At 63.2% G+C, this 56,624-nt stretch carries 55 protein-coding genes and 1 tRNA gene (2 of these 56 running past the window's edge); 30 read left to right on the top strand and 26 right to left on the bottom strand.

The window, feature by feature from the left end:
- The 8 genes in view from cpaB to HD842_RS11870 are tightly spaced (at most 38 nt apart) and all read left to right on the top strand, a layout consistent with a single transcriptional unit that may run on beyond the window.
- Positions 1-82, top strand: partial view of a Flp pilus assembly protein CpaB gene (gene cpaB, locus HD842_RS11905; RefSeq protein WP_183554651.1) — the 3' end only. 776 nt of this gene lie to the left of the window's left edge; the window shows 82 of its 858 coding nt (coding positions 777-858); the start codon falls outside the window, past its left edge; its stop codon occupies positions 80-82.
- Positions 83-102: 20 nt separating this feature from the next.
- Complete coding sequence (locus tag HD842_RS11900) at positions 103-1,653, top strand: type II and III secretion system protein family protein (RefSeq protein WP_183554649.1); 1,551 nt, start codon at positions 103-105, stop codon at positions 1,651-1,653.
- Between the two features lie 9 nt (positions 1,654-1,662).
- On the top strand, positions 1,663-1,935 hold the full coding sequence (locus HD842_RS11895; RefSeq protein ID WP_183554647.1) for a hypothetical protein: 273 nt from the start codon (positions 1,663-1,665) through the stop codon (positions 1,933-1,935).
- A 30-nt stretch (positions 1,936-1,965) separates the two neighbouring features.
- Positions 1,966-3,141, top strand: coding sequence for an AAA family ATPase (locus tag HD842_RS11890; protein WP_183554645.1), 1,176 nt, complete (start codon positions 1,966-1,968; stop codon positions 3,139-3,141).
- Between the two features lie 38 nt (positions 3,142-3,179).
- Positions 3,180-4,526 carry a CpaF family protein gene (locus HD842_RS11885; RefSeq protein WP_183554643.1) on the top strand — a complete coding sequence of 449 codons (1,347 nt, stop codon included), beginning with the start codon at positions 3,180-3,182 and terminating at the stop codon, positions 4,524-4,526.
- A gap of 10 nt (positions 4,527-4,536) precedes the next feature.
- Positions 4,537-5,517: a type II secretion system F family protein gene (locus HD842_RS11880; RefSeq protein ID WP_183554641.1), complete on the top strand. Its 981-nt coding sequence runs from the start codon at positions 4,537-4,539 to the stop codon at positions 5,515-5,517.
- A 7-nt stretch (positions 5,518-5,524) separates the two neighbouring features.
- Positions 5,525-6,469, top strand: coding sequence for a type II secretion system F family protein (locus HD842_RS11875; protein ID WP_183554639.1), 945 nt, complete (start codon positions 5,525-5,527; stop codon positions 6,467-6,469).
- Between the two features lie 15 nt (positions 6,470-6,484).
- Positions 6,485-7,372, top strand: a complete 888-nt coding sequence (locus HD842_RS11870; protein ID WP_183554637.1) for a LytR C-terminal domain-containing protein — start codon at positions 6,485-6,487, stop codon at positions 7,370-7,372.
- Positions 7,373-7,377: 5 nt separating this feature from the next.
- On the opposite strand, the gene HD842_RS24090 is transcribed toward HD842_RS11870, so the two are convergent.
- Positions 7,378-8,961, bottom strand: a complete 1,584-nt coding sequence (locus tag HD842_RS24090; RefSeq protein ID WP_229424728.1) for a family 16 glycosylhydrolase — start codon at positions 8,959-8,961, stop codon at positions 7,378-7,380.
- Between the two features lie 503 nt (positions 8,962-9,464).
- Between HD842_RS24090 and HD842_RS11855 the strand changes: the two genes are divergently transcribed.
- The 3 genes from HD842_RS11855 to HD842_RS11845 all read left to right on the top strand — a co-directional run bounded on the left by HD842_RS11855 (position 9,465) and on the right by HD842_RS11845 (position 14,345).
- On the top strand, positions 9,465-12,497 hold the full coding sequence (locus tag HD842_RS11855) for a TonB-dependent receptor (protein WP_221290473.1): 3,033 nt from the start codon (positions 9,465-9,467) through the stop codon (positions 12,495-12,497).
- 140 nt (positions 12,498-12,637) lie between these two features.
- Positions 12,638-13,348 (top strand): SapC family protein, encoded by a 711-nt coding sequence (locus HD842_RS11850; RefSeq protein WP_183554635.1) that lies wholly within the window; start codon positions 12,638-12,640, stop codon positions 13,346-13,348.
- Entirely contained in the window at positions 13,332-14,345 is a 1,014-nt protein-coding gene (locus tag HD842_RS11845; protein ID WP_183554633.1) for a cupin-like domain-containing protein, read from the top strand. The genes HD842_RS11850 and HD842_RS11845 overlap by 17 nt, the downstream gene beginning before the upstream one ends.
- A gap of 215 nt (positions 14,346-14,560) precedes the next feature.
- Here the strand turns inward: HD842_RS11845 and HD842_RS11840 are convergent, their stop codons facing one another.
- The 9 genes from HD842_RS11840 to HD842_RS11800 all read right to left on the bottom strand — a co-directional run bounded on the left by HD842_RS11840 (position 14,561) and on the right by HD842_RS11800 (position 26,094).
- The gene (locus HD842_RS11840) at positions 14,561-15,868 is read right to left on the bottom strand and encodes a sugar MFS transporter (RefSeq protein ID WP_183554631.1); all 1,308 of its coding nucleotides are present in this window, start codon (positions 15,866-15,868) and stop codon (positions 14,561-14,563) included.
- Between the two features lie 10 nt (positions 15,869-15,878).
- Positions 15,879-16,862, bottom strand: a complete 984-nt coding sequence (locus tag HD842_RS11835) for a glucokinase (protein WP_183554629.1) — start codon at positions 16,860-16,862, stop codon at positions 15,879-15,881.
- Positions 16,859-19,378, bottom strand: a complete 2,520-nt coding sequence (locus HD842_RS11830; protein WP_183554627.1) for a glycoside hydrolase family 3 protein — start codon at positions 19,376-19,378, stop codon at positions 16,859-16,861. The genes HD842_RS11835 and HD842_RS11830 overlap by 4 nt, the downstream gene beginning before the upstream one ends.
- Before the next feature lie 45 nt (positions 19,379-19,423).
- Positions 19,424-20,788, bottom strand: coding sequence for a GH1 family beta-glucosidase (locus tag HD842_RS11825; protein ID WP_183554625.1), 1,365 nt, complete (start codon positions 20,786-20,788; stop codon positions 19,424-19,426).
- 132 nt (positions 20,789-20,920) lie between these two features.
- Entirely contained in the window at positions 20,921-21,979 is a 1,059-nt protein-coding gene (locus HD842_RS11820) for a LacI family DNA-binding transcriptional regulator (RefSeq protein WP_183554623.1), read from the bottom strand.
- Positions 21,980-22,039: 60 nt separating this feature from the next.
- The gene (locus HD842_RS11815) at positions 22,040-23,101 is read right to left on the bottom strand and encodes an ABC transporter ATP-binding protein (RefSeq protein ID WP_183554621.1); all 1,062 of its coding nucleotides are present in this window, start codon (positions 23,099-23,101) and stop codon (positions 22,040-22,042) included.
- Between the two features lie 5 nt (positions 23,102-23,106).
- Positions 23,107-23,937: a carbohydrate ABC transporter permease gene (locus HD842_RS11810; RefSeq protein WP_183554619.1), complete on the bottom strand. Its 831-nt coding sequence runs from the start codon at positions 23,935-23,937 to the stop codon at positions 23,107-23,109.
- Complete coding sequence (locus HD842_RS11805; protein ID WP_183554617.1) at positions 23,934-24,827, bottom strand: carbohydrate ABC transporter permease; 894 nt, start codon at positions 24,825-24,827, stop codon at positions 23,934-23,936. Before HD842_RS11805 ends, HD842_RS11810 begins: the two co-directional genes overlap by 4 nt.
- Before the next feature lie 4 nt (positions 24,828-24,831).
- Positions 24,832-26,094, bottom strand: coding sequence for an ABC transporter substrate-binding protein (locus HD842_RS11800; protein WP_183554615.1), 1,263 nt, complete (start codon positions 26,092-26,094; stop codon positions 24,832-24,834).
- Between the two features lie 359 nt (positions 26,095-26,453).
- On the opposite strand from HD842_RS11800, the gene HD842_RS11795 reads away from it, so the two are divergent.
- The 5 genes from HD842_RS11795 to HD842_RS11775 all read left to right on the top strand — a co-directional run bounded on the left by HD842_RS11795 (position 26,454) and on the right by HD842_RS11775 (position 30,995).
- Complete coding sequence (locus HD842_RS11795) at positions 26,454-27,485, top strand: response regulator (protein WP_183554613.1); 1,032 nt, start codon at positions 26,454-26,456, stop codon at positions 27,483-27,485.
- Between the two features lie 445 nt (positions 27,486-27,930).
- Positions 27,931-29,592 (top strand): methyl-accepting chemotaxis protein, encoded by a 1,662-nt coding sequence (locus HD842_RS11790; protein ID WP_183554611.1) that lies wholly within the window; start codon positions 27,931-27,933, stop codon positions 29,590-29,592.
- Between the two features lie 17 nt (positions 29,593-29,609).
- Positions 29,610-29,816 carry a hypothetical protein gene (locus tag HD842_RS24475; RefSeq protein ID WP_183554609.1) on the top strand — a complete coding sequence of 69 codons (207 nt, stop codon included), beginning with the start codon at positions 29,610-29,612 and terminating at the stop codon, positions 29,814-29,816.
- Between the two features lie 86 nt (positions 29,817-29,902).
- Positions 29,903-30,112 carry a hypothetical protein gene (locus HD842_RS24470; RefSeq protein ID WP_183554607.1) on the top strand — a complete coding sequence of 70 codons (210 nt, stop codon included), beginning with the start codon at positions 29,903-29,905 and terminating at the stop codon, positions 30,110-30,112.
- Positions 30,113-30,539: 427 nt separating this feature from the next.
- A complete protein-coding gene (locus tag HD842_RS11775; RefSeq protein ID WP_183554605.1) occupies positions 30,540-30,995 on the top strand; it encodes a hypothetical protein in 456 nt (151 codons plus the stop codon).
- A gap of 231 nt (positions 30,996-31,226) precedes the next feature.
- On the opposite strand, the gene HD842_RS11770 is transcribed toward HD842_RS11775, so the two are convergent.
- From HD842_RS11770 to petA, 11 genes are all read right to left on the bottom strand, one after another.
- A complete protein-coding gene (locus tag HD842_RS11770) occupies positions 31,227-31,571 on the bottom strand; it encodes a PAAR domain-containing protein (protein WP_183554603.1) in 345 nt (114 codons plus the stop codon).
- Positions 31,531-32,382, bottom strand: a complete 852-nt coding sequence (locus HD842_RS11765) for an SEL1-like repeat protein (RefSeq protein ID WP_229424727.1) — start codon at positions 32,380-32,382, stop codon at positions 31,531-31,533. Before HD842_RS11765 ends, HD842_RS11770 begins: the two co-directional genes overlap by 41 nt.
- 221 nt (positions 32,383-32,603) lie before the next feature.
- A complete protein-coding gene (locus HD842_RS11760; protein ID WP_221290467.1) occupies positions 32,604-33,632 on the bottom strand; it encodes an SEL1-like repeat protein in 1,029 nt (342 codons plus the stop codon).
- Between the two features lies 1 nt (position 33,633).
- Positions 33,634-35,589: a phospholipase D-like domain-containing protein gene (locus HD842_RS11755; protein WP_183554601.1), complete on the bottom strand. Its 1,956-nt coding sequence runs from the start codon at positions 35,587-35,589 to the stop codon at positions 33,634-33,636.
- Between the two features lie 43 nt (positions 35,590-35,632).
- Entirely contained in the window at positions 35,633-38,425 is a 2,793-nt protein-coding gene (locus tag HD842_RS11750; protein WP_183554599.1) for a type VI secretion system Vgr family protein, read from the bottom strand.
- Positions 38,426-38,666: 241 nt separating this feature from the next.
- A tRNA-Thr gene (locus HD842_RS11745) sits at positions 38,667-38,742 on the bottom strand.
- A 26-nt stretch (positions 38,743-38,768) separates the two neighbouring features.
- A complete protein-coding gene (locus HD842_RS11740; RefSeq protein WP_183554597.1) occupies positions 38,769-39,275 on the bottom strand; it encodes a ClpXP protease specificity-enhancing factor in 507 nt (168 codons plus the stop codon).
- Between the two features lie 132 nt (positions 39,276-39,407).
- The gene (locus HD842_RS11735; RefSeq protein WP_183554595.1) at positions 39,408-40,019 is read right to left on the bottom strand and encodes a glutathione S-transferase N-terminal domain-containing protein; all 612 of its coding nucleotides are present in this window, start codon (positions 40,017-40,019) and stop codon (positions 39,408-39,410) included.
- Positions 40,020-40,117: 98 nt separating this feature from the next.
- Complete coding sequence (locus HD842_RS11730) at positions 40,118-40,882, bottom strand: cytochrome c1 (RefSeq protein WP_183554593.1); 765 nt, start codon at positions 40,880-40,882, stop codon at positions 40,118-40,120.
- A 30-nt stretch (positions 40,883-40,912) separates the two neighbouring features.
- A complete protein-coding gene (locus HD842_RS11725) occupies positions 40,913-42,325 on the bottom strand; it encodes a cytochrome b (protein ID WP_183554591.1) in 1,413 nt (470 codons plus the stop codon).
- A 2-nt stretch (positions 42,326-42,327) separates the two neighbouring features.
- Positions 42,328-42,942: a ubiquinol-cytochrome c reductase iron-sulfur subunit gene (gene petA, locus HD842_RS11720; RefSeq protein WP_183554589.1), complete on the bottom strand. Its 615-nt coding sequence runs from the start codon at positions 42,940-42,942 to the stop codon at positions 42,328-42,330.
- Positions 42,943-43,166: 224 nt separating this feature from the next.
- On the opposite strand from petA, the gene mscL reads away from it, so the two are divergent.
- From mscL to HD842_RS11700, 4 genes are read left to right on the top strand one after another with little or no spacing between them, the layout of a single operon-like run.
- Positions 43,167-43,580 carry a large conductance mechanosensitive channel protein MscL gene (gene mscL, locus HD842_RS11715; protein WP_183554587.1) on the top strand — a complete coding sequence of 138 codons (414 nt, stop codon included), beginning with the start codon at positions 43,167-43,169 and terminating at the stop codon, positions 43,578-43,580.
- Positions 43,581-43,618: 38 nt separating this feature from the next.
- Entirely contained in the window at positions 43,619-44,788 is a 1,170-nt protein-coding gene (locus HD842_RS11710; RefSeq protein ID WP_229424726.1) for a Do family serine endopeptidase, read from the top strand.
- A gap of 28 nt (positions 44,789-44,816) precedes the next feature.
- A complete protein-coding gene (locus tag HD842_RS11705; RefSeq protein ID WP_183554585.1) occupies positions 44,817-45,503 on the top strand; it encodes a DUF2461 domain-containing protein in 687 nt (228 codons plus the stop codon).
- A gap of 11 nt (positions 45,504-45,514) precedes the next feature.
- A complete protein-coding gene (locus HD842_RS11700) occupies positions 45,515-45,856 on the top strand; it encodes a cupin domain-containing protein (RefSeq protein WP_183554583.1) in 342 nt (113 codons plus the stop codon).
- A gap of 229 nt (positions 45,857-46,085) precedes the next feature.
- Here the strand turns inward: HD842_RS11700 and HD842_RS11695 are convergent, their stop codons facing one another.
- The 5 genes from HD842_RS11695 to HD842_RS11680 all read right to left on the bottom strand — a co-directional run bounded on the left by HD842_RS11695 (position 46,086) and on the right by HD842_RS11680 (position 48,684).
- Entirely contained in the window at positions 46,086-47,114 is a 1,029-nt protein-coding gene (locus tag HD842_RS11695) for an NAD(P)H-dependent glycerol-3-phosphate dehydrogenase (protein WP_183554581.1), read from the bottom strand.
- Positions 47,115-47,131: 17 nt separating this feature from the next.
- Positions 47,132-47,260: a hypothetical protein gene (locus tag HD842_RS24285; protein WP_267875173.1), complete on the bottom strand. Its 129-nt coding sequence runs from the start codon at positions 47,258-47,260 to the stop codon at positions 47,132-47,134.
- A gap of 88 nt (positions 47,261-47,348) precedes the next feature.
- A complete protein-coding gene (secB, locus tag HD842_RS11690; RefSeq protein WP_183554579.1) occupies positions 47,349-47,807 on the bottom strand; it encodes a protein-export chaperone SecB in 459 nt (152 codons plus the stop codon).
- A gap of 170 nt (positions 47,808-47,977) precedes the next feature.
- A complete protein-coding gene (gene grxC, locus HD842_RS11685) occupies positions 47,978-48,241 on the bottom strand; it encodes a glutaredoxin 3 (protein WP_183554577.1) in 264 nt (87 codons plus the stop codon).
- A gap of 41 nt (positions 48,242-48,282) precedes the next feature.
- Positions 48,283-48,684, bottom strand: a complete 402-nt coding sequence (locus tag HD842_RS11680) for a rhodanese-like domain-containing protein (RefSeq protein WP_183554575.1) — start codon at positions 48,682-48,684, stop codon at positions 48,283-48,285.
- Positions 48,685-48,773: 89 nt separating this feature from the next.
- On the opposite strand from HD842_RS11680, the gene gpmA reads away from it, so the two are divergent.
- From gpmA to gspL, 10 genes are all read left to right on the top strand, one after another.
- On the top strand, positions 48,774-49,520 hold the full coding sequence (gene gpmA, locus HD842_RS11675; RefSeq protein ID WP_183554573.1) for a 2,3-diphosphoglycerate-dependent phosphoglycerate mutase: 747 nt from the start codon (positions 48,774-48,776) through the stop codon (positions 49,518-49,520).
- Positions 49,521-49,539: 19 nt separating this feature from the next.
- Entirely contained in the window at positions 49,540-51,024 is a 1,485-nt protein-coding gene (locus HD842_RS11670; protein ID WP_183555290.1) for a murein hydrolase activator EnvC family protein, read from the top strand.
- A 17-nt stretch (positions 51,025-51,041) separates the two neighbouring features.
- Positions 51,042-52,520 (top strand): S41 family peptidase, encoded by a 1,479-nt coding sequence (locus tag HD842_RS11665; RefSeq protein WP_183554571.1) that lies wholly within the window; start codon positions 51,042-51,044, stop codon positions 52,518-52,520.
- Between the two features lie 120 nt (positions 52,521-52,640).
- Positions 52,641-53,417: a HesA/MoeB/ThiF family protein gene (locus tag HD842_RS11660; RefSeq protein ID WP_183554569.1), complete on the top strand. Its 777-nt coding sequence runs from the start codon at positions 52,641-52,643 to the stop codon at positions 53,415-53,417.
- A gap of 140 nt (positions 53,418-53,557) precedes the next feature.
- Positions 53,558-54,013 (top strand): type II secretion system major pseudopilin GspG, encoded by a 456-nt coding sequence (gene gspG / locus HD842_RS11655; protein WP_183554567.1) that lies wholly within the window; start codon positions 53,558-53,560, stop codon positions 54,011-54,013.
- Positions 54,014-54,022: 9 nt separating this feature from the next.
- Positions 54,023-54,499: a type II secretion system minor pseudopilin GspH gene (gspH, locus tag HD842_RS11650; RefSeq protein ID WP_370660827.1), complete on the top strand. Its 477-nt coding sequence runs from the start codon at positions 54,023-54,025 to the stop codon at positions 54,497-54,499.
- Between the two features lie 14 nt (positions 54,500-54,513).
- Entirely contained in the window at positions 54,514-54,900 is a 387-nt protein-coding gene (gspI, locus tag HD842_RS11645) for a type II secretion system minor pseudopilin GspI (RefSeq protein ID WP_183554564.1), read from the top strand.
- Positions 54,897-55,562, top strand: coding sequence for a PulJ/GspJ family protein (locus tag HD842_RS11640; RefSeq protein WP_183554562.1), 666 nt, complete (start codon positions 54,897-54,899; stop codon positions 55,560-55,562). Before gspI ends, HD842_RS11640 begins: the two co-directional genes overlap by 4 nt.
- Positions 55,562-56,533: a type II secretion system minor pseudopilin GspK gene (gspK, locus tag HD842_RS11635; RefSeq protein WP_183554559.1), complete on the top strand. Its 972-nt coding sequence runs from the start codon at positions 55,562-55,564 to the stop codon at positions 56,531-56,533. Before HD842_RS11640 ends, gspK begins: the two co-directional genes overlap by 1 nt.
- Before the next feature lie 17 nt (positions 56,534-56,550).
- Positions 56,551-56,624, top strand: partial view of a type II secretion system protein GspL gene (gene gspL, locus HD842_RS11630; protein WP_183554557.1) — the beginning only. 1,144 nt of this gene lie beyond the right edge of the window; the window shows 74 of its 1,218 coding nt (coding positions 1-74); the start codon lies at positions 56,551-56,553; its stop codon lies beyond the right edge, outside the window.

Raw genomic sequence — 56,624 nt, 5'->3', positions numbered from 1 at the left:
GGCGCCGGCACCAGCGCCGGCGCCGCACCGCGAATGCATCAGCGTCATCAACGGCCTGCACGCATCGCAGGAATGCTTCTGATGTCTTCGACTGGACCGATCATGCAACGACAACCCACGATCGCACTGCGCGCCTGCCTGGCGGCCATGTTGGCAGGCCTGAGTGCGCTGGCCCTGGCTGCCCCGGCAGGCAAAAAAATGGTACCGCCTGACGTGGCAGCGCAGCCCGCGCTGCGCCTGAACGGCGGCTGCCAGGGCGAGGCCGCGCGCCCGGCCACCATGGCGCTCCAGATGGGCAAGTCGACCATGCTGCGCCTGCCCGAAGCAGTCACCCGGCGCAGCGTCGGCAACCCGGCCGTCGTTCAGGCGATGCTGGTCGCGCCGGACACGCTGTATATCGCCGCCGTCGATGTCGGCACCACCAACATGATCGTGCAAGGTCGCAGCGGCGCGTGCAGCGTGATCGACATCACGGTCGCGATGGACCCGGCCAGCCTGCAAGCGATGCTGGTCCTCGCCATGCCGCACGAGAAGGACATCCGGGTAATGGCCGCGAATGACACGCTGGTGCTGACCGGCACCGTCAGCGACGCTGCCGCGGTCAACCGCGCCGTGGAACTGGCCGGCGCCTATGTGCGCCGCCCGCTGCGCCAGTTGCCGGCGGCCGACAAGGACAACGCGACCGACGGCGTGATCCAGATCGGCAATGGCAGCGGCGGCGGCGCGGCTGCCGGGGCAGGTGGCGCCAGCGCCCGCGTGATCAACCTGCTGGCAGTCAGCGCGCCCCAGCAGGTGCAGCTCGAGGTCAAGGTGGCCGAAGTCGCGCGCACGTTGCTCGAGCGGCTTGAAACCGGCGTGCGCCTGAGCTTCGGGTCCGGCAGTTGGACCACCACGCTGGCCACCGATTTTCTCAGCGGGCTGGCGCGCGGCGGCCTGGCTGGCCTGAAGACCAACGGCAACCGCTTCGGCATCGACACCGACAAGCTCGATGGCCTGGTGCGCATCCTGGCCGAGCCGAACGTGCTGGCCATCAGCGGCCAGGAAGGCGCGTTCCTCGCCGGCGGCAAGTTCTTTATCCCGGTGGCGCAAGACAATAACAAGGTGACGCTGGAAGAGAAGGAATTCGGCGTCGGCCTGCGCTTTACCCCAACCGTGCTGGGTGGAGGCCTCATCAACCTGAAGGTCGCGCCCGAAGTGTCGGAGCTGTCGCGCGAAGGGATCGGCATCAGCGCCGCCGGCATTGCGGGCACCGCGATCATGCCGCTGTTGACCACGCGTCGCGCCAGCACCACGGTGCAGCTGCACGACGGCCAGAGCTTCGCCATCGGTGGCCTGGTGCGCAACAACCTGGTCGCCAACCTGAAAGGCCTGCCGGGACTGAGCGACGTGCCGATACTGGGCGCGCTGTTTCGCAGCACCGACTTCCAGCAGGAGCGCACTGAACTGGTGTTCGTCATCACGGCGCGTCTGGTCAAGCCGCTGCTGGCCGGCAGTCTGAGCTTGCCGACCGACCGGTTCGATGCGCCGTCGCGCGCCGGCGTGCTGCTTGGCGGCCGCCTCGAAGGTCCGCCCGCCGTTAGCACGCCCGCCGTTGGCACGGCGCCTGTCCCACCCGCACCGGCGCCGGCCGCCGGCGGCCCCGAACCGGAATAGGAGAGCAGCATGGCATCCACATTCATACGCCGGGCGGCGCTGGTGCTGCTGGCCTGCGGCGCGCAGGGCTGCATCTCGAGCACGCCGCACTGGGACAGCCAGTTCGGCGCGGCGACTCGCGCCAACCTGGCCGTGCAGACGATCGACCCGGCTGCGGGCGCCAGCCGCAACCCCGCCGCAGGGCTCGATGGCCGCGCCGCGCGCGCGGCCATCGACAACTACGAGCGCTCGTTCGCCCAACCGGACACCGGCCAGCCGGCGCCCATGATCCGTGCGCAGTAAGCGCGCGGCACTACCTTTATCGAGGACTTCATGAGAGCGCTCCTGATCAGCCGGGACAGCCACCTGTACGCGGAACTGGCCGCCCAGGGCGCCGCGCGGGTGCCGCCCCTGCACCTGGGCGCGACCCGCGCCGGCCTGCGCGAGGCGCTCGACCGGCCCGATCCCGACGCGCCGCAACTCGTGATCGTCGATGCCAGCAACCTCGAACCGTCCGAAGCCAATCTGCTCGAGCGCCTGGGCCGGCAGTATCCGACAGCGCAACTGATGCTGCTGACCACCCAGCACCAGCCCGACCTGTTGATTACCGCGATGCGCGCCGGCGTGCGCGAGCTGCTGCAACTGCCGCTGGTGCACCGCGCCTTTCATGAGGCGATGGACCGCATCGCGAGCGCCACCGGCATCTCGACCATGCGCGACGGGAAGGTACTGGCCTTCATCGCGTGCAAGGGCGGCAGCGGCGCCACCTTCATTTCGACCAATTTCGGCTACGCGCTTGCCTCGCTGGCCGGCAAGAAGGTGCTGCTGATCGACCTGCATGGCCAGTTCGGCGACGCCGCCCTGTACGTGTCGGACCAGAAGCCGGCCATGACGATGTCGGACGTGTGCGCCCAGATCGCCCGCATCGACGGGCCGTTTCTCGAATCGTGCCTGGTGCACGTGACGCCGGGCTTCGGCGTGCTGGCGGCGGCCGACGATCCGTCCCACGAGCGGCAGGCCAAGCCCGAACACATCGACACCATCCTGCGCGTCGCGCGTCAGCATTATGACTACGTGCTGCTCGACGTCGGGCGCCAGATCGATGCGGTGTCGCTGCGCGCGCTGGACGTGACCGACACGATTTACCCGTTGCTGCAACTGGCGCTGCCCGATATCCGCGATGCGCGCCGCCTGCTCGACATCTTCCGCTCGCTCGGCTATGTGCTCGACAACATCCGCCTGATCGTCAACCGCTACGAAAAGGGCGGCAAGCTGCGCCTGCAGGACCTGCATGCGGCGCTGGGCTGCGAAGTGGTGCACACCTTCCCCAACGACTACATCGCGGTCACCGATTCGGTGAACCAGGGCGTGCCGGTGCTGCAGTTGTCGCGCTCGAGCGCCGCCGCGCGCAGCCTGGCCGATCTGGTCGAACTGGTGACCGCGCAGCGGGTCCACGAAAGCCGCGGCCTGCTGGGGCGCCTGTTCGGGCGCCAGGATCACGTCGACTGACTCGTTCCCCACGTTTGAACCACGCACCGGAGACATCGATGTCCCTTCGCGAACGCCTTGCGCTGCCCGACCCCGAGCGTCCGACCGGCGCCGAATCGCACGACGCCCCCAACCAGGCCTATCAGGAGCTCAAGAAGCTGATGCACCAGATGATCCTCGACCGGATCGATCTGGAGCGCCTGAAGCGCCTGACCGCCGAACAGTTCAAGCATGAGCTGGCGCTGCTGGTCCAGCGCATCATCGAAGACGAGCGCATCGTGCTGAACCAGCACGAGCGCCACCACCTGGTGCTCGACATCCAGCACGAGATGCTGGGCTTCGGCCCGCTCGAGCCGCTGCTGGCCGATCCGACGATTTCAGACATCCTGGTCAATACCGCCAGCAAGGTCTGGGTCGAGCGCCACGGCAAGCTCGAACTGACCGACGTCACCTTCCACGACAACGCCCACCTGATGAAGATCATCGAAAAGATCGTCTCGCGCGTGGGGCGCCGGGTCGATGAATCGAGCCCGATGGTCGATGCGCGCCTGCCGGACGGCTCGCGCGTGAACGCCATCATCCCGCCGCTGGCCGTCGACGGGCCAATCCTGTCGATCCGCCGCTTCGGCGGCAGCCCGCTGACGGTGCATAACCTGCTCGAGTACAAAAGCATGGCGCCGCCGATGATCCGGGTGATCGAAAGCCTGGGCACGGCCAAGGTCAACATCCTGATCTCGGGCGGGACCGGCAGCGGCAAGACCACCTTGCTCAACCTGATCTCGGGGTTCATCCCGGCCAGCGAACGGATCGTGACGATCGAGGATGCGGCCGAGCTGCAACTGCGCCAGCCGCACGTCGTGCGCCTGGAAACGCGCCCGCCGAATATCGAGGACAAGGGCGAAGTCACGCAGCGCGCGCTGGTGCGCAACGCGCTGCGCATGCGGCCCGACCGCATCATCCTGGGCGAGGTGCGCGGCGCCGAGGCGCTCGACATGCTGCAGGCGATGAACACGGGCCACGAAGGCTCGCTCGCCACGATCCACTCGAACACGCCGCGCGACGCGCTCTCGCGCCTGGAAAACATGGTCAGCATGGCCGCCGTGAACCTGACGCCGCGCGCGATCCGCCAGCAGATCGTCTCGGCGGTGACGGTGGTGCTGCAGGTCTCGCGCCTGACCGACGGCACGCGCAAACTGGTGAGCATGCAGGAGATCACCGGAATGGAAGGCGAGGTCATTTCGATGCAGGAAATCTTCCTGTTCGAACAGCGCGGCGTCGACCCGCAGGGCAGGGTGCTTGGCCACTTCAGTGCCACCGGTGTGCGGCCGCGTTTTGCCGACCGCCTCAAGCTGTTCGGGGTCCCGGTGCCGGACGACACGTTCGACCCCGACCGCGTGTTTGATTGAAGGAGCGGTCATGGACATCCTGTTCTACGGTTTCGTCGTGGTGCTGTTCGCCGCCGTCATCCTGGCGGTCGAAGGCTTCTACCTGTGGTGGATGAGTACCCGCGGCGCCGCGGCGCGCCGCATTGCACGCCGCCTGCAGGTCATGTCCGGCGGCGCGCAGACGCGCTCGGGCGAACGCATCTCGATCCTCAAGCAGCGCCCCTTCAGCCGCCGGCCTGCACTCGACCGGCTGCTGCACCGGGCAGCCCTGGCCCAGCGCATCGATGCGCTGCTGGTGCAGGCTGGCGCGCCCTGGACCGTCAGCCACTTCATTGGCGCCACCTTCGGCTGCGTGATCATGGTCCTGGTGGCGGGCAGCGTCTGGACGTTGCCGCTGCAGGCGCGCCTGCTGCTGTGCGTGGCCAGTCCTGGCCTGCCCTGGTGCCTGCTGCAGCGGATGCGCCGGCGGCGCCTGATCCGCATCGAGCACCAGCTGCCAGAGGCAGCGGACTTCATCGCACGCGCGCTGCGCGCCGGGCACTCGTTCATCAACGTGCTGCAGATCGTCGGCAATGAAATGCCCGAGCCGCTGGCAGGTGAATTTCGCATTGCGCGCGAAGAGATCAATTACGGCGTACCGATGAACGAAGCGCTGCACGGGCTGGCCGCGCGCATTCCGCTGACCGACCTGCGCTACCTGATGATCGCGGTGCTGATCCAGCGCGATTCGGGCGGCAACCTGGCCGAAATCCTCGGCAATATCAGCGGCATCATCCGCGCCCGCCTGAAACTCGTGGCGCAGGTGCGGGTGCTGTCGGCCGAAGGCCGCATGTCGGCCTGGATTCTGGGCTTGCTGCCATTTGGCGTGATGGGCGTGATGACGGTCAGCAGCCCGCATTACGTCAGTATGCTGTGGACCGACCCGAGCGGCCAGCGGCTGCTGTGGTACGGGCTGGGCATGATCATCTTTGGCGTGCTGTGGCTGCGCCGGACCATCCGCATCCGCATATGAGGCCGCGATGAATACCATGCAACTGTGGTTCTTGCTGATTGTCTTCATGGTCGTGTGCGCGCTGTGCTGGGTCGCGCTGGCCCTGTTCGCGCCGGTCGCGCTGCGCGAGCGCCTGCGCCGTCTTCTTGGCCAGCGCGCAGTGGCGGGCATGGGTGACGCGCCGCGCCTGCGCTGGATCGAGCGAGTCGCCAGCGTGGCCCGGCCGCTCACCCGGCTGTCGATCCCCGAAGAGGGCTGGGAAAAATCGACGCTGCGCACCCGCTTCATGAACGCCGGCTGGCGCAACCAGGCAGCGCCGACGCTGTACTTCGCGGCCAAGACCGCGCTGGCGCTGCTGGCGCCCGCCGTACTGGCGCCCGTGATGCTGTTGCGCGGCGATGTGTCGGGCCGCATGGTGCTGATGATCCTGCTGTGCGGCGCGGCGCTCGGCTACTACCTGCCCAACGCCGTGCTGGCGCGCCGCGTTAAACGGCGCCGGCGCGAGATCTTCGAGACCATTCCCGATGCCCTCGACCTGCTGACGGTGTGCGTCGAAGCGGGCCTGAGCCTGGAGCGCGCCCTGGTCAAGGTGGCCGCCGAAATCCATATCAAAAGCGTGGTGCTGGCGCAGGAGATGCAGATCGTGCTGATGGAAATGCGCGCCGGCTTCAGCAAGGAAAAGGCGCTGCGCAATTTCGCGCTGCGCTCTGGCGTCGAGGATGTCGATACCCTGGTGGCCATGCTGATCCAGTCCGAACGCTTCGGCACCAGCGTGGGCGACGCCCTGCGCGTGTATGCCGACAACCTGCGCCACAAGCGGCGCATGATCGCCGAAGAAACGGCTGCGCGCATTGGCCTGAAGCTGCTGTTCCCGCTGATCTTCTGTATTTTCCCGACGCTGATGATGGTCCTTCTGGGACCGGCGGCGATCCAGATTTCCCGTGCCATGAGCGCGCTGGCCAGCGCGCGCTGAACCCAAGGAGCCGCCATGCGCCCGACCATTCACCGTAGCGCCCGATTCACGCGGCTGGCATTGCTGTGCGCCGGCCTTGCGGCGTGCGCACCGCTGCAGACGCCAGGATCGCACGCTACCTCACACGACCTGAACGCAGCGCTACAAGCGGACGCCGGACCCGACGCCGCCCAGCGGTTCGTCACTCTGGGGAGCGCGTCTCTGCGCAGTGGCGATTACGACGCTGCCCGCGTGGCGCTGGAACGAGCCTGCCTGCTCGACCCGCTGGTCGCGCACTCGTGGGAGTTGCTTGGGGAAGCGCTGGCCGCGCTGGGACAGGAGGCCCGCGCGCGGCAGATGCTGCGCCAGGCGGCGTCGCTGCGCCAGTACGACTTGCGCGCTGACTTCGCTGCGACCGGTGGCCAGACGGGCGTCGCCGCGCTCGGCCAGGCCATGGCGGCATTGCAGCCCACCCCACAGCCCGGTTGGGCGCAGGCGCAGATCCACGTCGGCGCGGACGGCATGATGGAACTGCGCCGCATACCGGCCAGCGCGCCTGTCCTGCAGTCTGCCGTGCAGCCGCTTCCACTGCCACCGGCCGTGGCGCGTCTCGAGATCAGCAATGGCAATGGCGTGACCGGGATGGCGCGCGCACTGGCACGCCAGATCGACGCACCGAGCCTGCGCGTCACGCGCCTGTCGAACCAGCCCGGCTTTGCGGTGCGCCACACGCGCATCGAATACGATGCAGCGCACGTCGATGCGGCCCGGCGCCTGGCGCAGCGCGTGGGCAGCGTGCACCTGCAGGAAGTCGACCACCGCGCACCCGCCAACCTGCGCCTGGTGCTGGGCCGCGACCTGGCGCCGCGCGGCGCCATGCTGCGCCTGGATGCGAAGAAGGCAGAGTCACTGGCGCTGCGCTGAACCGGTCACGGCGCCGGTGCTGCATCCTTGCGATACACGCGCACATAATCGACCAGCATCCGGCGCGGGAACGCAGTCGTGCTGTCCGGGTAACCGGGCCAGTAACCGCCGACAGCGAGGTTCAGCAGCACGAAGAACGGGTGCTCGAATACCCAGTCGCCCTTTACGAGCGCCGGCGTGGCGGTGTGGTAGTGCACGCCGTCGCGGTACCAGCGGATGGCCTGCGGTTCCCACTCGACGGCAAACACGTGGAAGTCGTCGCCGTAGTCGGCGCCGTCCAGCGCGATCGGTTTGCTGAACGCGTGCTCGCCCGAATAGCCCGGCCCGTGCAGCGTGCCATAGACATTGCGCGGCTCCTTGCCGATGATTTCCATGATGTCGATCTCGCCGCTGCGCGGCCAGCCCACCTTGCCGATATCGGCGCCCAGCATCCAGAATGCCGGCCAGATGCCCTGGCCCTTCGGCACCTTGATGCGCGCCTCGAAGCGCCCGTACTGCGTCTCTTTCAGACCAGCTGTCTTGAGCCGCGCCGACGTGTAATCCTTGCCTTCGTAGCGCTCCTTGCGCGCCTCGATGATCAAGTGGCCGTCCTCCACGCGCACGTTTTCTGGGCGCGCCGTGTAGAACTGCATCTCGTTGTTGCCCCAGCCATGGCCGCCCGTCTCCAGCGTCCAGATCGTGCGATCGAGCGCTGCGCCGCTGAATTCATCGCTCCAGGCCAGCGTCCAGCCGGGCAGGCGCGCCTGCGCTTGTGTAACTTGCTGCCTGACATGCTGCATGATGTTGATAAACGTGTCGGTCCAGACCACGTCACGGTGCGCCGCAAGGTAGCGCACCAGTTCTTCATGCGCCTGCGACGACACGCTCAGATGGTCGCCCCCGATGCCGTGGAAGGTGAAGGCAACCATGGTGCCGCGTGCGACGGCTTGCTCCACCAGCGCGATCAGTTCCGCGCCGCTGGCACCCACCGGGCCGACCGAGGCAACCTGATACGGATCGACCGCCGCCATCGATGCCGGCACGCCTGGGCCATTGCCCGCCTTGATCGCAACGAATGCCGGGCGCAGTGCGGGCAGGTAGTCGCCGTCCAGCGCCTGCACGTCGCCGCAGGGCGCCGTGTAGGTGCGTTCGCGCCGGCCATCGATCGCTTCGAGCATCGTGTTGGCCAGCAGGACCTGGTCGACCATCTGCGCGCGGCTGGTTGTTGCGAGGTCGCGGTGCGCAGCGACCCAGCCGCGGTCCGGGCCCTTGCCCGAACACTGGTGGAACAGGCTGTGGTTGCCCAGTTCATGACCGCGGGCAGCGGCGGCGCGCCACGCCGGCAGGCGCGCCGCCACCGGCGGGCTCGATAGCTGTAGATAGAAGGTGCCCTTGATGCCGTAGCGGTCCAGCGCCGGCAGCGCGTTGTCGAGTTGCGAGTCGAGCGCATCGTCGTAGGCGAGGCTGACCGCAGTACGCGCACCGCCGGGCCAGGCGAATGCCGGCGCCGGCGCAGCAGCATGCACGGCGCCGCTGAGAGCGACACAGACAGCGGCGAGGAGGGTGCTGCGGGGGATGCTGCGCGTGAGGCGGGCCAGAAAATGGTGCATGCATGCTCCAGTTTGGAAACGTTACCAAAACGTCAAGCCGACTATAGCGTGCCAAGAAGATCCCGTCAATGCGGGCGGCGCGTCCACCAACCACCCCTGCTGAAGACAGGCGGCAGTGCTGCGCGCACCAAAGTGTTGCAAAACTACGTCACACCGGTTGACGAGGTAACGGAATATTCCGTTGACAATTTATTTTCATAACTCTAAGATTCAGATCACTGCATGGAAACGTTTCCATGTGACGGACAAATTCCCTTCGATGCCCGATTGGCGCAACCCGCCAAGGAGCCGAGGACACATGACACAGTGCAGCGCGCACCCGGCGATTCACGTAGCGAGGCCATCGGCACCAGCCGATCGGTCTCGCTGCACCACATGGTGGCGCGCCGCCGGGCAAGGAGGCGCCCGGGTTTGAAAGGCAGTACCCGGGGCAGCGGCGACGCATCCGGATGGCGGAGACACCGTGTCTGAGCACGGTCATATTTATAAAAACAGGAGAAGACATGTACTACCCAAAGGCTAAACAGACCTTGATCAGTCTGGCAGTTGCCAGCGCATGCGCGGCGTTCATGCCGGCGTTTGCCCAGGAAGCGGCCAGCATGCCGCCAGCCGAAACCGCGACCAGCGCCCCTGACCAGGCGGTCGACGCGGCCAGCAATCCCACCGCATCGATCACCGGCCCCGCGCAAAACGGCACGCAGACCGTCGTCGTGACCGGCCTGCGCGCCAGTCTCGAATCGTCGATGAACCTCAAGCGCAATGCGCAGGGCTTCGTGGACGGCATCGTCGCTGAAGACATCGGCAAATTCCCCGACACGAACCTGGCCGAATCGCTGCAGCGCATCTCGGGCGTGTCGATCGACCGCGAAATCGGCGAAGGCTCGAAGATCACCGTGCGTGGCGTCGGCCCCGACTTCAACCTGGTGCTGCTCAATGGCCGCCAGATGCCGGTATCGAACCTGGGCGACCGCAATGGCCGCGCCTTCGACTTCGCCAACATCGCTTCCGAAGCGATTTCGCAGCTGCAGGTCTACAAATCGAGCCGCGCCGAGACCCCGACCGGCGGCGTCGGCGCGACCATCAACGTGATCACCGCGCGCCCGCTGTCGCGCCCCGGCATGCAGGCCAGCATCGGCATCAAGGGCGTGCACGACACGTCGGCCACCAACCTGCCGGACGGTCTCCAGCACGGCAACAAGGTCACGCCGGAAGTCTCGGGCATCTACTCGAACACCTCGGCCGACGGCCGCTTCGGCATCGGCCTGTCGGCCAGCTACCAGGAACGTAACCTGGGCTACAACCGCGCGTCGGTGGCCAATGGCTGGAAGGGCCCGTTCCGCGGCGACCAGGCAACCTATGGCGCGATCCCGCTGCCAGGCCAGCCAGGCTCGGAGCTGATCACCAACCGCCCAGGTCCGACCGATCTGTACCAGACCCCGCAGAACCTGAACTACAACCTGAGCGGCGTGCAGCGCGAGCGCACCAACGGCCAGGTGGTGTTCCAGTTCGCACCGAACAAGTCGATCACCAGCACCCTCGACTACACCTATTCGGAAAACAAGATTCACACCCGCCGCAACGACATGTCGGCGTGGTTCAACTTTGGCCCGTCGTCGAGCAGCTGGACCGACGGCCCGATCGCCGGCCCACTGACCTACACCGAATTCATCCCGGCCGGTAACAGCGATATCGCGATGGGCGTGTCGGACTTTGCGACCCGCAGCGAAAACAAATCGCTGGGCTTCAACACCGTCTGGCGCGTCACGCCCGAGCTGCGCTTCGAGCTCGATGCCCACAGCTCGTCGGCCGAGTCGACCCCGGACAGCCCATGGGGTTCGAGCAACGTGATCGGCACCGCGAGCTTCAGCCGCGGCAACACCACCGCCGACTTCTCGCAGGACTTCCCGGTGCTGAGCATCCAGGGCGCCGACTACGCGCGCGCCCCGCAGCAGGTGACCGGCTCGGTGTTCGAGAACGGCTACATGAAGACCGAAGTCGACCAGATCCAGACGCACGGCAGCTGGAAAGTGCTGGAAGCATCCGAGGTCAAGTTCGGCCTGGGCGCGACCAAGGTCGATTACCGCTCGGCGTTCTCGGTGCAGCAGCGCGACACCTGGGGCGGCGCCACGCAGGCATCCGACTACCCGGCCAGCCTGTTCACGGTCGACAGCCTGGGCAAGTACTTCGACCAGGTCAACGGCAGCAACAATCCGGCCCTGTTCGACCGCTTCCACACCTTCAACTTCAGCCAGATCCGCGACATCGTGGCGCAGGCATCCGGCCTGCCGCAGCTGTACGTGCCGAAGACCACCTACGATACCGACCGCCGCACCGAAGAAAAATCGAAGAGCCTGTACCTGCAGTTCAACACCGAGTGGAACACGCGCTACCCGATCAACACCTCGCTCGGCGTGCGTTACGAGAAAACGGACGTCAGCTCCACCGCGCTGGTGCCGACCCCGATCGCAATCAGCTGGGTCTCGCAGAACGAGCTGCCAGTAGTGTTCGGCCAGTCCGGCTTCACGACGCTGAAAGGCGACTACAGCCACGTGCTGCCAAGCTTTGACGCCGACATCGCGCTGCGCGACGACATCAAGGGCCGCTTCAGCTATGGTCACACCATCGGCCGGCCACGCTACGACCAGATCGCCGGCGGCCAGGTGCTCGACACGCTGGCGCGCGTCGAAGGCGGCACCGGTTCGCAGGGCAATCCGGCGCTGGAGCCGGTCAAGTCGAAGAACTTCGACCTGGCGCTCGAGTGGTACTACGGCCGTCAGAGCTTCATCTCGGTCAACCACTTCCGCAAGCAGCTCGAGAACTACGCCGGCCAGTCGCAGATCATCGCCCAGCCGTTCGGCGTGCGCACGCCAGTGGGGGGCGCCTACTGGAATGCGGCGCTGGGCAGCTGCACGACGGCAGACACCACCTGCATCCGCAACTACATCTTCCGTAACTTCAACGGCCAGCCGGGTGTGGTCGCGGGGCCGAACAACGCGTCGGGCGATGCCACCGGCACCATCACGGCCATCGGCACCGATCCGGTCGCGAACTTCCGCATCACGTCGTACTCGAACCAGAAGAAGGCGAACATCCGCGGCCTGGAATTCAACCTCCAGCACATGTTCGGCAACAGCGGCTTCGGCGTGCAGGCTAACTACACCTACGTCAATTCGGGCCTGAAGTACGACAACGGCAGCGTGGGCGAGCAGTTCGCACTGGTCGGCCTGGGCGACTCGGCCAACCTGGTGGGTATCTTCGAGAACGACAAGTGGAACGTGCGCGCGGCCTACAACTGGCGCGACGAGTTCCTGTCGTCGACGTTCGACGGCTCGGGCCCGAACCCGAACTACGTCGAAGCATACGGCCAGCTCGATCTGAGTGTGGGCTACAACGTCAACAAGAACCTGTCAGTCTCGTTCGAGGGCATCAACCTGACCGACGAGATCCAGCGCACGCACGGCCGCACCAAGCAGCAGGTGCTGTTCGTGACGCAATCGGGTCCGCGTTACATGCTCGCAGCGCGCTACAAATTCTGATCGCGCAGCATCTGGCCGGCGCCGGTATTCGGGAGTAGACTTCCCGCACACCGGCCCTGCAACCGCAGCGGCGGGTCGGCATCAGCCGGCCCGCCGTTGTCGTTTCATCGCGTGATTCCCATAACGTCAACGAGACATCCATGCCCAATATCGCCCTGCTGAACAATATCGAACACAAGGACCTGCGCATCATCGCCGGCCACCGCCCTGGCCTGGGCAGCGAAGTCGCGTGGGTGCCGACCTTCGCCGACGAATTCCGCTCGCTGCAGGGGATCTACCCGATCATCTTCCGCCAGCTCGAAGACGGCGCGAACTTCGAAGCGATCGCGCTGCTGGGCTTTACCGAAGACGAAAACCTGTTCCTGCAAGACGGCCGCTGGGATGCGCCGCTCGTGCCGTGGATGCACGAGCGCCAGCCGTTCTACATCGGCCGCAATGGCGACGAGCTGATGATCCAGGTCGACCTCGACCACCCGCGCGTGAGCACGACCGACGGCGAGCCGGTGTTCAAGCCGCATGGCGGCAACACCGAATACCTGGAAAAGGTCAGCACCATGCTGTCGAACATCCACAACGGCGTACAGGCCAATATCGGTTTTCTCGAAGCGCTCAAGCGCCATGATCTGCTCGATGCGTTCGTGCTCGACATGGAATTCGACAACGGCGCGCAGAACCGCCTGGGGGGCTTTTTCACGATCCACGAAGAACGCCTGGGCGCGCTCGAGGCAAGCGCCATCGCCGAACTGCACGCGGCCGGCTACCTAGCACCGATCTACTTCGCACTGGCCTCGCTGTCGAACTTCCGCAATCTGATCGACCGCAAGAATCACCGCGATGCCGCCGGCCGCTAACGCCATCCGCGAGATCGCCGGTGTGACGCCGGCCGATCTCGATGCAACGATCCTGGCCTCGACCGAGCCGCTGCTGCTGCGCGGCCTGGTGGCCCACTGGCCGGTGGTCGCCGCAGGGCGCCAGTCGCCGCAGGCAGCGCTCGATTACCTGCGCCGCTGGTGCGGCGACGCCACCGTCAATGCGATGCTCGGCCCGCCCGACATCAAGGGCCGCTTCTTCTACAACGCCGCGCTTGACGGCTTCAATTTCCAGTCGCTGCGCGTGCGGCTCGATGCCGTGCTCGATGAACTGGCAAAACACCTGGCCACGCCGGCGCCGCCTGCGATCTACGTCGGCTCGACCACGATCGACGGCGCGCTGCCGGGCTTCAGGCACGAGAACGATGTCGACCTCGGTCCGCGCGACCCGCTGGCGTCGATCTGGATCGGCAACCGCACCCGCATCGCTGCCCACTACGACGTGCCGGACAACCTGGCCTGTATCGCGGCCGGGCGGCGCCGCTTCACGCTGTTCCCGCCGGGGCAGCAGCACAATCTGTACATCGGCCCGATCGACCTGACGCCCGCCGGCCAGCCCATCAGCCTGGTCGATTTCGCACAGCCCGATCTCGCACGTTTTCCCCGCTTTGCCGACGCACTCGCGCAGGCGCAGAGCGCCGAACTGGGGCCGGGCGACGCGCTGTTCATCCCCAGCATGTGGTGGCACCACGTCGAGGCGCTGGACGATGTCAATGTGCTGGTCAATTACTGGTGGCGCCAGTCGCCAGACTGGATGGACACGCCCAACAACGCGCTGATGCACGCCCTGATGACAGTGCGCGACCTGCCACCGGCGCAGCGCGCGGCCTGGGCCGAACTCTTCCGGCACTACGTGTTCGAGGCCAATGGCGAGACGGCGGCGCATATCCCGCCAGGCGCGCGCGGCCTGCTCGCCCCGATGAACGACAACGTCTCGCGCATGGTGCGCGCACAACTGCTCAAGCGCTTGAACCGGTAACGTCCAACGCATGCAAAAGATGTCCGCTTCATCAACGTCATCCTCGTAGGGTGGACGGGTGTCCCGTCCACGCGTCCAGCGAACCTCGACGTAACGTGAAACGAGTGTGCATCTGAACGCGTGGACGGCGTAGCCGTCCACCCTACGGTAGGGTTCACCGCACCCAAAAAAATGCCCGCATCATGTGCGGGCATTTTCGTTGATGACGGCGACGTTTATTCCGTCACCACCTTCTGCTTGTGCAGATCGGCGTACTTGACGCCGTAGTACAGGATGAACAGGTAGCAGGCTGCCGGCACCAGGAACGAGATCTGCAGGCCGATGCTGTCGGCCAGGATGCCCTGGATGAACGGGACGATCGCGCCACCGACGATGGCCATGCACAGGATGCCCGAACCCTGGCCCGTGAACTTGCCCAGGCCGTGCAGCGCCATGCTGAAGATGGTCGGGAACATGATCGAGTTGCACAGGCCTACGGCGATGATCGCCCACATCGCCAGGCTGCCATCGGTGAAGATCGCGGTGAGCACCAGCGCCATCGAACCGAGTGCGGTCACGGCCAGCGACTTGCCCGGGCTGACGTAGCGCATCACCGCAAAGCCGATAAAGCGGCCCACCAGCGCGCCGCCCCAGTACAGGCTGACGTAGCGGGCCGCGTCGGCATGCGACAGCCCGGCAATGTGCGGCTCGCCGATGAAGTTGATCAGGAAGCTGCCGATACTGACTTCAGCGCCCACATACAGGAAGATGCCCAGCGCGCCGAGCACCAGGTGGCGGTAGGCCATCGCGCCACCCTTGCCGTCGACGGCGGCGGTGGTGGTGTCCTGGAATTCGATCTTCGGCAGGCGCGCCAGTGCGAACAGCACGGCCAGCAGCGCGAGCGCCGCGGCCAGGCCCAGGTACGGGCCCTGCACGGCAGCCGCTTCGGCCGCGCGGTGCGCGATCCGATCGGCTTCCGGCAGCAGCGCCAGCTGGTCGGCCGACAGCGCCACCGTCGACAGGATCAACAAGCCTCCCAGCGTTGGCGCCACCGTGGTGCCGAGCGAATTGAAGGCTTGCGTGAGCGTCAGGCGGCTGGCGGCGGTGCGCGCAGGGCCAAGGACGGTGACGTACGGGTTGGCCGCGACCTGCAGGATCGTGATCCCGCTGGCCAGCACGAACAGCGCGAACAGGAACAGGCCGTAGCCGCCGTTCGACGCCGGATAGAACAGTGCGCAGCCGGTGGCCGCGACCAGCAGGCCGGCGACGGCGCCGTTCTGGTAACCGAGGCGGCGAATCAGCGCGCCGGCCGGCAGCGAGACGACGACGTAGGCACCGAAGAAGCACAGCTGCACCAGCATCGCCTGCATATAGGTGAGGGTGTAGATCGATTTCAGGTGCGGGATCAGGACGTCGTTGAGTGACGTGATCAGGCCCCACATGAAGAACAGGATGGTGACGATGAACAGCGCCCCGGTATGCGTATTGCGTTCGCCGTCCGTCGCTGCACTGGCCACGGTTGGGGTCTGGATGGGATTCTGCATGGTCTCTCCGTTATTGGTGCAGACAAAAAATTTGATCCGACAGCATAGCCGAAACGCCGCGCAAGGCGGGATATTGTTCAGTAATCAAGTAGGTCGGGATGCGCGCGAGATAATCGCCCAGGCGGCCCTTGTCTTCGAAGCGCGCGCGAAACGCCGATTGCTCGAACAGCACGCCCAGGCGCGGCACGATGCCGCCGCCGATATACATGCCGCCGGTCGCCCCGAGCGTGAGCGCGACATTGCCAGCCACGCTGCCAAGGATCGCGCAGAACACCCGCACCGAGCCCTGGCACTCAAGGCACGAACCATCGAGGGCCGCCGTGGTGATGTCGGCCGCCTTCAGGCGCCGGCTGGTGCGCGCCCAGTGGATCAGCTCCAGTCCCATGCCGGACAGCAGGCGCTCGGCCGAGACGTGGCCATACTCGCTCCACAGGGCTTCGAGGATCGCCACCTCGTCCCGGTTGACCGGGGCGAAGCTCACGTGGCCCCCTTCGCCCGACAGCGCAATCCAGCGCCCGCCGGCTGGCACCACGCCCGAAACACCCAGGCCCGTGCCCGGGCCGATCAGACCGATCGTCCGGTTGGGCAGCTCGATGCCGCCGCCGATGCGCTGGCGTCCGGATGGCGGCAGGTGCGGCAGAGCCATCGCCAGCGCCGCGAAGTCGTTGACCATCAACAGCGTGGTCAAGCCCAGTTCCTGCCGCAGCGCCTCGATCGAAAAGGCCCAGTGGTGATTGGTCATCCGGATCTCGTCGCCCTCGACCGGATTGGCAATCGCCAGCGCCGCATGGCGCACGCTGTCGACTGCCATCCCGCGCGCGCGGGCGCCGTCGAGGTAGGCGCGGATCGCGTCGCCCAGCGTCAGGTAACTGGCGCCGGTCAGCACTTCGACATCATCGAAGCCGCCAGCCGGATCGGACTGCAGCGCGAAGCGCGCATTGGTGCCGCCGATGTCGGCCAGCAGGCGCAGGCCGTGCGTCACCTCTAACGTCATTTCAGGTCCTCGCAGCGTACGGCATCGGCCTCTTTCGCAGCGCCACCGGCGATCTCAATGTTCGCGAAGGCCGCGGTGAACGGGCCGTCGCTGGTCACGCTGAACGGCGTATCGACCTTGGTCAGGTCCAGCCCCTTGGCCTGGAAGCAGGCGAGTGGGATCGAGACCGTGTGCTTGCCGCCGTCGGCCAGGCGCTTGAACAGGCTCGTGGCATCGAGCGCCGTGTCGTTCGCGCCCTGGCGCATCGCGAGCATCACCTTGCCGGTGGGCGCCTTGGCGACCATGGTGTCAAAGCGCAGCGCGCCATCCTTCGCCGCCGCTGCCGGCACGACCATGGCGCGCGCACCGCGTGCTTCCAGCATGGCTGGCCCGGTCCAGGCGCCCATCTTGGCATCCTGCTGGGTGTTGACCTGCGCGGTCGTCACGACAATGCCCGGCAGCGTGAAGCTCGCATTCAGGTCGGCGCCCAGCACCGTGGTTTGCCCGCCGCTGCGGATCGCCAGCGGGAAGCTGGTGCGGTCGGCCTGGCTGAACACAGGGAAGGTATTGCCAGCGCTGCAGCCGCCTTGCGGAATCGTTTCATCGAGCTTGCCGAGCTTGGAGCGCGTGCCTGCCTTCAGGCCGTAGCCGTAGGCGAACAGCGGTGCGTACTCCTTGTCGCCGACGTTGAGCTTGACCTGGCAGGCCGAATTCGGCCACGAGAATGGCAGCGTGCCGCGGAAGTCGTAGCGCTTGCCGCCTGCGATCAACAGGTCCGACACGCCCTTGCCCTCGGAACCCGGCAGCCAGGCCGAGATGAAGGTGTCCGACAGATTCAGCAGGTCGTTGCCGTACACCGGCCGGCCCGTGACCATCACGGTAATCACGGGTTTGCCCTTGCCGGCCACCGCCTGCAGCACGGCCAGGTCTTCCGGATAGCGGCTGCTGTGGCGCAGCGTGCCGGATGGGTGGATGTCGCCATCGCCTTCCGCATACGGGCGCTCGCCGATCACGGCAATGACGGCATCAAATTGCGTCACATCGACGTCTTTCGCATCGATGCTGAAGCGGACATTGTCGCTGCCGGCCGCATCGCGAATACCGGTCAGGATCGTGTCGGCGTTCTTGAAATCGGCATTCGTGGTGGCGGTGCCCTGCCACGTGATCGACCAGCCGCCGCTCTGGTTCGACAGCTCGTCGGCGCTCTTGCCCACGACGAGGATTTTCTGGCCACGCTTTAAGGGCAGGGCCGGGCCTTCGTTCTTGAGCAGCACGAGCGACTCGCGCACGGCCTGGCGCGCCAGCGCGCGTGCCTGCATCGCATCGTCCTTGCCGGCATACGCATTCTGGGCCGGGCTCTTGTCGAACAGGCCGGCGCGCAGCTTGACGCGGATGATGCGGGTCACGGCGTCGTCGATGCGCGCCATCGGGATCTCGCCCGACTCGACCTGTTTGATCGTGTTGGCGATGAAGGCCTTCCAGTCGTCCGGCACCATGAACATGTCATTGCCGGCGTTGACCGCCTGGGCGCAGCTGTCGTTGCGGCAGCCTTTCACTTCGCCGATCCCGTTCCAGTCGGTGACGACAAAGCCATCGAAGCCCATCTTGTTCTTGAGGATGTCGGTGAGCGCCACTTTGCTGCCATGCAGCTTGCCATGCTCGACGCCGGCCGCCGTATCGGTCCAGCTGTTAAACGACGACATCACGGTCTGCGCGCCCGCGGTCAGTGCCGGGACGTAGCCGGCGCCATGGATGTTGATCAGGTCAACGGCGCTGGCCTCGGTCACGCCGCGGTCCTTGCCGTTCTTCGTGCCACCGTCGCCGATGAAGTGCTTGGCCGTCGCAATGGTGTTGGCATCATCCTTGAACGCGCCCTGCATGCCTTTGACGTATTCGCCCGCGTAGCTGCGCACGACTTCCGGATGCTCGGCGTAGCTTTCATAGGTGCGGCCCCAGCGATCGTCGCGCACGACGGCCAGCGTCGGGCCGAACACCCAGGCAATGCCGGTCGCGCGCACGGCCTTCGCGGTGGCCGCGCCAATCTCGCGCATCAGCTTTGGGTTACGCGCCGCGCCCAGCCCGATATTGTGCGGGAACAGCGTGGCCCCCGGCACGTTGTTGTGGCCATGGACCGCGTCGGTGCCCCACACGACCGGCACCTTGATCGCCATGTCGGTCTTCATCGATGCGTCGTGGTACGCCTGCGCCAGTGCCAGCCATTCCTTCGCGCTCGCTGCCTTGTTCCCGTTCGGCCAGCTGCCGCCGCCATTGAGCACCGAGCCAAGGTAGTACTTGGTCACGTCCGCCGGCGTGGCCGTCTTGATCTCGGGCTGCGTCATCTGGCCGATCTTCTGGGCCAGCGTCATCTTGCTGACGATCTCCTGGACGCGCTTCTCGAGCGCGGCGTCCTTCTTGATCGCGCTGGTCACGCGCGGCCAGTCGGCCAGATTGGTGTCGACCGGGGCGGCATGCGCGAAGGCAGGCAAGGCAAGGGCGATCGCAAGGGCGAGCAGGGAAGGGCGAAGCGTGGCTGTCATGGTTTGTCTCGTTCGTTGTCGTTATAGGGATTCATGCATTGGAATTCATGCCTGACGCAGGAACGCGCCGTACCATTTGCCGCTGCTCTTGAGGCGGCGTTGCTGCGTAGCGTAATCGATGTGCACGAGGCCGAAGCGCTTCAGATAACCTTCGGCCCACTCGAAGTTGTCGAGCAGGCTCCAGGCGAAGTAGCCTTTCACCGGCGCGCCGCCGTCGATCGCGGCCTTGAGCGAGGCCAGGTGGCGCATCAGGTAATGGCGGCGCTGCTCATCGTCGATCTCGCCGTCGGCGCCCACCACGTCGTCAAAGGCCGAACCGTTTTCGGTCACGTACATCGGGCCCGGGTGATAGTCGTTCTCGATGCGCAGCAGGAGTTCGGCCAGGCCTTCGGGCACCACGGGCCAGCCCATCGCGGTGATCTCGCCTTCGGTGGGCGGCAGCACCTTGGTCTCCAGCGGCGCGTGGCCGGCGGCATGCGCGACGGTTTCGGGGAAGTAGTAATTCACGCCCATGAAATCGGTCTTGACCGCGATGGCGTCCATGTCGCCCGGCGCGACGTCGGGCGCGGCAGCGCCGACCTGCGCGAGCGTGGCTTCAGGATAGCCACGGCCGAACAGCGGGTCGAGGAACCAGCGGTAGCGCAGGCCGTCGTGGCGCTCTTTGGCCGCAATGTCCTCGGCGCTGTCGCTCGCCGCGCGCAGTGGGTGCAGGCTGACGGCCATGCCGACCTGCGCATCCGGCACATTCGCGCGGATCAGCGGTACTGCCTTGCCGTGCGAGACGAGCACATTGTGCGCGACCTGCAGCGCGGCCTTCAGGTCGGTTTTTCCGGGCGCATGCCAGCCTTCGAAGTTGCCGATGATCGCCGTGCACCATGGCTCGTTGTGCGTGATCCAGTGCTTGACGCGGTCGCCCAGCGTGCGCGTCATGGCGTCGGTGTAGGCAAGGAAAGCATCGATCGTCGCCCGGTCTTCCCAGCCGCCCGCATCCTGCAGTGTTTGCGGCAAGTCCCAGTGGTACAGCGTGGCCCATGGCTGCAGGCCCCGTTCGAGCATGCCGTCGACCAGGCGCGAATAGAAATCCAGGCCCTTCTGGTTCGGTGCGCCCCCGCCTTCGCTAAAGATGCGCGGCCAGGCGATCGAGAAGCGGTAGGCGTTCAGGCCCATGCCGCGCGCGATGTCGAAGTCTTCCGGCCAGCGGTGGTAATGGTCGCACGCGACCAGGCCGTTGGAGCCGTCGCGGATGGTGCCGGGCGTGGCGGCGAAGCGGTCCCAGATCGATTCCACGCGGCCGTCGTCGCGGCCGGCGCCTTCGATCTGGTAGGACGATGTGGCGCAGCCCCACAAAAAATCGCGGGCAAAATCGCTGCGCTGCGGCGCTTGTGGCTCGGGGCGGTTGGCAGTGGTCATGGGTTTCGCTCTATCTGGTCAATAAGGTCTGAATGAAAATTTTCGGGAAAACATCCAAGTCATTTGGAAAGCTTTCCAGTTCGTGTCCAAAAAAATGGCCGCGCGCGGCCGGTGCTGGCTGGGCCAGCGATATCATGTTTTCTTGCCCTCGTGTTTGGCCTTGGCTTTGGGTTTGGCCTTGCTGCCTGCGGCCCTGGCCAGCGATGCGCGCATCGTCACGCTGACGGGGAACGTACGCGCCACCGGGCGGCCCAGGTCATAGCAGCGATTGAGCAGGGCGTTGATGCCGGCCAGCGTCATCTCGCGCCATGGCATGTGCACCGACGTCAGGCGCGGCGCCGCGAATTCGGCGCTGGGCGTGTCGTCGTAGCCGATCACCGACAGGTCGCGCGGCACGCTGATGCCGGCTTCCTGGAAGTACGACAGCGCGCCCACCGCCATCTCGTCGTTGGCGCAGAACAGCGCCGTGCACGGCGTCTTCGATTCGACCAGCGCCTTGGCTGCCAGCCAGCCGCCCTGCGGCGAAAAATCACTTTCGGCGATCCAGACCTTGTCGGTATCGAGGCCTTCGGCCAGCAGTTCGTGCATGAAGCCATCGACACGCGCCACGTTGTCGACCAGTGCATTCGGGCCGGCGATGACGGCGATGTCGCGGTGGCCATGGTCGAGCAGCGCGCGCGCCGCGAGGCGGCCGCCCAGCGCATGGTCGACCGTGAAGCACTGGCCGGGCAGGTCGGCGAAATCGTGGTTGAGCGAGACGATCGTGCGGCGCTTGGCGCCCAGCGCGGCGATGTCGTCATCGGTCAGCGCGCTGGTCATCATGATCAGGCCATCGCAGCCGCGCTCGATCAAGAATTCGATGCCTTCGATGGCCTGGTTGCGCGCGTCGCCCAGGCCCACGCCGAAGGCCACCACCATGTGCAGGCCGGCGGCGCGCAGTTCGGTATCGATGATCTGCAGGATCGGCGTGTAGAAGGTGCCTGACAATACCGGGATATAGACGCCGACCATCCGGCTGGTGCCGGACAGCAGGGCGCGCGCCGCGTGCGACGGGCGAAAACCCAGTTCGTCGATCGCCTTGCGCACGCGCTCGAGCGTGGCGGGCGAGACCGAGCCTTTGCCGCTGACCACGCGCGAGGCGGTGCCGAGACCGACGCCGGCCAGCCGCGCTACGTCCTTGATTGTCGCCACGTGCGATTCCTGTTCGATGAGTGGATCAAAATAACCGCCAAGCATACTGTATTCATCTGACTATGGCATCCCTGATTGCAGGCGATTGCCGCTGGACTGCTCGAACAATGACACCCTGTCCGCATCGATCGCGAAACGCACCGACTGGCCGGCTGCCAGCGGCCGCGCATCGTGCACGATGGCGGACAATGCCTGGCCGGCGCAGTCGAGCCACACCACCTGGTGATTGCCCATCGGCTCGACCAGCGTGACGCTGGCCTGCAGGGGGCTATGCTCGTCGATCCGGAGATGTTCTGGACGCGCGGCCAGCGTCACGGCGCCCGCCGCGACGGGGCGCGCCAGCTGCAGCGTGACCGCGCCGGCGCTGAAGCGCCCGGCCGCATCGATGCTGCCGTCAATAAAATTCATCGACGGCGAACCGAGAAAGCCCGCCACGAAGCGGTTTGCCGGCGTCTCGTACACCTCCGCCGGGGTACCGATCTGCTGTATGCGACCACCCTGCATCACGACGATGCGCGTGGCCAGCGTCATTGCCTCGGCCTGGTCGTGCGTCACGTAGATCATCGTCGAACCCAGGCGCTGGTGCAGCAGCTTGAGTTCGCGCCGCAGTTCGGCGCGCAGCTTGGCGTCCAGGTTCGACAGCGGCTCGTCGAACAGGTAAACGCCCGCTTCGCGCACCAGCGCGCGCCCGATCGCGACGCGCTGGCGCTGGCCACCGGAGAGCTGCGCCGGCTTGCGATCGAGCAGGGCGCCCAGCTGCAGCATCTCGGCCGTGTGGCGCACGCGGCGCGTCACTTCGGCCTTAGGCGTGCCGGCGATGCGCAGGCCGAACGACATGTTCTTCTCGACCGTCATCGTCGGATACAGCGCGTACGACTGGAACACCATGCCGATCCCGCGCTCGCTTGGATCGGCGTGGCTCATGTCGCGCCCGCCGATTTCGATGGCGCCGCCCGAGACATCGATCAGGCCCGCAATGCTGTGCAGGAGCGTGGACTTGCCGCAGCCCGATGGGCCGAGCAGCACGAGAAATTCACCCGGCGCGATCTCCAGATCGAGGTCGCGGATGATCTCGTTGTTGCCGCGGGTGATGCACAGTTTGCGCAGATGGACATTCGACATGAGGGTCAGCCTTTCACGGCGCCGGCGGCGATACCGCGCACGAACCAGCGTCCGGAGATGAAGTAGATCACCAGCGGCACGGCGGCCGTCAGGATGGTGGCGGCCATGTTCACGTTGTACATGCGGGTGCCGGTGGTGGTGTTGATCACGTTATTGAGCTGCACCGTCATCGGCAGGTTCTCGCGGCCAGCGAACACCAGGCCCAGGATGTAATCGTTCCAGACACCCGTGACCTGCATGATCGCAGCGACCACGATGATCGGCAACGACATCGGCAGCATCACCTGCAAGAAGATGCGCCAGAAACCGCCGCCATCGATGCGCGCGGCCTGGAACAACTCGTGCGGCACCGACGCATAGTAATTGCGGAACAGCAGTGTCATGAGCGGCATGCCGAAGATGACGTGCACGACGACGATTGCCGGCAGCGAGCCGAAGACGCCGGCATGCGCCATCATCCACACCAGCGGATAAATCATGACCTGCACCGGAATGAAGGCGCCGGCCAGCAGCACGCCAAACAGCAGGTTCGCGCCACGCGGGCGCCAGAACGACAGCGCATAACCGTTGATCGCGCCCAGCAGGATCGGGATCACGGTGCTGGGTACGGCGATCGCCACCGAATTCCAGAAGCCCTGGCTGACCGCGCCCCAGGCTGCACGCCACGGGTCCAGCGTGGCTACGCCGGGCAGGGCGAATACATTGCCCATCCTGATCTCGGCCATCGGCTTGAACGACGTGATGACCATGACGTACAGCGGCAGCAAAAAGAACAGCGCGGCGCTCAGCAAAAAAGCGTAGATGCCGATGCGGGCCGGCGAGAGGCGCGCTGTCATGCGTGCCCGCCGTTCAAGCGCGCGCGTCGGCTGCGCGCATACGCATACGGTGCGAGCAGGGCCAGCACCGGCACCAGCAGCGTCACGGCGCCGGCCGATGCCAGGCCGATGTTCGAGCGCAGGAACAAGTGGTCCATGATGAACTTGGCCGGCACTTCGCTGGCGATGCCGGGCCCGCCCTGCGTCATTGCGACCACGGCGTCGAACAGCTTGACGACGGCGGTCGAGAGCAGCAGGAATACGGTCGCCACGGTGGGGCCGAGCATCGGCAGCACGATCTGCAGGTACACGCGCCAGGCCGGAATGCCATCCAGGCGCGCAGCCTTGTAAATCTCGGGATCGATACCGCGCAGGCCGGCCAGCATCAGCGCCATGACCAGCCCCGAAGCCTGCCATACGGTGGCGATGACGACGGTGTAGATCACCAGGTCCTGGTGCACGATCCAGTCGAACGAAAAACCGGGAAAGCCCAGCTGGCGCACGGCGCCTTCGATGCCGCTGCCGGGCGCCAGCAGCCATTGCCACACGAGGCCTGTGGCGATGAACGACATCGCATACGGATACAGGAACACCGTGCGCAGCAGGCCTTCACCCTTGACGTTCTGGTCGATGAACACGGCCAGCAAAAAACCGATGACCATGCAGGCGACGATGAATACCGCGCCGTAGATGGCCAGGTTATGGAGCGACAGCAGCCAGCGCTCGTTGTCGAACAGGCGCACGTACTGCGCCACGCCGATGAATTTATCGGACGGGAAGGTGCGCGACGCGGTGAACGACGTACGCAGGGTCCAAAGCGCGCCGCCGACGTAAGCCAGCAGCACCGTCAGCGCCATTGGCAGCAGGGCGATATGGGGACTGAGGTGCCGGGAGAGTCGGGATGCGTGCATGGCGTCAGTACTTCAAGGCGCGGGCAATGCTGCGCTGGACCTTCTCGACGCGCGTGTCCATATTCCAGTACGCGGTCAGGATGTCCTGCATCGCGCCGTTCTGGTCGGGCGTCAGATAGACCTCGGTCACGCCGACCTGGCGCGTGCGGTCCTTGATGATGGCAACGCCCTTTTGCGCGCACAGGTCGAGCTCATTGGACTGGGCATCCAGGCGCACGGGGATCGAGCCTTTCAGCTTGCTGAAGGCGATCTGCAATGCGGGCTGCGAGACGACTTGTGCCAGCAGTTGCTGGGCCTTGATGGCGTCCGGCTTGTCGGTGCGCGGGAAAACGAAGACGTCGCCCTGCATCAGGTAGGGCGTGTCGGGCTTGAGGCCGGCGATGCAGCCATAGTGCTTGCCGGGCAGCTGGCCGGCGTTGGTGAATTCGCCCTTGGCCCAGTCGCCCATCACCTGGAAGCCTGCACGGCCACTGATGACCAGCGCGGTGGCGTCATTCCAGTTGCGGCCCGGCGCGCCGGGATCGACGTACGATTTCATGCGCTTGAAGGCCAGCAGCACGTCGCGAAAGGCGGGCGAGAGGATCGTGGCCTGGTCGCGGTCGCGAATCACTTTCAGGTACAGATCGCGCCCGCCGATATTGGCGAGTAAAGCCGAGAACAGCACGGTCTCCTGCCACGACTGGCCGCCGTGGGCCAGCGGGATCAGACCCGCGGCCTTGAGTTTGTCGAGCGCGGCGAAGAGTTCCGGCATGCTCGCCGGTTCACGCGTGATGCCGGCCTTCTTGAAGGCGGCTTTCGAGTACCAGATCCACGTCTGCATGTGGATATTGAGTGGCACCGCGTAGTAGTGGCCATCGTGCTTGATGACGTCGATCAGCGGCTCGGGCAGGATGCGGTCCCAGTCCTGAGCCTTGGCGACAGCGTCGACGTTGTTGAGCATATTCTGCTCGATGACATCGGTGAACTGCCTGGAGGTGTTGAACTGCGCAGCGGTCGGCGGATTGCCGCCGATGATGCGGTTGATGGTGACGGCGCGCGACTGGTCGCCGCCCGCGATGGCGCTGTCGACCCACACGCCGCCGGCATTGCGAAACGCCTGGGCGACCTGCTTGACGGCGTTCGATTCGCCGCCGGAGGTCCACCAGTGGATGACTTCTGCTTTCGGTGCGGCCGCACTGGCTGGCGCGCTACCGAGCACGATACTCAGCGCACCTGCAGCGGCGCACAACCATGCGCAGGCTGCTGCCAGGTTGCGGGATTTGACCATCTTGTCTCCGTTCAGTGCCATGTTTTTTTGGCACGTTGGAAACGTTACCATTGGCTTTGCCCGACTATAGCATCGGGTCAATTGACGGTCAAACTAAACTTGCGGATTGGGGCAGCGATCGAATCGGAAAAAACGCACATGGTTTTCTTCCTCGTGTAGAGTAATAGTTAATATTTCAAGCGGCGGAAAAGGTGGTTGCCGCACCTGGCAGTTGCACGACGCTTCGGAGGCATGTTGAGAAATTCAAGAATATTTCCACGTGAACGACACCCCGGCACCCACGTTGATCGAGCAGGTCTGTTGGTTCGACTCGCCGGCGCAATATCGACTGCGCTGGCCTTTGCGCATGGCAGTAACCCATGAGTCGCCCGACCATTTTACTTGTCGACGATGAGCCCGCCAACCTGGCCATGATGCGCAAGGTGCTCAGCGATGACTACACCTTGGTGTTTGCCCGCAACGGCGCCGAAACAATGGCGGCGCTGCACAAGCATCGGCCAGCCATGGTGTTGCTGGACATCGGCCTGCCAGATATCAACGGCTACGACCTCTGCCTGAAAATCAAGCAGAGCGATACGACCGGGACTATCCAGGTCATTTTCGTGACGTCCTACGCCGACCCCGTGAATGAAGCCGCCGGGTTCTTTGCGGGCGGGGTCGACTACATTACGAAACCCGTGTCGCCGCCGATCGTGCGCGCGCGGGTCGCCAGCCATCTGTCCCAGGTGCGGGCGGAATTGCTGGCCAGGAGTTACCGCGAGGCCATCTCGATGCTGGGTCAGGCAGGGCATTTCAACGATACCGATACCGGTGCGCATATCTGGCGCATGGCCGCCTATGCAAAGGCGCTTGCCAAAGGAGCAGGGTGGAGCGCCGAAGACAGCGAGCAGCTCGAACTGGCCGCGCCGATGCATGACACCGGCAAAATAGGGATTCCCCAGTCGATTCTGCGCAAACCCGGTCCATTGGACGAGGCCGAGTGGGCCATCATGAAAACCCATCCACAGATCGGCTACGACATCCTGAGCAAAAGCGCCGCGCAGGTGTTCCAGCTCGCCGCCGAAGTGGCGTTGTACCACCACGAGAAGTGGGATGGCAGCGGCTATCCGGCCGGCCTGACTGGCGAGGCCATCCCCCAATCGGCGCGCCTGGTGGCGCTCGCCGACGTGTTCGATGCCCTGAGCATGCAGCGCCCGTACAAGGAAGCGTGGCCTGTCGACAAAATCGTGGCCTATGTGGATGGCCGATCAGGGACGGATTTCGATCCGGCGCTGGTGGCAGTGTTTCACAGGACGCTGCCGGAGTTGCTCGACATACAGCAGACGTGGGATGCGCGGGATGGTGAACTGGATGGTGCGTCGCGGCTGATCCAGAAAAAAAGCACATGTTGAAGACGGGCTTTTTGAACATGGTGACGAAACACATGGCGTGGTCGCCACTGAGAGCCACTGAGGATAACGTCCAACACTGAACCGCATTTGTCTGGCTTTTGCTACAGCGCGCCAAGCTAATGATGTTCCGGTGAAACTTTCCCGTGAGAAATTGAGATAAGCTTGGGACATCGTCATCGCTGACATTCACGCGCTGGGACATTGATGCCACGAGTGCTTTTTCGTATCTGCTGCAATCGCAGCGTCTATCCAAATCTGCGCCCTGTTGGAAATTCATTGGGAACGCCGAGCGTTTGTTTCATGCCGGCTTTCTAATGTTTCTTCTAATTTGACAAGTTCCTAAAACGCTCTGGTTTCACGAACATAAAATCGGCCTGTCGATCGATGTCATTCCTGTAGGGGAATAAACACCCGACAGCGTGGTACTTTTTAATTCGGGGTCATCATGTACTTTTTTAATCAACGTCTTAGTCGACAACTGACCATCGCTTTTGCGACGCTCGTCTCAATTATTGTGGCCATATCTGCGCTCGCAGTATTCAGCTTGAGTGAAGCCCAATCCAACTTTGACGGGTTTGTTGGTGATGAGTTCAATCGCGGCAGCGTTGCACGTGATGTCAGGTCGGCAGTGAGCGCAAGGGCAATCGCAGCGCGCAACCTTATTTTATTGAATGCGCCTGCCGACATCGCTGCAGAAAAGGCGGCAGTGATGGCCGCCCATGAGCGCGTCAAAGACCGTATGGCGCTGCTCAAAAAATTGCTTGATCTGGATAACAAGGCAACGCCAAGAGAGCATCAACTCTACGAAGAATTGGTCAGTATCGAGCAGCGTTATGGCCCGATCGCGCTGTCGATCGTCGAGATGGCACTAAACGGAAAGAAATCTGAAGCGACTGAAAAAATGAATGCCGAGTGTCAGCCGTTGTTGAAACAGCTGATTGCCACGGTGGGCGAATATGCAAAATTGATCGCCAGCTCCGCAGAAGGTGAAATCCAGAAATCAGCTGAGAAATTCCGCGCCAAGCGTTTGTTGTTGATCTGCGTGTCGCTGGTTGCCGTTGTCACGGCGATTGCCCTTTCACGTTTGATAAAGCGCAGCTTGCATCGCTCTTTGGGCGCCGATCCGCACGACTTGAGAAAAGCCGCGAATCAGGTCCGGTCCGGCGACCTGGGTACGTTACCGGAAGCCGCGACCGCGCCGGCAAACAGCGTCATGGCGTCACTTGGGGAGATGCAGCAATCATTGGCAACGATCGTACATAGTGTGCGTCGTTCCTCCGATACGATCGAGTGTGGTTCAACGGAGATCGCTGATCGAAATAAAGATTTATCGGCGCGGACTCTGGAGCAGGCAAAGCAGTTGCAGGAAAGCGCAAACGCGATGGAGAAAATCACCGGGACCATCCGGGTCAATGCCGACACGGCAGCCCGTGCCAGTGATCTGGCCTTGAGTGCGCGCGCCGCTGCTGAAAACGGCGGCACTATGGTCGATGAGGTCGTCATCACCATGCAAAAAATCACGGCAAGCTCCAAGAAGATCGAAGACATCATTTCGGTGATTGACGGAATCGCCTTCCAGACCAACATCCTTGCGTTGAACGCAGCAGTCGAGGCGGCCCGTGCGGGTGAGCAGGGCAGGGGTTTTGCGGTTGTGGCGAGTGAGGTTCGCGCATTGGCGCAACGCAGCGCACAAGCGGCCAAAGAAATCAAAGTACTGATTGTTGACAGCGTCGGCATGATCGGCTCGGGCGCGGGCATGGTGTCAAACGCGGGTGAGGCAATGACCGCGATTGTCAGCGAAGTCAAGAGTGTTGCCGAGCTGATCAGCGAAATCAGCACGGCTACCCGTGAGCAGACCACGAGCATCAGCAGCGTTGGCGATACAGTCATGGCGCTGGATCGCGGCACCCAGCAAAACGCTTCATTGGTCGAACAGATGGCCGATGCGGCAGATGCGCTGAACCAGCAGGCACATAGTCTGGTGTCGGCGGTGTCAGTATTTAAAGTTGCAGGGGGCAGCGATATGACCGGTGGAGCAGGCAAGCGGAGTTCTAATGGTCATCCCCCCACAAAAAGAGCGCGATTAGAAGTAGAGTTTTCTTCTTGAGATACAGAACGCTGTACATGAATACATCCTGCTTTACCGACAGCCAGATTACCGCCATCCTCTGGCAGGCCAACGCCGGCAACCCAATGCCGGCGCTCTGCCACGAAAGCGGCACCAGCAACGCCACGTTCTACAAGGAGTGTTTCAAGCTTGGCGGTATGGATGCCTCGCTGATGGCCCGTAGAAGGAGCTGGAAGAGAGAAGCCGGCGCCTTACGAAGATGACGTCGAGGAGCGCCTGAAGGCCGAAATCGGTGATGAGGAGCTCACAAAAAAAAGGTAGCTCCATCTCAACGGCGGGAGATGGCACAATGGCCGTGACGGAACGGTCAGCCGTGGTCAAGCTGGCGTGCCAGGCATTTGGCATTAGCCAGACCTGCTGCCGATACGAAGCGAAACTGGATGCGGAATACAACGTCATTGCCGATTGGCTGCCGCGGCTCATGAACAACCAGCGCGCCGGGATTTGGTTTGTGCTTCCTGTACCTGCGCAACGTGAACCGCTTCCAATGGAATCATAAGCGCGGCTACAGAATTTGCCACGAACCTGAGCTGTACCTGCGGATCAAACCGCGTCATCTCCTGTACGTGAGAAACCGCTGCCGCTGGCAGTACCGACTGCGATCAGCCAAGTGGTTGTGGACCTGAATCACGACCAACCCAACATGTCATCCCGCGGCATTCCACCAAAACAGCAACTTTTCCTTGCCGCTTAATCTCTACTTTTAGCTCGCTTGAAAAAAGGGGGATTGCCGGGCGACCTTCTCCTTCTTCATTGACGTTTCGGCAGCTTTCGGGTTGACCACGACCTCCACTTCGGTCAGGGGAATCGCGATGAGTTGCACAGACGCAAATTGCACCCTGAACGATGCTTCGATAATGCGATATTGACGTCGACGTTACTGCTGTTCCAAGCTCGCGCCCAGGCGCCAACCTCAGCAAACAAATATGGGCATCACCATGGCGATGGTATTTTCCAGTCAGCTGGTCGTTCCTGCATCCATCGTGGCGCTACTGAGCGCCGTCTATCTGGTTCGCCACACGGAGCGCATGCTCCGCGCCCGCTATCAGGCGACGCTTGGATCAACTGCCTTCGGCATGGTGGCGACTGCATGCCTGATTCTGCCAACGCTCTGGTATGCAATGTTCTACGAACGCTGCAACGGGCCAGGACGCGAAGTGATCCATATGCTTTGTGGGGGAGGTCTCAGCGTTTCAGCGGTCATTTTTGCACTCGTCAACTTTTCAACAATGCGCCGTACCGACGCTGTTCTTTGCACAGTTGCACAGGTGCTTCTGGCTGTGGCCGTTCTTGGGGTGGGATCGGTACCGCCTTTACTGTGGGATGTGTACCAGGACGCTCGCCACTGGCGGTGGGATCCTTGTCCTTCAAGACGTCCATGACGTGCGCGCCATTCACCGGATTGTCCGTAAGAATAAAGCCGTCTGCGGAAGGGGGCGCGCCGCAAGGCGTATGTGAGCAGAACTACCTCCGTCCACCGCTTGTTTGCTGCGAGTCTGGCGTATGAAGGTCGAGGCGTGGGTACTCGAACAAGCTGGAATCGTCGTAGCACCGGAATTGGCAGCATTGCTTGTCGTCGCTTCCTAAGAGAGCTGAATGCATAAGCTGGAGAGCTAGCCAACGGTTGCCGGCAGACTGCCGATCAGCTTGCATCCACATTCGGTCGTACACCCCTCTACGGCGACCGGGACCCCGCTAACGGTGAACGACTTGTCGGCGGTAGTAATTTTGTTTACCCCGTGCGGTTTTCCTCCAGGGTAGAACAGCGGGCAATTAACCTGATCCCCGAGCCGGGCAATCGCACGCCCATGGATGTCATGATCTGGCGATCCGCTGATGACGGTGCCGCCATGATCGGTTTTGTCGCCAACCGTGATTATTTTTAGCGGCGTTTTTTCTTTCCGAGAGCTGGTTAGGTTAGTAGCTCGGTGGGCCTTCTGGATCCGGCTCGATTGCATCCTGAATACCCTTCCATGTAGGTAGTTCCGCAGGAGGCAGTGGAAGCACTTGGTTAAGGCGAGTTAGCTTAAGGTCGGGGTTAACATCCAGCGCCTGAAAGATCTGGTGATACCGACGTTCGCGCTCAGGATCGGGAAGGATATTGAGTTCTTTGAGCTCAGTCTGCTCCTGTTTGTCGCGCGAATTCCATTCTTCGGGGTCAAAGATAAACATCAATGCTGCTGCTGAGCGCTTATCCCCAAACTTTGTCCCCGCCTGCTGATACTCCAGCACCGCCGCGAAATTCTTGCGAAGGTCAGCATTTATTCCAAGATCGTAGGCCGCAGGGCCATGGCCTTGTTTATAGGCACACATTACCATCGCTTCCTCGGCGTCCCACCGTTTGTTCTTTACATAATCACTAGCCAAGGCCATCTGCGCTTCCGGACTGCCGAGCTGCGCCGCCTTGAGGTAATAGGCCCATGCGATCTGTTCATCCTGAGCAGCGCCGCCGTATCCGTGCTCGTGGGCGACACCGAGGTCGTAGTAGCCCCAGGCTTGGCCGACCGCGACGGCCATGCGGACGATCTCAACCGATTTGTCCTCGTCAGGATCAAGCACGTGGTTGGTATCGAGCGGGCCAAGGCCTGACCGGTAGAAGTAGGCCATCAATGCCTGCGCTCCCCAATCACCCTGATTCGCCGCGGCCTGCACGTCGTGCAGGATGCCGAGCGCCTCCTGGCGCGTTAGTTGCCACTCGATCTTGCTGCGCCACACCCTGCGTGCTTCGATGTACAGGCGGTAGGCAGCTGGATCGCGGGTTTTCGGCATCGTGTCCTTCCACCGGCCACAGGTCGGAATGGGCCCGTTTACATCGAACGCCTGCAAGCCAGCGGGGATTGTGTGCATTTTCACGTACTCGACGTGCTGGGCATACGCGTAGATCCCAACCACAGCGGCGAGCGATGTGCCAACAAGAGTGAACCAGTGGCGAAGAGAGAGCATAGCTGGATAGGCATTCGGAACGTGGTGAACGTGCGGCAGCGATGGCGTCAGTAACTCGGCGGGCCGTCCGGCTCGGGCTCGATTGCATCCTGGATGCCATTCCACGCAGGTAGTTCCGCAGGAGGCAGTGGAAGCACTTGGTTAAGGCGAGTTAGCTTAAGGTCGGGGTTAACATCCAACGCCTGAAAGATCTGGTGATATCGACGTTCGCGCTCAGGATCGGGAAGGATCCCCAATTCTTTCAGTGCAATCTGGTCTTTTTTGTCTCGCGAACTCCATTTTTCGATGTCAAAAAATTGTCGCAGTACTACTGCAGAGTCCTTGCTGCCGAACCTCGTCCCAGCTTGGTAATACTCCAGCGCCGCAGCAAAATTCTTGAATAGTTTGGCCGTCATTCCAAGATCGTAGGCTGCAGGACCATGGCCCTGTTTATAGGCACACATCACCATTGCCTCCTCGGCGTCGCGGCGTTCTACCTTAAGATAGGCGCTCGCCAGTGTCATCTGCGCTTCCGGGCTGCCGAGCTCCGCCGCCTTCAGGTAATAAGCCCACGCGATCTGTTCATCCTGAACAGCGCCGCCGTATCCATGCTCGTGAGCGACACCGAGATCGTAGTATCCCCAGGCTTGGCCAGCCGCGACGGCCATGCGGACAATCTCAACTGATTTGTCGGCGTCCGGATCAAGTACGTGATTGGTGTCGAGTGGGCCGAGGCCTGATCGATGGAAGTAGGCCATTAATGCACGCGCGCCCCAGTCGCCCTGGGCCGCAGCGGCCTGCACGTCGAGCAGGATGCTGAGCGCTTCCTGGCGCGTCAGCTGCCACTCAATCTTGCTGCGCCATAGCTTCCGGGCTTCGATGTAGAGCCGGTAGGCGGCTGGATTGCGGGTTTTCGGCATTGTTTCCTTCCACATCCCGCAGGTCGGTATTGGACCGTTCACATCGAATGCCTGCAAGCCGGTGGGAATCGTGTGCATCTTCACGTACTCCAAATGTTGTTGTAAAAAATAGGCACCAATCGCAACGACAACCGAGGCACCAGCTATTAAGATCCAGCGGGGAAGCGAGCGTCGCATGTCAGATCACCGGCGAACCAGGTTGTCTGTCGACGTGGAAGCTGGCGATCTGGCCTATCAGCGGCTGACGATTCGCCATCGCTTTCTTATTGTCTTTCATCAGCGTCAGCCAGTCTTCGAATGTTTTTTCCATATCGCCAAACTGCGCCGGTCCCACGTTATTAGTACACTGATCGAACAGCCTCTTGCGCAAGTCAAACGCAACATCCTTGGCCTCGCTGAGCAGATTCAGCTCGCTGTCCAAAGCCATGCTGCGTACGTTCAGATTGGCCGATCCCACCGTGAAGGCCGCGTCGTCAACGATCGCCACCTTGGCGTGGATGTAGGTCTCTTCGTAATCCTTGGTCGATTTCGGGTGCTTGGCGCCGCTCCACATCGATGCCATGAGCGCCTTGATTCCGCATTGTTCTAGCGTCGCAGGCGTGATTGGCATTCTGGTTCTGCTGCGCTTTGCCTTCGCCACTCTTTCCTCGTGCTCCACCTTCATGGTCTCGCTCTGCCCGAATCGCTCGGCAACGTCATAGGTCGCCAGGTCCATGCCATCAGTCTCCGGGGTTGAAGTCAGGATGAACACGTAGATGAGTTTGGTGTAACCGGCTCTGCGCAGCTTAAAAACACACGTCATCATGTAGTTCGCCCATTCCTCGTACTGGGCATACTGGTTCTGGATGAAAATGTAATGATGGGTCAGCCGGGTCAGGTTGGCGTAGCATTCCTTGATTGATTTCTCCTGCTTTGCCGGGTACGTTCGCAACAGCTGCGCGCTGTGATGGCAGTTCTTCAGGGCAAAGTCGGGGGCCTTCAGGTGCGACCTGCTCTGCACGAACGGATGGATTGTCTTTGACGGTTTTGCTACTGCATTGGCTGCGGCAAGTGCCGCCTTTACCACCAGGCCCGGCGACGTCATCCAGATCGCATTCATCAGGGTCGATGTGGCTTCTTCGGATTCGGCCCAGCCAGTGCAGAAATTGTGGTTCATGTCGTACAGGATCGGTCCGCGCACGCGCAGCGAAACGTCCTGATACGGCTTGGCAGCCATTGCATATTTTTTGAAAAATTCGCCGAGGCGCTCCGCCTTTCGCGTTAACGGTTGTTCAGTCTGGCCAGACATCATTTGCATTTGTCGGTCGTACCGGTCCCATGCTTCATCGATTACAGCCGACAGCTTGGTGTCCCGACCGGCCGGATTCTTGCTGTACAGTGTTTCACGGCGTATATCCTGAAAGCGATGATCGACCGTGTCCCAGAAGTCAGTCGTCGAGTTATGCCCCATCACGTAGCCGATGGCGCGCGCCGGCGTCTCGTAGTCGATCAGAATCATCTTTTGATGATGGGTGGGGTAGATGGATCCTGCTGTGCCATCAAGGAGGCTGATCTTGTACTTCTCGCCAGCAAGCGAGGGGTCCCGAAACTTGAGCGCGACTTCACGGGTCTGCATGACGATGGTCGGTATCTTTTGCGCGATGATCTCGTCGAACCATGCGCGGTTGTACTGGTCGTGCGTTTCGTTAAAATAGCCGGCGTAAGCACCGATCGTGGGAACACGGGTTCCATACAAGCCCGGATTGTTTTTTTGTATGGCATAGGACGCGGCATTGTCATGCCAGAGCAGCAGGCGCACCGTGACGGGGTTTTCCTTACGGGTCGCGATTTGCTTGAGCAGATCGCCATAGCGCGTGCCGTCGTCGGCCCTTTCACCACGGATGAGCACCATGCCCGGGTCAAATCCCCAGGTGATGATGTCCACGCTATGTTGTGCCTCGAGCAGGTCATCGTGGATGCGCTTGAACACTTCCTCGCCGCAGATGAGCGGCTCGAGATGGCAGTGATGGCGCGCCAGGTAAATCTGCTTGCTTGTCCTGATCCACCAGGGCAAGGACAGGCATTGGTAGGGGCCTAGTGTCCGGTTGTAGCAGAGCTTTTGTTTATAAAGGCCTTCATTTTCTTCCATGCCCATTTTCTTCCCTTTCCATGTAGAGGCCGCTGTCGGCGCCTGCAGCTCACGCCTGCTGGCTGGACCAGGGATTGGCGTCGATCCGGTCCTGGTCCAAGGAGTGCTCGTCGTCGGTCAGAGCGCCGCCCGGATTCTCATAGCCGTGGTATCCCACGCCCGCGTTTTGCTCGTGCTGCTCGGTGTAGGCGCTGGCAGCGATGTCGAAAGACTGGCCGGTCGGGAGCTCGACCTTGTACTCTGCGCTGGCATCGAGCTCGTGCGCGAACTGGATGTTTCCCTTGTCGTCGATCTGCCCCTGTTCGACCATTGCCCCATCCTTGAACAGTTTGAACGGCATGCCAGCACTGCTTCTCCCGGCAGTCTCCGCATGGCTGCCGACATGCAGCGCGCCGCGGCCCTTGCCCAGTACATCGACCACGGGCGGCATGGAAACCGCCATCTCCATGTTCTTGGCGTTTACAAAGCTGTGGTGCGCGGCGTGTGCGACGAAATTGCCATTCGTGCCGTGTTCGATACCACCGGCGGCGAATTTCACGTAGCTGCCGCCGCCATTGATGACGACTTCATCCTTGGCGCTGATCGTGATCCGGTTGGCCGTGTGCGTGATTTCCAGCTTGGCCAGCAGTTTGATGCTGTCCGATAGTGCCTGCAGATCGATGTCACCAGCGGAGGCCACCATCTTCATGCCGGCCTTCTGGACGAACAGCCGGAACGACTGGCGGATGCTGGCAAAGAAATGCGTGCCGACAGCCAGCGACAGGCTTTTCCCGGTCGTAAGGGCCGTGTGCCGGTCGCTTGCGATGTGGGTATCACCGGTAGTCGTGGTTGCGATACCGGCCGCACTCGCCAGCACCAGGTGCGGCTTGGTCAGCTCAGGGAAACTGTCCGCTTTTGCGTCCGGACCTTTCACCGCGTCCTTCTGCGTTTGCAGGAGTGAGGCAATACCGTCCTGGTTATCCGAAGGCTCCTGCGCACCGTTTTTTTGCGCGATCTCACCGAGCAGTTGATGCTGCTCAACTGCGAGCGCGATGCGACGCGCCGTTTCTTCCATGTCCTTCATCGGGCCGCGTGCAGCTTGCCGCGCTTCTGTGGTGATCAGAAGTCCCTTGGCTGCGCGCGCCACGCCATGGCCATCGGTGCGTAGTTCCCAGCCTTCGCCGCGTGCGTCCTTGCGGCCGCTATTGTCCTCGATGCGCCCGATGTGCCCGAGCGACAGTTGGCTGCACTGGTGGTCGCTTTTTAGCTGCGCCTGGATCATCTCCTTGGTGTCGTCAAGAACGAGGTGGTTGCCGCGTGTGCCGCCGCCCAGTTCCCGGCTGCGCATGCCAGCCAGCGAATGTTGCTTCGGCAGCGACCACGGTGGCATATGCTCACCGTTGTAGACAGCCCCCAGGATGAGCGGATGATCGATATTCCCGTTCGCATAAACAACCGCCACTTCTTCACCAACACGCGGCAAACGGATCTGCCCGAACTCGTCGCCGGCGGCCGGCGTCATCACCCGGATCCACGGCGAGCTGTTTTCGTCGTACTTGTCCAGCCGGTTCCAGTGGAACTGCAGCTTGACCCGCCCGTAGTCGTCCGTATGGATGTCAGCGCCGGCCGGGCCAACCACAATCGCCGTATGCAGCCCCATGTAAGTACCGGGCTCACTGTTGTAGTTGCGACCAGGGCGCCAGCGGATATCCTTGCGAATGCAAGTCAGCCGGTTTTCGTAATGCGACGGTGCGCCTGGTCCGGCCTGGTAGTTATTCGCCACCTCATGGTCGACAGACAGGATGAAGTAGAAGCGGTCGTCGATGCTGCGGCGCGGTTCCGGATCGTATTCGGGTGATCGTGGTTCGGCACTGAAGTGTCCGCCGAGCTTGAAGGTACGCCCCGGCAGCACGCTCCGTTCATTGCCTTTTGCCTCGAAGTACTGCGTGTCCTTGTCCGCCTCCTCCATGCGCCGCGTTGCCAGCTGCTCGCCATCGTCGCGTATGCGAAAGCCGTAAGAACCTGTGTCTTCGTAGACTTCGTAGGGAAAGATATCGCCTTGCTGGTTGGCTGAAATGCCTTTGGCGCGCTGCGCGCTAGGGCTCTTGTAATCGAACGTTGCCAGCGTTGTCTGGCCCGAGCCGAGGCGTCGCACTGCCGTCCACTCGTGAATGCCGTCGTCCTCGAGCGATCCACTCTTCTTGTGGAACGGGATAACGTACGCTTCCTCATCGATCCGCTCGGACAGAAAGCTGTTGTCAGAGATCATGAGCCGGTGGCGGCCAAATTCGTGCTCGTACCAGTAATGCAAACCGAGCGCTTCCCAGCGCCGGTGCAGGTGGTTGTAATCGGTCTCGTTGTGCTGGTTGGCGACGGTCAGCTTTGACTCGTCGATTGGGTACATATGCCAATCGGCCTGGCGATAGTGCTTCAGCGTTTCTTCGGTGATCTCCCGAACGCTTTTACCGTGAAACGACCGGTTATCCATGCGCAGCCGAGCGAATGCAAGCCACGGTTCGAGCACCATCTGGTAGAAGGCGAATCCGCCATCGGTGCGCAGGAAGCGGAATTCGGCGATATGGCCGTTGAAGTAGCGCAGCGATCCGTCTTCGCGCACCAGGGAGATCACCACCATCCGGCCCATCAGCATTTTCAGGGGGATGCGTGCCTCGTCCGACAATACCTCGACGATGAAGCGGAACCCCCGCGAGACTTCTTCCCGGGCGACGAGCGTGTTCGGCAGCAGGATGGCGGGCGGCCCATCCTCGAACGGAAAATCCAGCCGCATCAGGCGCTTGTGTTGCGAGTTTCCGCTGAACGCCGACAGTGCGGCACCGGCCGCAATTACCTGGCTTAAGCCCATTGACTGCCTCCGGTAGCCGCTCGGCATCGCCGTAGCGCAAGTGGAAATTGTCCAGCGGCTACGTTACCTCGGTGTCGCCAAAGCGAAATTGATAGCAATCAATACGCTTCCCAGAGCCATTTTTTGATTTGGCCAGTCACCAAGCCTGAACAGGCTAATTCAGCTAGTTGGGGGCAGCTGTTACAGGCGTCCAGAAAGCAAAAAGCCCAATCCTGAGGATTGGGCTTTTTGCTTGACTAACTGGTGCCGGCTGCCGGTTTCGAACTGGCCACCTGATGATTACAAATCAACTGCTCTACCAAATGAGCTAAGCCGGCGTGATCTTTAGAGCAAGAATTATACGCTATTTGATCCGCGTGAGGGTCGGTCGTCCACCCTTCTTCGGTGGCTCGTCATCGCCACCCGACGGAGGCGCCGATACATCAGTATCCGGCACCACCGGCGAATCCACGCCCTTGGACGGCACCGCCGACAGCGCTGGCCCCGCAGGCGCCGTACCCACTTCTGGCGCCGATCCATCCGACGACGCAGCAGGCAATGCACCCACTTCAAACGCCATCCCCTGGCCATTCTCATTGGCATAAATCGCCAACACATTGTGCACAGGGATGTAGATCTCGCGCGACACGCCATTGAAGCGTGCCCGGAAGTGAACTGCGTCGTTATCCATCTTCAGTGCCGAGGTGGCGCCGAAGCTGATGTTCAGGATGATCTCGCCCTTGCGGACGTATTCCATCGGCACCGTCGTCGATCCGTCGACCTTGACTGCGAGGTAAGGCGTAAAGCCACTGTCGGTGCACCATTCGTAGATGGCGCGCAGCAGGTAGGGTTTGGTGGAGATCTCTGACATGGTGGTATGGGCTAGCAATACAGGCAAAACGGGCGTTCGCGCCAGTCTATCGGATTCGCCCGAAGAACGTCCGATGTTAGCGCGTACGGTGCGGCTGAGGACAGGGGCGGCAACAAGCCCGCCCCAGGTCCATCAACGACGCATTACTTTCTCGGACGGGGTCAGCGCCTCGATGTAGGCAGGGCGCGAGAAGATGCGCTCGGCGTACTTCATCAGTGGTGCAGCCGTCTTCGACAGTTCGATGCCGTAGTGATCCAGGCGCCAGAGCAGCGGCGCGATGGCCACGTCGAGCATCGAGAACTCATCACCCAGCATGTACTTGTTCTTCAGGAACAGCGGTGCCAGCGTGGTCAGGCGGTCGCGGATTTCGGTGCGGGCCTTGTCGTGGATCTTGTCGTTCGACTTGTTGCGCTCGCTTTCCAGCGTGTGCACATGGACGAACAGCTCTTTTTCGAAGTTGAACAGCATCAGGCGGGCACGGGCGCGCATCAGCGGGTCAGCCGGCATCAGTTGCGGATGCGGGAAGCGCTCATCGATGTACTCGTTGATGATGTTCGATTCGTACAGGATCAGTTCGCGCTCGACCAGGATTGGGACCTGGCCGTACGGGTTCATCGTCGAAATATCTTCCGGCTTGTTGAACAGGTCGACGTCGCGCACTTCGAAGTCCATGCCCTTTTCGAACAGGACGAGGCGGCAGCGTTGGGAGAACGGGCACGTGGTGCCGGAGTAGAGAACCATCATGGTTTATAGTTCCTTAAGAAACAAAGGGGTGCAGCGCCGAGCACTCACCCCAGAGAAATGATTGCCCGTATTATAGCCAACCGGACAACGAAAGCGAATTACTTCACTTCTTTCCAGTACGATTCATTCAATCGCCAGGCCAAAAAGGCGAAAATCGTCAGGAACAGGAGCACGAATGCCCCCAATCGCTTGCGTGTTGCCTGCGCCGGCTCGGCCATCCAGACCATGTAGGCGACCAGGTCGGCGGTGGCGGTGTTGAACTCCTGCTGGGTCATGGCGCCGGGGCTCACTTGCTCGAAGCCAGCGAAGGTGTGGACCATCTTGCCGGCTTCATGCGGATCAGGCTGCTCCGTGAACTTTGCCGTGCGGATTCCCTGCTGCAGCCACATGGCATGCGGCATCGCGACATTCGGCACCACCATATTGTTCCAGCCGGTCGGGCGCGTGTCGTCCTGGTAGAACGTGCGCAGATAGGTGTACAGGTAGTCGGCGCCCGAGCCGCCCGGTGACGCCTTGGCGCGCGCGATCACCGACAAATCCGGTGGCACCGCGCCGAACCAGGCCTTGGCATCGTTTGGGCGCATGGCCGTGGTCATCATGTCGCCGACCTTGTCGGCAGAAAACAACAAATTTTGCCGGATCTGGTCATCTGTCAGGCCCAGGTCGCGCAGGCGGTTGTAGCGCATCGACGCGGCCGAGTGGCAATTCAGGCAGTGGTTGACGAACAGTTTGGCGCCGTTCTGCAGCGACGCCAGGTCGGCGCGGTCCGGGGCGCGGTCGAGCGGGAAGCTGCCTTCGGCGGCAAATGCCAGGCCAGGCGCCAGGGCCAGGATGGCGAGCAATTTTTTCACAAGCAATGTCATGGGATGTCCTTGTGCGCGGGTCCGAAGGCGTCAGTGCGGGGTGAAGGTGACACGGGTCGGCACCGGCTTGAAGGTGCCCATCGTGCTCCACCACGGCATCAGGAGGAAGAATCCGAAGTACGCCAGCGTGCACACTTGCGAGATCAGCGTGAACGCAGCCGTCGGCAATTGCGTGCCCAGGTAGCCCAGCGTCACGAACACCACGGCAAACACCGCATACACCCATTTATGCCAGTCCGGACGGTAGCGCAGCGAGCGGGCCGGCGAGTGGTCCAGCCATGGCATGCCGGCAATGATCATCACTGACGAGCCAAACAGCACCACGCCCCAGAACTTGGCGTCGAGCACCTGTGGCAGCATGCCGATGACCAGCAGCAGGCCGACCACGGCAATGATCGCCTTGGTCACGAAGGCCAGGCGCGACTTGAACCAGATGAAGACGACGTAGGCCGCGACCGCTGCCATCAGCACGTACATGAAGTCGGCCGTGGTGGCGCGCAGCACCGAGTAGAACGGCGTGAAGTACCAGGTCGGCGCGATGTGCGACGGGGTCTTCATCGAGTCGGCCGGCAGGAAGTTGTTGTACTCGAGGAAGTAGCCGCCCATCTCGGGCGCGAAGAACACGACCGCCGAGAACAGCAGCAGGAACACGCTTACGCCGAACAGATCCTTGGTGGTGTAGTACGGGTGCGACGGGATCGTGTCGAGCGGGTAGCCGTCCGGGCCGATGTGGTCCTTGACTTCGATGCCGTCCGGATTGTTCGAACCCACCTCATGCAGCGCCGTCAGGTGGGCCACCACCAGGCCGATGATGACCAGGGGCAGGGCGATCACGTGGAAGGCGAAGAAGCGGTTCAGCGTGGCGTCCGACACCACGTAATCGCCGCGGATCCAGGTCGACAGGTCACCCCCGATCACGGGAATCGCGCCGAACAGGTTGACGATCACCTGCGCGCCCCAGTACGACATCTGGCCCCACGGCAGCAGGTAGCCGAAGAATGCCTCGGCCATCAGGCATAAAAAGATGCCGAAGCCGAACAGCCAGACCAGCTCGCGCGGTTTGCGGTACGAGCCATACATGAGCCCGCGCGCCATGTGCAGGTAGACGACGATGAAGAAGGCCGAGGCGCCGGTCGAGTGCATGTAGCGCACCAGCCAGCCCCACGGTACTTCGCGCATGATGTACTCGACCGAGCCGAAGGCCAGCGCCGCGTCGGGTTTGTAGTGCATCGTGAGGAAAATGCCGGTGACGATCTGCAGCACTAGCACGAGTGCCGAGAGCGAACCGAACAGATACCAGACGTTGAAATTCTTGGGCGCGTGGTACCTGCCCCACTGATCGTTCCACAGCTTGGTGGCCGGAAAGCGGTCGTCGACCCAGGCCAGTGCCTTCTGGGCCGCCGGTGCATCGGCGGGCAGCTTTGTCTCCTTGAACGCGCCCATGGTTATGCCTCGCCTTTCTCGTCTTTGCCGATCACGATCCTGCTATCGGAGAGATACATGTACGGGGGAACGTCCATATTCGTCGGTGCCGGCTTGTTCTTGAAGACGCGTGCGGACAAATCGAAGGTCGAGCCATGGCACGGGCACAGGAAGCCGCCGGGCCAGTTGTCGGGCAGGTTCGGCTGCGGGCCGGCCGCCAGGCGCGACGAGGGTGAACAGCCAAGGTGGGAGCAGATGCCCACGGTGACCAGCACTTCCTTGTGTTCGACGCGCGAGCGGTGGGGGTTCTTGCAGTATTCCGGCATGTCGAGCTGGAATATTTTTTCGGAGGCGGGGTCGGCCAGTTCAGCCTGGTCTTTGTCGAGCGTGGCCATCATGGCGGGGGTACGGCGCAGGATCCAGACCGGCTTGCCGCGCCATTCGACGACTTTCATTTCGCCGGGGGCGACGTCGCCGATATCGACTTCAACCGGCGCGCCTGCTGCCTTGGCGCGCTCGGATGGCTGGAAGGTGCTGACCAGGGCTCCCGCCGTGGCCACGCCGACGACGCCGCCTGCGGCGCATGTCGCGACCAGCAAGCCCCGTCGACCAGGATCGACCTGCTTTTGAGTACTCATACCAACCCCACTCCGTGAATATACGAATTATAAGAATTAAGTCCGAGCTTCCAGCTTGCAAAATTATATGTGAACGGCAACACCTATAGAAAAAATATTGTCTCGCCTACACGCCTTGCGAAAATGGTCTTTTGCACCATCCCGGCACCCCGCAAGACGCCGCCGCCAAGAGGCATCGGTTATCATGCGATTACTTATTTCAACAACAATGAGAGGGGTGAATCATGGCAATGATGGACGAATTCAAGAAGTTTGCGATGCGCGGCAATGTGATGGACCTGGCCGTCGGCGTGATCATCGGTGGGGCCTTTGGCCGCATCGTCGATTCGCTGGTCAAGGATGTCATCATGCCGCCAATCGGCGCGATGTTCGGTGGTCTTGATTTCGCCAATTATTACATCCCCCTCAATGGCCAGGGCTATAACCTACCACTTGCCGAGGCGCAAAAGGCGGGTGCCGTGCTGGCGTACGGTAATTTCTTGACGATCATGCTGAACTTTATCCTTCTTGCATTTGTCATCTTCCAGATGGTGCGCCTGATGAACCGCCTGCGCGGCCCCGTCGAAGCACCGACGCCGGCCGCCACGCCCGAAGACGTACTGCTGCTGCGCGAGATCCGGGACGCCCTCAAAAAGTGAAAGATGACATCGTCCGCGACATAAGGCCCCCGCATCCGTTGCGGCGCTTCTGGGTCCGTTCATGGCTGCTGTTTGCACAAACGGTCACGGTGGTGCTGGCCATCTGGTTTGTCGTGGCTGCGTTGCGGCCGGCCTGGCTCGAATCGACGCCGGCGCCGAAGCAAGTGCAGGTGGGCGCTCCCGGCAAACCGGTGCCGATGCTGCAGGCGCCGCCCCGGCCCGCCACCGGCAGCTACCGCGACGCTGCCGCCAAGGCGATGTCGTCGGTGGTCAATATCTACACGAGCAAGGCCTCGCGCGAAGCGCACCCACTGCTGAAAGACCCGCTGTTTCGCCGCTTCTTCGGCGGCGACCGCGCGCCGCAGGACGAGCAACTGGCCAGCCTCGGCTCGGGCGTCATCGTCAGCAGCGACGGGTACATCGTCACCAATTTTCATGTGATCGATGGCGCCGATGCGATCGAGGTGGGCCTGGCCGATGGCCGCAAGGCAGCGGCAACGCTGGTCGGCACCGATCCAGAGACCGACCTGGCCGTGATCCGCATCAAGGAGCGCAACTTGCCGGTGATGGTATTGGGCGACCCGGAACTGGCGCGCGTGGGCGACGTGGTACTGGCCATCGGCAACCCGTTCGGTGTCGGCCAGACGGTCACGATGGGGATCATCTCGGCGCTGGGGCGCAACAACTTGCACATCAACCACGTCGAGAATTTCATCCAGACCGATGCTGCGATCAACTTTGGCAACTCGGGCGGGGCACTGGTCGATACCAATGGCCACCTGCTGGGCATCAATTCGGCGATCTATTCGCAGAGCGGCGGCTCGGTGGGCATCGGGTTTGCCATTCCCGTGTCCACCGCCAAGAGCGTGCTGGACGCCATCGTCAAGAACGGTGAGGTGGTGCGCGGCTGGATCGGCATCGAGTCGCAGGACATCACCCCCGAAATGGTCGAGAGCTTTGGCCTGGCCAAACGCAGCGGCGCCATGATTGCCGGTGTGGTGCGCGGCGGGCCGGCCGAGCGCGCCGGGATTCAGCCGGGCGACATCCTGGTGGCAGTTGCTGGTAAAAAAGTGGCTGATACGAGCGAGATGCTCAAGCTGGTCGCCCAGCTTGAGCCGGGCGCGTCCGTACCGATGACGATCGTGCGCCAGGGGCGCGAAACAGCGATCGCCGTCAAGGTCGGCCGCCGTCCACGCCAGACGCCCTGAACTTCTTGAATTTTATTTTCGGACCCACATGCACCTGCGCGACCTGACGCAATACCTGAACGAACTGACCGAGAGCAATAACCGCCCCTGGTTCATCATGAACAAGCCGCGCTACGATATCCTGCGCGAAGAATTCCAGGAGGTTGTTACTGAACTGATCCGGGCCATCACGGCCTTCGACAAGCAGGTCGCGGCCTGCAACCCGAAGAAGGCGATGTTCCGCATCAACCGCGACATCCGCTTTTCAAAGAACAAGACGCCGTACAAGACGCGCTTCTCGGCCGGCATCACGCCGAACGACAAGCGCCGGCCCAGTGCCGGCGGTGGCTCGACCTATTATTTTCAGATCGATGCCAACGGCAAGCTCGGTTTTGGCGTCGGCGAATACCTGCCGCCACCGCCGCGCCTGAAGGCCATTCGCGAGCACGTGGTCAACGATGCGACGGGTTTTGGCAAAATGTTGAAGAATAAGCATCTCCGCGCCACCTATGGTGACCTCCTGGACGAGGACAAGTTGCAGCGTCCACCAAAGGGTTTCGATGCGGATCATCCGCATGTCGAATACCTGAAGCTGAAAAGCTTCTTCGTGTGGACCGAAGTCGATCTGGCACTGAATGCGCCGGAAAAACTGGTGCCGCAACTGGCGCAGGGATTCAAGGACGCGTTTGCGCTGGTCACCTGGCTGCGCAGCGTTCCAGAACAACACGACGAATAGAGGAGGGCGACATGGCCTTGCATCACGCTACATCCGGCGAGAAAATCGCATTGCAACGCGGCGATAACGATATCGCCCATTTCACCTCGGTGGCCCTGGTCAAGACCGAGCATATGGAACTGATCCGGCTGGTGCTGCCGGTGGAACGCCCCATCCCCGAACACCGGGTCGATGGCGAAGTGACGGTGCTGTGCCTGGAGGGCGAGATCGCCGTCGATGCGCACGGCGCAACGACGTCGCTGCTGCCGAACGAGATGGTGTATCTGAATGGCGGTGTGCCGCACACGGTGCGCGCCGTGAAGGACGCGGTGGCGCTCATGACGATCCTGATCGGGCCGCAGCAAGCTGCCTGATACGCGGCTCCGACAAATTGCTTGGTGGTTTACTACACGCCGCAACAAATTGCTTGATGCGTAGGGTGGACGGGGGCGCCGAGCCGGCTACGCCGTCCACGCGGTGATGGTTGGCCGCGAGATCATCCGGCATGTAAGCGGCGCTGGTATCGACCGCCGCGTGGACGGGTAACCCGTCCACCCTACGCCTGATGTGTACGGTGGACGGCAAAGCCGCCCACCGTAGGTTTTATGCCACTTCAATCCTCGGATCGCGCGCCAGCAAGCCTGCCGCCGTCCGCGCAGCATCTACCCCATCGAACAGCACGCCCGCCACCGCCTCGGTGATCGGCATGTCCACGCCCAGCTTGTGCGCCAGTTCGCGCACCGCCTTGGCACATGGCACGCCTTCAGCCACATGGCCCAGCTCGGCCACGATGGTGGCCAGCGCCTTGCCCTCGGCCAGCGCCAGGCCCACGCGCCGGTTGCGCGACAGATCGCCCGTACACGTCAGGATCAGGTCGCCCATGCCACTCAGGCCCATGAACGTGCCTGGCTGCGCGCCCAGCGCCAGTCCCAGGCGCGTGATCTCGGCCAGGCCGCGCGTGATCAGCGCGGCGCGGGCATTCAGACCCAGGCCCAGACCGTCTGATGTGCCGGTGGCAATGGCCATCACGTTCTTGACGGCGCCACCGACTTCCACGCCGACCAGGTCGTCGCACGAATACACGCGCAGGTTGTCGCCATGCGCCAGCGCGACGACGCGTTCGCGCAAGGCGCGCGAGCTCGACGCCACGGTCAGCGCGCATGGCAGGCCGCGCGCTACTTCCTGGGCGAACGACGGGCCGGACAGCGCTGCGCCCGGCACGACGTCGCCCAGCACTTGCGCGACCACCTGGTGCGGTAGCAGGGAGGTGCCAGCCTCGAAGCCCTTGCACAGCCAGACGACGTTGGGAATCGAGCGGCCGCGCAATTGTTCGAGCAGGGGACGCAGGCCGGCCACCGGGCACGCCAGGATCAGGAGCGGCGTCTCATCCGGCGCGCTCGTGGCGACATGGGCCAGCGCCGCGTCGAAGTCGGCGCTCACACGCAGGGCAGCTGGCAGCGGATGGCCCGGCAGGTAGGCGCGGTTGTCGCGCGCGGCCTCGATCTCTTGCATCTGCCGGGGATTGCGGCCCCACAGCAGCACGTCGTGGCGCGCCGCCAGGGCGATGGCCACGGCAGTACCCCAGGCGCCAGCGCCCAGGACAGTGATTTTGGTGAGCTTATTCTGTTGCATGGAACTCCTGCAGAGGATTACAGGCCCCAGACATCCGAGACCTCGATGTGATCAAAGGCAAATGCGCGCGGGGCGACCGGCAATGCGGCGCATGAGGCGCATGAGGCAATCAACGGGGAGCCGGCAAGACGGCGGGCGGAGAACATGGCGGGCCTGGATGGTGGTTGAAACCGGGACACCGGACATCTGGCACGAACGCGGCGTGGCGCCGCGTTCGTCGGGTACGACTGCTGCTTAGTTCGACGGCGCTGCTGCGGCTTCGGCCATGGCCTGGGCGCGCTGCTGGTAGAAGGCTTCGAAGTTGATCTCGGCCAGGTGCACTGGCGGGAAGCCGGCACGGCTGATCACGTCAGCGATGTTCGCGCGCAGGTATGGATAGATGATGTTCGGGCAGCCGATGCCCAGCAGTGGATCCATCTGGTCAGCCGGGATGTTACGGGCTTCGAAGATGCCTGCCTGCTTGCCTTCGACCAGGAACGCAACCTTGTCCTTGACCTTGGCGGTGACGGTGATCGTCACGGTCGACTCGTAGATGCCTTCGGCGATGCTTTCAGCACCCACGTCGAGCGACACTTCGATCGCTGGCGCTTCTTGCTCCAGGAAGATCGATGGCGAGTTCGGTTGCTCCAGCGACATGTCTTTCAGGTAGACGCGTTGGATTTGGAATACTGGTTGCAGAGTTTCGTCGGACATGGAACGCTTTCTAATAATAGTGGGAAGTGGCGGGCCACTCCGGTTGCCTGGTCGAGCGCGACGTCGTGAACGGGCCGTCGGATCGAACACGACGGCAATTGTAGCAAAATCAACTTGCTTGCAATAGCAGTCTTGCCGCCGACGGCCGCGCTACGCAGTGCGCATACAGCTTACTCGCCCTTGAGCAGCGGGTCCAGGCGGCCTGCCTGGTCCAGCGCATACAGTTCGTCGAAGCCGCCGACGTGCGTATCGCCAATATAAATCTGTGGGACCGTGCGGCGACCGGTGCGCTGCATCATGACCTGGCGCTGCTCGGGATCCAGGTCGACACGGATGCCTTCGATCTCGGTGACACCCTTGGCTTCGAGCAGGCGCTCGGCGCGGACGCAATAAGGGCAAGATGCGGTGTGGTACAAAACGACGTGAGCTGCCATGATGAATCCTTTCGTGTGCCCGATCGACTCGATGGGGCGGTTTATTTGGTGAGCGGCAAGCCTGCAGCCTTCCAGGCCGCCAGGCCGCCTTCCAGGCTGTGGACGTCCTCGAAACCGGCCGCCTGCAACTGGCGCGCCGCCTTGTCGCTGCGTGCGCCAGTCTGGCAAACCATGACGACAGTCCGGTTTTTCGACTTGTCCAGTTCGCCAATGCGAGCACCCAAGTCTGCCAGCGGGATGTGTTTCGCGTCGCGCAGGTGACCGGCGGCGAATTCTTCGCTGCTGCGCACGTCGACGATCGTGGTCTTGCCGCGGTTGATCATCTGCGTCAGCTGCAGCGGCGACGCGCGTTTTCCGCGCGGCGCCAGGGCTGGCCACAACAGCGCGCCGCCAGCGAGAACGGCGATCGCTACGAGGAAAATGTTATCGATAATGAATTTCACAAGGGTTCCGATTGGTTGAACTGAATCGGGGCATTATAAAATAGATGCTGGACCGGACATCAACCAGAAATTTTGCGAAAAGAGCTTTCATGTACAAAATCGTATTCATGCGCCATGGCGAATCCACCTGGAACCTGGAAAACCGCTTCACCGGCTGGGTCGACGTCGACCTGACCGCCAAGGGTGTGGCTGAAGCAAAGGCCGCTGGCCGCGCGCTCAAGGAGGCCGGTTTCACCTTCGATCTTACTTATACCTCGGTGCTCAAGCGCGCGATCCGCACGCTGTGGCTCGCGCTGGACGAGATGGATGCGATGTATCTGCCGGTCAAGAACGACTGGCGCCTGAACGAGCGCCACTACGGCGCGCTGCAGGGCCTCGACAAGGGCGAGACCGCCGCCAAGTTCGGCGACGAGCAAGTGCTGGTCTGGCGCCGCAGCTATGACACGCCGCCGCCGGCGCTCGAGAAGAACGACGACCGCACGTCGTTTGGCGACCCGCGCTACGCCAGCCTGGACGAGAGCCAGATTCCGCTGACCGAATGCCTGAAAGACACCGTGGCACGCGTGATGCCGGCCTGGAACGACGAGATCGCCCCGGCGATCCGCGCCGGCAAGAACATCCTGATTTCGGCCCACGGCAACAGCCTGCGCGCCATCATCAAGATGCTCGACAACATCAGCGACGCCGACATCGTGGGCCTGAACATCCCGAATGGCCAGCCGCTCGTGTACGAACTCGACGCCGACCTCAAGCCGATCAAGCACTACTACCTGGGCGACCAGGCGGCGATCGCCGCTGCCATGGCCGCGGTCGCAAACCAAGGGAAGGCGAAGTAATCTTTTGCGTTTGCCAACCATGAAGGACGCCGGCAGCAAGCTGTTGTGCACACTGCTGGCGGTCGCGCTGTCCGGCGCGTTCGCGTCGGACGCGTGGGCGCAGCGCCAGACCGAGCGCAGCCGCCAGAAAGCGGCGGCCGAGAAGCAGCGCGCCGGCATCCAGCAACAGCTGGCGGCCATCAAGCGCGACATCAACCAGACCGAAAACGCCAAGGAAGACGCGGCCGACACGCTGGCCGAGTCCGAGGCCGCCATTTCCGACGCCAACCGCGCGCTGCGCGATCTGGCCGAAGAACAGGATACGACGGCAACCCGGCTGCAAGCGCTGGCAAATCAGCAAGCCCAGCTGGCGCAGACCATCGGCGCCCAGCAACAGCAGCTGGCGAAACTGCTGCGCGAGCACTATGTGGCCGGCAATGAAGACCGCATCAAGCTGCTGCTGTCGGGCGACAATCCGAACCGCATCAGCCGCGATCTGCAACTGATGGCGTACGTGTCGCAGGCCCAGGCGCGCCTGCTGGACTCGGTGCGCAACAACCTGGCGCAGGTCGAAGTCAACCGCGACAAGGTTGAAAACGCCCAGCAAGAGCTGGAAGAAATCGCCCAGGAACAACTCGATCAGAAAGCCATGCTCGAGAAGGAAAAGGCGCGCCGCGCGGCGCTGCTGGGCACGCTGTCGAGCAAGCTGGCCGACCAGCGCAAGCAGGCCGACCGCCTGAAGGGCGACGAAGAGCGCATGTCCGGCCTCGTCGACCGGCTCGCGCGCCTGATCCGTGAACAGGCCGAAGCCGAGCGCAAGCGCCAGGTGGCGGCTGCGGCTGCGGCCGCTGCGAAGGCCAAAGCCAAGGCCGAGGCCGATGAAAAAGCCCGCCTGCTGGCGCAGGCGCGCGCCAAGGCGGCGGCCGACCGGCGCGCCGAGCGGGAGCGCGAGCGTGAACGCATCGCGCGTCAGAACGCCAACGCCAAGCCGGGCGTCAAGCCCGAGCCGCTGCCGGCGCCACTTCCCGCGCCCGTCAAGGAAGCGCCGGTCGTGGCTGAACAGCCGCGGCCAGCGCCAACCCGGCCTGAACCGGCGCCCGAGGTTGCGCTGGGTCCGGCAGCGCCATCCGGCTCGTTTGCCTCGCTCAAGGGCCGCATGAGCAGCCCGATCAATGGCAGTGTCGTGGCCCGCTTCGGCACCCGCCGCGGCGACGGTCCGAACTGGAAAGGCACCTTCTTCAAGGCGCCCGAAGGCACCGAAGTGCGCGCCGTGGCCCCGGGCCGCGTCGTGCACGCCGACTGGATGCGCGGCTTCGGCAACCTGATCATCATCGACCATGGCGGCGAGTACCTGTCGATCTATGGCTACAACCAGGCGCTGCTCAAACGCCCCGGGGATACCGTGCGCGCGGGCGAGGCGGTGGCCAGCGCGGGCAACACCGGTGGCAACGAAGAATCGGGGCTATACTTTGAGCTCAGGCGTAACGGCAAGGCGTTCGACCCGGCAGGCTGGGTCCGGTTCTAGGTCACCACAGGGTACACATGGGCATGAAAGCAAAGGGGTTCGGGCTGGTTGGCGTGGGGATGGTGTTGGGTGTGGCGGCGTCGTTCCAGTTGTCCGCCTATGCACAAAAAACCGGCACTGCCACGTCGCTGCCGCTGGACGAGCTGCGCCAGTTGGCCGATGTGTATGGCCTGATCAAGACCGACTACGTCGAGCCGGTCGAAGACAAGAAATTGCTCACCGAAGCCATCGGCGGCATGGTGGCCTCGCTCGACCCGCACTCCGTGTACCTCGACCAGAAAGCGTTTCGCGACATGCGCGAAGCGGTGCAGGGCAAGTTCGTCGGCGTGGGCGTTGAAATCTCGAATGAAGACGGCTACATCAAGGTCGTCTCGCCGATCGAGGATACGCCCGCGTTCAGGGCCGGCATCAAGTCGGGCGACCTGATCACCCGGATCGACAATGTCCCCGTGCGCAATATGTCGTCCGACGACGCCATCAAGCGCATGCGCGGCAAGGTCGGCAGCAAGGTCACGCTCACCATTGCCCGGCCCGGCGACGACAAGCCATGGGTAGTGCCGCTGGACCGCCGCGAAATCAAGGTCGTCAGCGTCAAGGCCAAGGTGGTCGAGCCCGGCTACGCCTGGCTGCGCATCAGCCAGTTCCAGGAAAATACCCTCGACGAGCTGGCCAAAAAGACCAAAGAACTGTACGCCGAACAACCGGACATCAAGGGCCTCGTGCTCGACCTGCGCAACGACCCGGGCGGCCTGCTGCCGGGCGCGATCGGCGTCACGGCAGCGTTCCTGCCCAAGGCCGATCAGGTCATCGTCAGCACCAAAGGGCAATTGCCCGATTCGAACCAGTCGTTCTACGGCCGGCGCGAATTCTATGCTCAGCGCGGCGATCCGCTGGCCGGGTTGCCGGCCGGGCTCAAGACCGTGCCAATGGTGGTGCTGGTCAATGGCGGCTCGGCATCGGCCTCAGAAATCGTCGCCGGCGCGCTGCAGGATTACCAGCGCGCGATCGTGATGGGCAGCCGCACGTTTGGCAAGGGCTCGGTGCAGACGCTGCGCCAGTTGTCGCCCGACACGGCGATCAAGCTGACCACGGCGCGCTATTACACGCCGAAAGGGCGGCCGATCCAGGCCACCGGCGTGCAGCCCGATCTGCGGGTGGACGAAACGGCGGATGGCGACCTGCTCAACGCGCTGCGCGTGCGCGAATCGGATCTGCAGCGCCATCTGGTGGCCGAAGGCGAGCAGCCTGCAGCCGCTGGCAAGGACCAGGCGGCAAGCCTGGCCCAGCAACAGCGCGCGCTGGCGCTGCTGAAAGACCGCAAGCCACTCGAGTTCGGCAGCAAGGACGATTTCCAGCTGGCCCAGGCCATCAACCACTTCAAGGGTCTGAAGGTGATGCTGGCCAAGGGTGAGCCGGTCGAAGAGAAACCGGCGCCGGCGCCATTGCCGGGCGCGGAGAACAAACCGCCCGAGCTGCATGCGCCAGCCAAAAAGTGATTGTAGTGGTACTTGGGTTCCCGCCTGCGCGGGAACGACGTCTGCAGAGTTACCCTGATTAACCACCGTCGTTCCCGCGCAGGCGGGAACCTAAGCTCGCAGCATCCCCGCAGTTTCCCCATGAACGACAACCAACTCCTGCGCTACTCGCGCCACATCCTGCTCGACGACATCGGCATCGAAGGCCAGCAGCGCCTGCTGGATGCGCACGTCGTCATCATCGGCGCCGGTGGCCTGGGTTCGCCCGCGGCGCTGTACCTGGCCTCCGGGGGCATCGGCCACATCACGCTGGTCGACGATGACACCGTCGACCTGACCAACCTGCAGCGCCAGGTCATGCACACGAACGGGCGCATCGGTGAGCCGAAGGTCGAGTCGGGCCGCGCCGCGCTGCTGGCGATCAATCCCGACATCGAAGTCACCGCCCTGCGCGAACGCGCCGGCCCCGAGCGGCTGCTGGAACTCGCGCGCACCGCGACGGTCGTACTCGATTGCAGCGACAACTTCGCCACCCGCCACGCCGTCAACCGCGCTTGCGTCGCGGCCGGCACGCCGCTCGTGTCGGGCGCCGTGATCCGCTTCGACGGCCAGCTGGCCGTGTTCGACGCGCGCCAGCCGGCCGCGCCGTGTTACGCCTGCCTGTTCCCTGAAGACACTGGTTTCGAGGATGTGGCATGCAGCACGATGGGCGTGTTCGCGCCGCTGGTCGGGGTCGTCGGCGCGGTCCAGGCCGCCGAGGCGATGAAACTCATCATGGCCATCGGCGAACCGCTGGTCGGTCGTCTCTTGATGCTCGACGGCAAGTACATGGAATGGACCGCGATCGGCGTGGCGCGCAACCCGGCGTGCCCGGTGTGCGCGGCGCGCCATGGTGAGAGCGGCAACACTGTTGATTAGTGGTGTCTTAACGGGCGCAGTGAAACGTGGTGTGTAGATGAACGTGACATACAATTGCGTACTTTTCGCAGGTACGCTTGTCATATTTCGGGCTTATACTGTGCCGGTTCCATCGATTCCCTTGTCATCACACAGAGCTTATGAATTTTCAACGTACTCAGCGCAACACGCGCAGCACAGGTCGTGCACGCGGTTTTACCCTGGTCGAGATCATGGTTGTCGTGGTCATCATCGGCATTCTTGGCGCGCTGGTCGTGCCCAAGCTGCTGGGCCGTACCGGTGAATCGCGCGTCACGGCTGCCAAGGTCGACATCGCCACGATGATGCAGGCGCTCAAGCTCTACAAGCTCGACAACCAGCGCTACCCGACCACCGAGCAGGGCCTGGTCGCACTGACCACCAAGCCGACTTCGGGCCCGTCGGCCAATGGCTGGAAAGAGGGCGGTTACATCGAGAAGCTGCCGAAAGACCCATGGGGTAACGCTTACCAATACCTGTCGCCGGGCGTCAAGGGCGAAGTCGACGTGTTCTCGTACGGCGCCGACGGGCAGCCGGGCGGTACTGGCGAAGACACCGACGTCGGTTCCTGGGACTAAGTTATCTCCATGCCGGCCATGCGCACAGCGCGCACACGCGGCTTCACCCTGGTGGAGCTGCTGGTCGTGATGGTCATCATCGGCCTCACGCTGGGCATGGCCACGCTCAACGCCATCCCGAGTCCGCGCCAGGACCTCGATAAAGAAGCGCAGCGCCTGGCGCTGCTGCTGCAACTGGCGCGCGATGAAGCGATCGTGCGCAACCGCCTGGTCGCGTTCGAGGCCAATGGCGACCGCTACCGCTTCATGGTGCGCGGCGACGCCGGCTGGGAGCCGGTCACCCGCGACGACCTGCTGCGCGAGCGTGAATTCAAGAATTCGCCCCTGCAGTTGATTCTGGAACCGACCGGCACCGGCAGCCCCGACATGCTGCGCATCACGTTCGGGCGCGAGCCGGTCGACCGGCCGTTCGTGCTGACGATGGCCAAGGGTGGCAACACGGTCGCGATCCGCGCCGACGGCGTCGGCCACTTCACTGTCGAATGACATCCCCCGCCACCATGCGCCCTGTTTCCCGACCTGCTGCCGGTTTCACGCTGCTAGAAGTGCTGGTGGCGCTCGTCATCGTTGGCACCGCGCTGGCCGCCGGGCTGCGCGCGGTTGGCAGCCTGACCTCGAACAGCCAGGGCTTGCGCGCGTCGATGATGGCAACCTGGTCGGCCGAGAACCGGCTCGTGCAGATCCGCCTGGGGCGCGAGTTCCCCGAAGTGGGCAAGCGCAGCTTCCCGTGCCCGCAGGGCGGCCTGAACCTGATGTGCGAAGAAGAAGTCCTGACCAGCCCGAACCCGCTATTGCGCAGGATCGAAGTCTCGGTATTTGACGTCGACAAGCCCGGTCGCCGCATTGTCAAACTGATCCAACTGGTTCTGAGGCCTTCCCCGGTATGACGCGGATCCCGAGCAGCAGGCAGCGCCCTGCAGGCTTTACCCTGGTCGAGCTACTGGTGGCCATTGCCATCCTCGCCATGGTGGCCGTGCTCGGCTGGCGCGGCCTGGACGGCATCGTCCGCGCGCGCGTGGCGCTGACCGCCGACATGGAAACCACACGCGGCATGCAGCTGGCCTTTGCCCAGATGGAAAACGATTGCGAGCACGCGGCCGGCAACGACATCATGGCCGGGCGTCCCGCGCTGCTGTGGGATACCGACCGCCTGGTCCTCGTGCGCAAGGTGTTTGTCGAGAACGAACCGTCGCGCCTGCAAGTGGTGAGCTACCGCGTCGTCGAAGGAAAATTGGTGCGGCGCGAGTCGCCCGGCACGCGCGACCTGATCCAGATCGAGCAATTGTGGCAGGCGATCACGTCCGATGCAGCGGCCGAGAATTCGCCGTCCGTCGTGTTGCAGGTCGGCGTGGTCGGCATGCAGGTGCAGGGCTGGCAAAACAATGCCTGGCGCAACGAACCGACCGCTGTGGGCGGCGGGACGCCGGATCCCGCCGGCACCGACCCCAACGTCAAAAACGCGCAGGATCCGACCGGCGTGCAGGTGGCCCTGACCGTGCAGGGCCTGGCCCAGCCGATGGTCAAGGCATTCCTGCTGGGAGGCACCTGATGCATCGCCACCTCACACGCCAGCGGGGCGTCGCCGTCGTCACCGCCATGCTGCTGACCACGCTGGCCATTTCCATTGTTGCCAGCCTGTTCTGGCAGCAACAGGTGCAGGTGCGCTCGATGGAAAACCAGCGCCTGCAGTCGCAGACCAAGTGGATTCAGCGCGGCGCGCTCGACTGGGCCAGCGTGATTTTGCGCGTCAATTACGGCCAATACACGTCACTCGACCAGGTCTGGGCCACGCCACTGGCCGAAACCCGGCTCGACCAGTACATCGAGCGTGAGCGGATCCAGGGCGAAAACTTCGATGCGTCGCTGTCGGGGCAGGTTCTGGACGCCACGGCGCGTTACAATCTGAACAATCTGGCCAAGGGCGGCAATCCAGACAAAGACCAGGTCAATGTCATGCGCAGCTTGCTGACGAATCTGCGGCTTGAAGCGCGGCTGGCCGTGCCAATCGCCGAGTTCGTCGCCGCCGGGCAGCAGTTGGCCCCCGTGCCGGAAGGTACCGACCCCAACACGGTCGTCCGGCCGCGGCGCACCGGGGCGCCGATGCGGCTGGAGCGGGTCGACGATTTATTGATGGTGCCAGGTGTCAAGCCCGAAGCGGTCGAGCGCCTGCGCCCATTTGTGATCGTGCTGCCGTCGTCGGATACGAACGTGAACGTGAACACCGCATCACCCGAAGTGCTGGCTGCCGTGTTGCCAGGGAGCTCGCTGTCCGAAGCCAACTCGCTGATCGCCCAGCGTCAGCGGGCGCCGTGGATTGACGTGTCGAACTTCAAATTGACATGGAAGGGCGGGCAACAAGAGATCGAGCCGCGGATTACGACCAAAAGCACGTATTTCCTGGTGCAGAGCCGGATCCGGCTCGACCGCGCCGCGCTGGACGCCGAGTCGCTGGTGCAAGTCGGCGGCAGCAACCTGATCAACCCTGGTAGTGTGAACGTGATCTGGACCCGCCAGAACTGAGAAGAAAGCGAGACAGTTTGAGTACTCTTTATATCCGGCATCCGGCACGCAGCCAGGGCGAAGGCGCCCTGTGCCGCTTCGCGCTGGTCGG

Source organism: Massilia aurea, assembly GCF_014200505.1.
Taxonomy (GTDB): Bacteria; Pseudomonadota; Gammaproteobacteria; order Burkholderiales; family Burkholderiaceae_D; genus Telluria; species Telluria aurea_B.
Note: the sequence above shows the minus strand (reverse complement) of the source record. Positions and strands in the feature narration are given on the sequence as shown.

Excerpts from the sequence above, each read along its gene's own strand:
- HD842_RS11900 (WP_183554649.1), top strand. The coding sequence starts at position 103 with ATGCAACGACAACCCACGATCGCACTGCGCGCCTGCCTGGCGGCCATG.
- HD842_RS11895 (WP_183554647.1), top strand. The coding sequence starts at position 1,663 with ATGGCATCCACATTCATACGCCGGGCGGCGCTGGTGCTGCTGGCCTGC.
- HD842_RS11890 (WP_183554645.1), top strand. The coding sequence starts at position 1,966 with ATGAGAGCGCTCCTGATCAGCCGGGACAGCCACCTGTACGCGGAACTG.
- HD842_RS11885 (WP_183554643.1), top strand. The coding sequence starts at position 3,180 with ATGTCCCTTCGCGAACGCCTTGCGCTGCCCGACCCCGAGCGTCCGACC.
- HD842_RS11880 (WP_183554641.1), top strand. The coding sequence starts at position 4,537 with ATGGACATCCTGTTCTACGGTTTCGTCGTGGTGCTGTTCGCCGCCGTC.
- HD842_RS11875 (WP_183554639.1), top strand. The coding sequence starts at position 5,525 with ATGAATACCATGCAACTGTGGTTCTTGCTGATTGTCTTCATGGTCGTG.
- HD842_RS11870 (WP_183554637.1), top strand. The coding sequence starts at position 6,485 with ATGCGCCCGACCATTCACCGTAGCGCCCGATTCACGCGGCTGGCATTG.
- HD842_RS24090 (WP_229424728.1), bottom strand. The coding sequence starts at position 8,961 with ATGCACCATTTTCTGGCCCGCCTCACGCGCAGCATCCCCCGCAGCACC.
- HD842_RS11855 (WP_221290473.1), top strand. The coding sequence starts at position 9,465 with ATGTACTACCCAAAGGCTAAACAGACCTTGATCAGTCTGGCAGTTGCC.
- HD842_RS11850 (WP_183554635.1), top strand. The coding sequence starts at position 12,638 with ATGCCCAATATCGCCCTGCTGAACAATATCGAACACAAGGACCTGCGC.
- HD842_RS11845 (WP_183554633.1), top strand. The coding sequence starts at position 13,332 with ATGCCGCCGGCCGCTAACGCCATCCGCGAGATCGCCGGTGTGACGCCG.
- HD842_RS11840 (WP_183554631.1), bottom strand. The coding sequence starts at position 15,868 with ATGCAGAATCCCATCCAGACCCCAACCGTGGCCAGTGCAGCGACGGAC.
- HD842_RS11835 (WP_183554629.1), bottom strand. The coding sequence starts at position 16,862 with ATGACGTTAGAGGTGACGCACGGCCTGCGCCTGCTGGCCGACATCGGC.
- HD842_RS11830 (WP_183554627.1), bottom strand. The coding sequence starts at position 19,378 with ATGACAGCCACGCTTCGCCCTTCCCTGCTCGCCCTTGCGATCGCCCTT.
- HD842_RS11825 (WP_183554625.1), bottom strand. The coding sequence starts at position 20,788 with ATGACCACTGCCAACCGCCCCGAGCCACAAGCGCCGCAGCGCAGCGAT.
- HD842_RS11815 (WP_183554621.1), bottom strand. The coding sequence starts at position 23,101 with ATGTCGAATGTCCATCTGCGCAAACTGTGCATCACCCGCGGCAACAAC.
- HD842_RS11810 (WP_183554619.1), bottom strand. The coding sequence starts at position 23,937 with ATGACAGCGCGCCTCTCGCCGGCCCGCATCGGCATCTACGCTTTTTTG.
- HD842_RS11805 (WP_183554617.1), bottom strand. The coding sequence starts at position 24,827 with ATGCACGCATCCCGACTCTCCCGGCACCTCAGTCCCCATATCGCCCTG.
- HD842_RS11800 (WP_183554615.1), bottom strand. The coding sequence starts at position 26,094 with ATGGTCAAATCCCGCAACCTGGCAGCAGCCTGCGCATGGTTGTGCGCC.
- HD842_RS11795 (WP_183554613.1), top strand. The coding sequence starts at position 26,454 with ATGAGTCGCCCGACCATTTTACTTGTCGACGATGAGCCCGCCAACCTG.
- HD842_RS11790 (WP_183554611.1), top strand. The coding sequence starts at position 27,931 with ATGTACTTTTTTAATCAACGTCTTAGTCGACAACTGACCATCGCTTTT.
- HD842_RS24475 (WP_183554609.1), top strand. The coding sequence starts at position 29,610 with ATGAATACATCCTGCTTTACCGACAGCCAGATTACCGCCATCCTCTGG.
- HD842_RS24470 (WP_183554607.1), top strand. The coding sequence starts at position 29,903 with ATGGCCGTGACGGAACGGTCAGCCGTGGTCAAGCTGGCGTGCCAGGCA.
- HD842_RS11775 (WP_183554605.1), top strand. The coding sequence starts at position 30,540 with ATGGGCATCACCATGGCGATGGTATTTTCCAGTCAGCTGGTCGTTCCT.
- HD842_RS11770 (WP_183554603.1), bottom strand. The coding sequence starts at position 31,571 with ATGCAATCGAGCCGGATCCAGAAGGCCCACCGAGCTACTAACCTAACC.
- HD842_RS11765 (WP_229424727.1), bottom strand. The coding sequence starts at position 32,382 with ATGCCGAAAACCCGCGATCCAGCTGCCTACCGCCTGTACATCGAAGCA.
- HD842_RS11760 (WP_221290467.1), bottom strand. The coding sequence starts at position 33,632 with ATGCGACGCTCGCTTCCCCGCTGGATCTTAATAGCTGGTGCCTCGGTT.
- HD842_RS11755 (WP_183554601.1), bottom strand. The coding sequence starts at position 35,589 with ATGGGCATGGAAGAAAATGAAGGCCTTTATAAACAAAAGCTCTGCTAC.
- HD842_RS11750 (WP_183554599.1), bottom strand. The coding sequence starts at position 38,425 with ATGGGCTTAAGCCAGGTAATTGCGGCCGGTGCCGCACTGTCGGCGTTC.
- HD842_RS11740 (WP_183554597.1), bottom strand. The coding sequence starts at position 39,275 with ATGTCAGAGATCTCCACCAAACCCTACCTGCTGCGCGCCATCTACGAA.
- HD842_RS11735 (WP_183554595.1), bottom strand. The coding sequence starts at position 40,019 with ATGATGGTTCTCTACTCCGGCACCACGTGCCCGTTCTCCCAACGCTGC.
- HD842_RS11730 (WP_183554593.1), bottom strand. The coding sequence starts at position 40,882 with ATGACATTGCTTGTGAAAAAATTGCTCGCCATCCTGGCCCTGGCGCCT.
- HD842_RS11725 (WP_183554591.1), bottom strand. The coding sequence starts at position 42,325 with ATGGGCGCGTTCAAGGAGACAAAGCTGCCCGCCGATGCACCGGCGGCC.
- petA (WP_183554589.1), bottom strand. The coding sequence starts at position 42,942 with ATGAGTACTCAAAAGCAGGTCGATCCTGGTCGACGGGGCTTGCTGGTC.
- mscL (WP_183554587.1), top strand. The coding sequence starts at position 43,167 with ATGGCAATGATGGACGAATTCAAGAAGTTTGCGATGCGCGGCAATGTG.
- HD842_RS11705 (WP_183554585.1), top strand. The coding sequence starts at position 44,817 with ATGCACCTGCGCGACCTGACGCAATACCTGAACGAACTGACCGAGAGC.
- HD842_RS11700 (WP_183554583.1), top strand. The coding sequence starts at position 45,515 with ATGGCCTTGCATCACGCTACATCCGGCGAGAAAATCGCATTGCAACGC.
- HD842_RS11695 (WP_183554581.1), bottom strand. The coding sequence starts at position 47,114 with ATGCAACAGAATAAGCTCACCAAAATCACTGTCCTGGGCGCTGGCGCC.
- HD842_RS24285 (WP_267875173.1), bottom strand. The coding sequence starts at position 47,260 with ATGTTCTCCGCCCGCCGTCTTGCCGGCTCCCCGTTGATTGCCTCATGC.
- secB (WP_183554579.1), bottom strand. The coding sequence starts at position 47,807 with ATGTCCGACGAAACTCTGCAACCAGTATTCCAAATCCAACGCGTCTAC.
- grxC (WP_183554577.1), bottom strand. The coding sequence starts at position 48,241 with ATGGCAGCTCACGTCGTTTTGTACCACACCGCATCTTGCCCTTATTGC.
- gpmA (WP_183554573.1), top strand. The coding sequence starts at position 48,774 with ATGTACAAAATCGTATTCATGCGCCATGGCGAATCCACCTGGAACCTG.
- HD842_RS11670 (WP_183555290.1), top strand. The coding sequence starts at position 49,540 with ATGAAGGACGCCGGCAGCAAGCTGTTGTGCACACTGCTGGCGGTCGCG.
- HD842_RS11665 (WP_183554571.1), top strand. The coding sequence starts at position 51,042 with ATGGGCATGAAAGCAAAGGGGTTCGGGCTGGTTGGCGTGGGGATGGTG.
- HD842_RS11660 (WP_183554569.1), top strand. The coding sequence starts at position 52,641 with ATGAACGACAACCAACTCCTGCGCTACTCGCGCCACATCCTGCTCGAC.
- gspG (WP_183554567.1), top strand. The coding sequence starts at position 53,558 with ATGAATTTTCAACGTACTCAGCGCAACACGCGCAGCACAGGTCGTGCA.
- gspH (WP_370660827.1), top strand. The coding sequence starts at position 54,023 with ATGCCGGCCATGCGCACAGCGCGCACACGCGGCTTCACCCTGGTGGAG.
- gspI (WP_183554564.1), top strand. The coding sequence starts at position 54,514 with ATGCGCCCTGTTTCCCGACCTGCTGCCGGTTTCACGCTGCTAGAAGTG.
- HD842_RS11640 (WP_183554562.1), top strand. The coding sequence starts at position 54,897 with ATGACGCGGATCCCGAGCAGCAGGCAGCGCCCTGCAGGCTTTACCCTG.
- gspK (WP_183554559.1), top strand. The coding sequence starts at position 55,562 with ATGCATCGCCACCTCACACGCCAGCGGGGCGTCGCCGTCGTCACCGCC.